This window comes from Streptomyces sp. NPDC043896 (assembly GCF_056435605.1).
Genome location: NZ_JBWKEE010000005.1, coordinates 72,277 through 127,450, shown reverse-complemented (window position 1 = coordinate 127,450; position 55,174 = coordinate 72,277). Strand labels below are relative to the sequence as shown.

At 73.2% G+C, this 55,174-nt stretch carries 55 protein-coding genes, 4 tRNA genes and 1 other RNA gene (1 of these 60 cut by a window edge); 27 read left to right on the top strand and 33 right to left on the bottom strand.

The annotated features are described in order from the left end of the window. Positions 1–552: the end of a long-chain fatty acid--CoA ligase gene (locus AC069X_RS08915; protein WP_478726574.1), read on the top strand. Its footprint begins 1,098 nt before the window's first position; 552 of the gene's 1,650 nt are visible here — the last part of the coding sequence; its start codon lies beyond the left edge, outside the window; the stop codon is at positions 550–552. A 12-nt stretch (positions 553–564) separates the two neighbouring features. Here AC069X_RS08915 and AC069X_RS08910 read toward each other — a convergent pair whose 3' ends face one another. The 3 genes from AC069X_RS08910 to AC069X_RS08900 form a co-directional block, all read right to left on the bottom strand. Beyond that, on the bottom strand, positions 565–1,140 hold the full coding sequence (locus tag AC069X_RS08910) for an antibiotic biosynthesis monooxygenase (protein ID WP_478726572.1): 576 nt from the start codon (positions 1,138–1,140) through the stop codon (positions 565–567). Between the two features lie 13 nt (positions 1,141–1,153). Then, on the bottom strand, positions 1,154–4,384 hold the full coding sequence (locus AC069X_RS08905) for a PAS domain-containing protein (RefSeq protein WP_478726570.1): 3,231 nt from the start codon (positions 4,382–4,384) through the stop codon (positions 1,154–1,156). A gap of 119 nt (positions 4,385–4,503) precedes the next feature. Further along, the gene (locus tag AC069X_RS08900) at positions 4,504–4,926 is read right to left on the bottom strand and encodes an SSI family serine proteinase inhibitor (protein ID WP_478726568.1); all 423 of its coding nucleotides are present in this window, start codon (positions 4,924–4,926) and stop codon (positions 4,504–4,506) included. Positions 4,927–5,103: 177 nt separating this feature from the next. On the opposite strand from AC069X_RS08900, the gene AC069X_RS08895 reads away from it, so the two are divergent. The 3 genes from AC069X_RS08895 (at position 5,104) to AC069X_RS08885 (ending at position 6,115) form a co-directional block, all read left to right on the top strand. Then, a tRNA-Ser gene (locus AC069X_RS08895) sits at positions 5,104–5,194 on the top strand. 305 nt (positions 5,195–5,499) lie between these two features. After that, positions 5,500–5,572 (top strand) — tRNA-Arg (locus tag AC069X_RS08890). 177 nt (positions 5,573–5,749) lie between these two features. Further along, positions 5,750–6,115, top strand: coding sequence for a PH domain-containing protein (locus AC069X_RS08885; protein ID WP_478726566.1), 366 nt, complete (start codon positions 5,750–5,752; stop codon positions 6,113–6,115). Positions 6,116–6,221: 106 nt separating this feature from the next. Here the strand turns inward: AC069X_RS08885 and AC069X_RS08880 are convergent, their stop codons facing one another. Further along, positions 6,222–7,145: an SMP-30/gluconolactonase/LRE family protein gene (locus AC069X_RS08880; RefSeq protein ID WP_478726565.1), complete on the bottom strand. Its 924-nt coding sequence runs from the start codon at positions 7,143–7,145 to the stop codon at positions 6,222–6,224. A 131-nt stretch (positions 7,146–7,276) separates the two neighbouring features. Here AC069X_RS08880 and AC069X_RS08875 point away from each other — a divergent pair, with 131 nt between their 5' ends. From AC069X_RS08875 to AC069X_RS08835, 9 genes are all read left to right on the top strand, one after another. Beyond that, complete coding sequence (locus AC069X_RS08875; protein ID WP_478726563.1) at positions 7,277–7,711, top strand: Lrp/AsnC family transcriptional regulator; 435 nt, start codon at positions 7,277–7,279, stop codon at positions 7,709–7,711. After that, entirely contained in the window at positions 7,708–8,598 is an 891-nt protein-coding gene (locus AC069X_RS08870; protein ID WP_478726561.1) for a DUF2797 domain-containing protein, read from the top strand. The genes AC069X_RS08875 and AC069X_RS08870 overlap by 4 nt, the downstream gene beginning before the upstream one ends. 233 nt (positions 8,599–8,831) lie before the next feature. Continuing rightward, on the top strand, positions 8,832–9,170 hold the full coding sequence (locus AC069X_RS08865) for an antibiotic biosynthesis monooxygenase family protein (RefSeq protein WP_478726559.1): 339 nt from the start codon (positions 8,832–8,834) through the stop codon (positions 9,168–9,170). Continuing rightward, complete coding sequence (locus AC069X_RS08860) at positions 9,154–10,035, top strand: amidohydrolase family protein (protein WP_478726557.1); 882 nt, start codon at positions 9,154–9,156, stop codon at positions 10,033–10,035. The genes AC069X_RS08865 and AC069X_RS08860 overlap by 17 nt, the downstream gene beginning before the upstream one ends. 87 nt (positions 10,036–10,122) lie before the next feature. Then, positions 10,123–10,890, top strand: a complete 768-nt coding sequence (locus AC069X_RS08855; RefSeq protein ID WP_478726556.1) for a response regulator transcription factor — start codon at positions 10,123–10,125, stop codon at positions 10,888–10,890. Continuing rightward, on the top strand, positions 10,890–12,401 hold the full coding sequence (locus AC069X_RS08850) for a sensor histidine kinase (protein ID WP_478726554.1): 1,512 nt from the start codon (positions 10,890–10,892) through the stop codon (positions 12,399–12,401). Before AC069X_RS08855 ends, AC069X_RS08850 begins: the two co-directional genes overlap by 1 nt. A 25-nt stretch (positions 12,402–12,426) precedes the next feature. Next, positions 12,427–13,695, top strand: a complete 1,269-nt coding sequence (locus AC069X_RS08845; protein WP_478726552.1) for a bifunctional glycosyltransferase family 2/GtrA family protein — start codon at positions 12,427–12,429, stop codon at positions 13,693–13,695. Further along, positions 13,692–15,962, top strand: a complete 2,271-nt coding sequence (locus tag AC069X_RS08840; protein WP_478726550.1) for a glycosyltransferase family 39 protein — start codon at positions 13,692–13,694, stop codon at positions 15,960–15,962. The genes AC069X_RS08845 and AC069X_RS08840 overlap by 4 nt, the downstream gene beginning before the upstream one ends. A 60-nt stretch (positions 15,963–16,022) precedes the next feature. Next, complete coding sequence (locus tag AC069X_RS08835) at positions 16,023–16,670, top strand: TetR/AcrR family transcriptional regulator (RefSeq protein ID WP_478726548.1); 648 nt, start codon at positions 16,023–16,025, stop codon at positions 16,668–16,670. 48 nt (positions 16,671–16,718) lie between these two features. On the opposite strand, the gene AC069X_RS08830 is transcribed toward AC069X_RS08835, so the two are convergent. From AC069X_RS08830 to AC069X_RS08775, 12 genes are all read right to left on the bottom strand, one after another. Then, on the bottom strand, positions 16,719–18,374 hold the full coding sequence (locus AC069X_RS08830; protein WP_478726546.1) for an MDR family MFS transporter: 1,656 nt from the start codon (positions 18,372–18,374) through the stop codon (positions 16,719–16,721). A gap of 13 nt (positions 18,375–18,387) precedes the next feature. Continuing rightward, positions 18,388–18,819 carry a MarR family winged helix-turn-helix transcriptional regulator gene (locus AC069X_RS08825; RefSeq protein ID WP_478726544.1) on the bottom strand — a complete coding sequence of 144 codons (432 nt, stop codon included), beginning with the start codon at positions 18,817–18,819 and terminating at the stop codon, positions 18,388–18,390. 137 nt (positions 18,820–18,956) lie between these two features. Next, positions 18,957–19,802: a hypothetical protein gene (locus AC069X_RS08820; RefSeq protein WP_478726542.1), complete on the bottom strand. Its 846-nt coding sequence runs from the start codon at positions 19,800–19,802 to the stop codon at positions 18,957–18,959. 50 nt (positions 19,803–19,852) lie between these two features. Then, a complete protein-coding gene (locus AC069X_RS08815) occupies positions 19,853–20,692 on the bottom strand; it encodes an RNA polymerase sigma factor SigF (protein WP_478726540.1) in 840 nt (279 codons plus the stop codon). A 229-nt stretch (positions 20,693–20,921) separates the two neighbouring features. Then, positions 20,922–21,935, bottom strand: a complete 1,014-nt coding sequence (locus AC069X_RS08810; protein ID WP_478726538.1) for an RNA polymerase sigma factor SigF — start codon at positions 21,933–21,935, stop codon at positions 20,922–20,924. Positions 21,936–22,176: 241 nt separating this feature from the next. Next, on the bottom strand, positions 22,177–22,338 hold the full coding sequence (locus tag AC069X_RS08805; protein WP_249766958.1) for a hypothetical protein: 162 nt from the start codon (positions 22,336–22,338) through the stop codon (positions 22,177–22,179). 421 nt (positions 22,339–22,759) lie between these two features. Continuing rightward, positions 22,760–23,053 (bottom strand): hypothetical protein, encoded by a 294-nt coding sequence (locus AC069X_RS08800; protein WP_478726536.1) that lies wholly within the window; start codon positions 23,051–23,053, stop codon positions 22,760–22,762. Positions 23,054–23,137: 84 nt separating this feature from the next. Continuing rightward, a tRNA-Ser gene (locus tag AC069X_RS08795) sits at positions 23,138–23,222 on the bottom strand. A gap of 105 nt (positions 23,223–23,327) precedes the next feature. Further along, complete coding sequence (gene tadA, locus AC069X_RS08790; protein ID WP_478727004.1) at positions 23,328–23,756, bottom strand: tRNA adenosine(34) deaminase TadA; 429 nt, start codon at positions 23,754–23,756, stop codon at positions 23,328–23,330. A gap of 62 nt (positions 23,757–23,818) precedes the next feature. Beyond that, positions 23,819–24,367, bottom strand: a complete 549-nt coding sequence (locus AC069X_RS08785; protein WP_478726535.1) for a tRNA adenosine deaminase-associated protein — start codon at positions 24,365–24,367, stop codon at positions 23,819–23,821. Between the two features lie 253 nt (positions 24,368–24,620). Further along, entirely contained in the window at positions 24,621–24,821 is a 201-nt protein-coding gene (locus AC069X_RS08780; RefSeq protein ID WP_478726533.1) for a hypothetical protein, read from the bottom strand. Positions 24,822–24,939: 118 nt separating this feature from the next. Beyond that, on the bottom strand, positions 24,940–25,899 hold the full coding sequence (locus AC069X_RS08775) for a universal stress protein (protein ID WP_478726531.1): 960 nt from the start codon (positions 25,897–25,899) through the stop codon (positions 24,940–24,942). A gap of 184 nt (positions 25,900–26,083) precedes the next feature. On the opposite strand from AC069X_RS08775, the gene upp reads away from it, so the two are divergent. Beyond that, positions 26,084–26,719 carry a uracil phosphoribosyltransferase gene (upp, locus tag AC069X_RS08770; protein WP_007265356.1) on the top strand — a complete coding sequence of 212 codons (636 nt, stop codon included), beginning with the start codon at positions 26,084–26,086 and terminating at the stop codon, positions 26,717–26,719. Between the two features lie 17 nt (positions 26,720–26,736). On the opposite strand, the gene AC069X_RS08765 is transcribed toward upp, so the two are convergent. Together AC069X_RS08765 and AC069X_RS08760 are read right to left on the bottom strand one after the other, a co-directional pair. After that, positions 26,737–27,405: a LytR C-terminal domain-containing protein gene (locus AC069X_RS08765; RefSeq protein WP_478727002.1), complete on the bottom strand. Its 669-nt coding sequence runs from the start codon at positions 27,403–27,405 to the stop codon at positions 26,737–26,739. Between the two features lie 103 nt (positions 27,406–27,508). Continuing rightward, a complete protein-coding gene (locus tag AC069X_RS08760; protein ID WP_007265358.1) occupies positions 27,509–27,805 on the bottom strand; it encodes a type II toxin-antitoxin system VapB family antitoxin in 297 nt (98 codons plus the stop codon). A gap of 88 nt (positions 27,806–27,893) precedes the next feature. Between AC069X_RS08760 and AC069X_RS08755 the strand changes: the two genes are divergently transcribed. Together AC069X_RS08755 and opcA are read left to right on the top strand one after the other, a co-directional pair. Beyond that, a complete protein-coding gene (locus AC069X_RS08755) occupies positions 27,894–29,477 on the top strand; it encodes a helicase HerA-like domain-containing protein (protein ID WP_478726529.1) in 1,584 nt (527 codons plus the stop codon). A gap of 144 nt (positions 29,478–29,621) precedes the next feature. Continuing rightward, positions 29,622–30,557, top strand: a complete 936-nt coding sequence (gene opcA / locus AC069X_RS08750) for a glucose-6-phosphate dehydrogenase assembly protein OpcA (RefSeq protein ID WP_478726527.1) — start codon at positions 29,622–29,624, stop codon at positions 30,555–30,557. Here the strand turns inward: opcA and AC069X_RS08745 are convergent. Both AC069X_RS08745 and AC069X_RS08740 read right to left on the bottom strand, forming a co-directional pair. Next, the gene (locus AC069X_RS08745) at positions 30,503–30,979 is read right to left on the bottom strand and encodes a cupin domain-containing protein (protein ID WP_478726525.1); all 477 of its coding nucleotides are present in this window, start codon (positions 30,977–30,979) and stop codon (positions 30,503–30,505) included. The genes opcA and AC069X_RS08745 overlap by 55 nt on opposite strands. Before the next feature lie 159 nt (positions 30,980–31,138). Continuing rightward, on the bottom strand, positions 31,139–31,732 hold the full coding sequence (locus tag AC069X_RS08740; RefSeq protein ID WP_478726523.1) for an HhH-GPD-type base excision DNA repair protein: 594 nt from the start codon (positions 31,730–31,732) through the stop codon (positions 31,139–31,141). A gap of 133 nt (positions 31,733–31,865) precedes the next feature. Here AC069X_RS08740 and AC069X_RS08735 point away from each other — a divergent pair, with 133 nt between their 5' ends. Next, positions 31,866–32,678 carry a VOC family protein gene (locus AC069X_RS08735; RefSeq protein ID WP_478726521.1) on the top strand — a complete coding sequence of 271 codons (813 nt, stop codon included), beginning with the start codon at positions 31,866–31,868 and terminating at the stop codon, positions 32,676–32,678. 65 nt (positions 32,679–32,743) lie between these two features. Here the strand turns inward: AC069X_RS08735 and AC069X_RS08730 are convergent, their stop codons facing one another. Next, positions 32,744–32,968, bottom strand: a complete 225-nt coding sequence (locus tag AC069X_RS08730; RefSeq protein ID WP_478726519.1) for a hypothetical protein — start codon at positions 32,966–32,968, stop codon at positions 32,744–32,746. Positions 32,969–33,095: 127 nt separating this feature from the next. Continuing rightward, complete coding sequence (locus tag AC069X_RS08725) at positions 33,096–34,136, bottom strand: helix-turn-helix domain-containing protein (RefSeq protein WP_478726517.1); 1,041 nt, start codon at positions 34,134–34,136, stop codon at positions 33,096–33,098. A gap of 571 nt (positions 34,137–34,707) precedes the next feature. On the opposite strand from AC069X_RS08725, the gene AC069X_RS08720 reads away from it, so the two are divergent. After that, on the top strand, positions 34,708–35,127 hold the full coding sequence (locus tag AC069X_RS08720) for a TOBE domain-containing protein (RefSeq protein WP_478726515.1): 420 nt from the start codon (positions 34,708–34,710) through the stop codon (positions 35,125–35,127). A 24-nt stretch (positions 35,128–35,151) separates the two neighbouring features. On the opposite strand, the gene AC069X_RS08715 is transcribed toward AC069X_RS08720, so the two are convergent. From AC069X_RS08715 to AC069X_RS08700, 4 genes are all read right to left on the bottom strand, one after another. Next, a complete protein-coding gene (locus AC069X_RS08715) occupies positions 35,152–35,457 on the bottom strand; it encodes a hypothetical protein (protein WP_478726513.1) in 306 nt (101 codons plus the stop codon). 121 nt (positions 35,458–35,578) lie between these two features. Continuing rightward, a complete protein-coding gene (locus AC069X_RS08710; RefSeq protein WP_478726511.1) occupies positions 35,579–36,028 on the bottom strand; it encodes a molybdopterin-dependent oxidoreductase in 450 nt (149 codons plus the stop codon). Between the two features lie 77 nt (positions 36,029–36,105). Next, positions 36,106–38,892, bottom strand: coding sequence for a molybdopterin-dependent oxidoreductase (locus tag AC069X_RS08705; RefSeq protein ID WP_478726509.1), 2,787 nt, complete (start codon positions 38,890–38,892; stop codon positions 36,106–36,108). Beyond that, complete coding sequence (locus AC069X_RS08700; protein WP_478726507.1) at positions 38,889–39,716, bottom strand: FAD binding domain-containing protein; 828 nt, start codon at positions 39,714–39,716, stop codon at positions 38,889–38,891. The genes AC069X_RS08705 and AC069X_RS08700 overlap by 4 nt, the downstream gene beginning before the upstream one ends. A gap of 218 nt (positions 39,717–39,934) precedes the next feature. On the opposite strand from AC069X_RS08700, the gene AC069X_RS08695 reads away from it, so the two are divergent. Further along, the gene (locus AC069X_RS08695) at positions 39,935–41,395 is read left to right on the top strand and encodes a PucR family transcriptional regulator (RefSeq protein ID WP_478726506.1); all 1,461 of its coding nucleotides are present in this window, start codon (positions 39,935–39,937) and stop codon (positions 41,393–41,395) included. Between the two features lie 100 nt (positions 41,396–41,495). On the opposite strand, the gene AC069X_RS08690 is transcribed toward AC069X_RS08695, so the two are convergent. Beyond that, on the bottom strand, positions 41,496–41,900 hold the full coding sequence (locus AC069X_RS08690; protein ID WP_478726504.1) for a TOBE domain-containing protein: 405 nt from the start codon (positions 41,898–41,900) through the stop codon (positions 41,496–41,498). A gap of 188 nt (positions 41,901–42,088) precedes the next feature. On the opposite strand from AC069X_RS08690, the gene AC069X_RS08685 reads away from it, so the two are divergent. Next, entirely contained in the window at positions 42,089–42,247 is a 159-nt protein-coding gene (locus AC069X_RS08685) for a hypothetical protein (protein ID WP_478726502.1), read from the top strand. Between the two features lie 13 nt (positions 42,248–42,260). Next, positions 42,261–42,920, top strand: coding sequence for a disulfide bond formation protein B (locus AC069X_RS08680; RefSeq protein ID WP_478726500.1), 660 nt, complete (start codon positions 42,261–42,263; stop codon positions 42,918–42,920). A 38-nt stretch (positions 42,921–42,958) separates the two neighbouring features. On the opposite strand, the gene AC069X_RS08675 is transcribed toward AC069X_RS08680, so the two are convergent. Then, entirely contained in the window at positions 42,959–44,404 is a 1,446-nt protein-coding gene (locus AC069X_RS08675) for a serine hydrolase domain-containing protein (RefSeq protein WP_478726499.1), read from the bottom strand. Positions 44,405–44,511: 107 nt separating this feature from the next. Next, positions 44,512–45,186 carry a TetR/AcrR family transcriptional regulator gene (locus AC069X_RS08670; RefSeq protein WP_478726497.1) on the bottom strand — a complete coding sequence of 225 codons (675 nt, stop codon included), beginning with the start codon at positions 45,184–45,186 and terminating at the stop codon, positions 44,512–44,514. Between the two features lie 184 nt (positions 45,187–45,370). Between AC069X_RS08670 and AC069X_RS08665 the strand changes: the two genes are divergently transcribed. After that, positions 45,371–45,886 (top strand): hypothetical protein, encoded by a 516-nt coding sequence (locus tag AC069X_RS08665; RefSeq protein WP_478726495.1) that lies wholly within the window; start codon positions 45,371–45,373, stop codon positions 45,884–45,886. Between the two features lie 90 nt (positions 45,887–45,976). On the opposite strand, the gene AC069X_RS08660 is transcribed toward AC069X_RS08665, so the two are convergent. From AC069X_RS08660 to AC069X_RS08650, 3 genes are all read right to left on the bottom strand, one after another. Beyond that, positions 45,977–46,420, bottom strand: coding sequence for a luciferase domain-containing protein (locus AC069X_RS08660; RefSeq protein ID WP_478726493.1), 444 nt, complete (start codon positions 46,418–46,420; stop codon positions 45,977–45,979). Positions 46,421–46,487: 67 nt separating this feature from the next. Continuing rightward, on the bottom strand, positions 46,488–47,039 hold the full coding sequence (locus AC069X_RS08655) for an NADPH-dependent FMN reductase (protein ID WP_478726491.1): 552 nt from the start codon (positions 47,037–47,039) through the stop codon (positions 46,488–46,490). A 188-nt stretch (positions 47,040–47,227) separates the two neighbouring features. Then, positions 47,228–49,711 (bottom strand): helicase-associated domain-containing protein, encoded by a 2,484-nt coding sequence (locus AC069X_RS08650; RefSeq protein WP_478726489.1) that lies wholly within the window; start codon positions 49,709–49,711, stop codon positions 47,228–47,230. A gap of 596 nt (positions 49,712–50,307) precedes the next feature. On the opposite strand from AC069X_RS08650, the gene AC069X_RS08645 reads away from it, so the two are divergent. Then, complete coding sequence (locus AC069X_RS08645) at positions 50,308–50,583, top strand: hypothetical protein (RefSeq protein ID WP_478726487.1); 276 nt, start codon at positions 50,308–50,310, stop codon at positions 50,581–50,583. Next, complete coding sequence (locus AC069X_RS08640) at positions 50,580–51,008, top strand: PIN domain-containing protein (protein ID WP_478726485.1); 429 nt, start codon at positions 50,580–50,582, stop codon at positions 51,006–51,008. Before AC069X_RS08645 ends, AC069X_RS08640 begins: the two co-directional genes overlap by 4 nt. Positions 51,009–51,136: 128 nt before the next feature. Here the strand turns inward: AC069X_RS08640 and AC069X_RS08635 are convergent. After that, positions 51,137–51,221 (bottom strand) — tRNA-Ser (locus AC069X_RS08635). Between the two features lie 142 nt (positions 51,222–51,363). On the opposite strand from AC069X_RS08635, the gene ffs reads away from it, so the two are divergent. From ffs to purD, 3 genes are all read left to right on the top strand, one after another. Next, an RNA gene (ffs, locus tag AC069X_RS08630) (signal recognition particle sRNA small type) lies at positions 51,364–51,462 on the top strand. 65 nt (positions 51,463–51,527) lie between these two features. Beyond that, positions 51,528–53,726: a DNA polymerase III subunit gamma and tau gene (locus AC069X_RS08625; protein ID WP_478726483.1), complete on the top strand. Its 2,199-nt coding sequence runs from the start codon at positions 51,528–51,530 to the stop codon at positions 53,724–53,726. A 60-nt stretch (positions 53,727–53,786) separates the two neighbouring features. Continuing rightward, positions 53,787–55,040, top strand: coding sequence for a phosphoribosylamine--glycine ligase (gene purD / locus AC069X_RS08620; protein WP_478726482.1), 1,254 nt, complete (start codon positions 53,787–53,789; stop codon positions 55,038–55,040). The last annotated feature ends 134 nt before the right edge of the window (positions 55,041–55,174 follow it).

The window sequence follows — 55,174 nt, the reverse complement described above, 5'->3', positions numbered from 1 at the left end:
CGCCTCATCGGCCCCTCCGGTGACCTCCTGCCGTGGGACGGGCAGTCCGCCGGCGAGCTGGAGGTCCGGGGGAACTGGATCGCGGCCTCCTACTACAACGGTGCCTCCGGTGAAGCCCTGCGCCCCGAGGACAAGTTCAGCGCGGACGGCTGGCTCAAGACCGGGGACGTCGGCGTCATCACCGCCGAAGGCTTCCTGACCCTGACCGACCGGGCCAAGGACGTCATCAAGTCCGGCGGCGAATGGATCTCCAGCGTCGAGCTGGAGAACGCGCTGATGGCCCACCCCGAGGTCGCGGAGGCGGCGGTCGTCGCCGTCCCGGACGAGAAGTGGGGCGAGCGCCCCCTGGCCACGGTCGTCCTCAAGGAGGGCGCGTCGGTGGACTACGCGGGCCTGCGGACCTTCCTCGGCCAGTCCATCGCCAAGTGGCAGCTGCCCGAGCGCTGGACGATCGTCGAGGCCGTGCCGAAGACGAGCGTCGGCAAGTTCGACAAGAAGGTGATCCGCAAGCAGTACGCCGACGGCGACCTGGACGTCACCACCCTGGCGTAGCGCCCGAGGGCATCAGCCGCGCGTGAGCCACGGCCGCAGCAGCCTGCTGACGGCGGGCATGGCCACGTAGGTCATCAGGGTGCTGAAGACGACCGCGAAGGCGGCCGTCCGCAGCACGAAGTGCAGGTCCACCAGGTACGGCCCGAGCAGCGCGTTGCCCGCCAGCGAGATCGGGAAGATGGCCAGCCCCGAGCTGATCGCCATCTTCCAGCGCGGTGGCGCGGGCCGGGTCGTACCCGGCTTGGCGAACCAGGTCTCCATGCCGTGCAGTTCACGCCGGGCTATCTCGGTGTGGTGGTGGCCCAGGCAGTTCGAGAACCACTGGGCCCGCTCCGGCGAGTCCTGCCAGCGCTGGAACGCGGCCTGGTCCCGGAAGCGGTGGACCAGGAACCACGGTCCGCCCTCCGTGGCGGGCCGGAACAGCCCGTACCCGAGGTGCCCCGGGAACGCGGCGGCCGTCTCCAGGATCCCGTGGGCCCAGGCCTCGAAGGTCTCCTCGTGCCCGGCGTCCACCTGCCGGGCGATGAGGAGGTTGACCTCCCCGTTGTCGGCGGGAACGGTGTGCTCGGACGTGTCGGTGATGGCCATGGGGCCAGGATCGCTAGTTGGTCCCGATCTTGGCGAGCAGGTCCACGATGCGGCCCTGCACATCGGCCGTGTTGGCCCGCTCGGCGAGGAACAGCACGCTCTCGCCCGAACCCAGCCGGGGCAGGTCGTCCGGGCCGATCCCGGCGGTCGTGTAGACGACCAGCGGCGTGTGGTTCAGCAGACCGTTCGCGCGCAGCCAGTCCACGATCCCGGCCCGCCGGCGACGGACCTGCATCAGGTCCATGACCACCAGGTTGGGCCGCATCCGGGACGCCAGCTCCACCGCGTCGGTGTCCGCGCCGGCCCGGCCGACCTGGAGGCCGCGGCGCTCCAGCGCGGCGGTCAGCGCGGTGGCGATCTCGTCGTGCTCCTCGATCAGCAGGACCCGGGACGGGTGCTGCTCGCTGTCGCGCGCCGCGAGCGCCTTCAGCAGCACGGCCGGATCGGCACCGTACGCCGCCTCGCGCGTGGCGTGCCCCAGCCCGGCCGTCACCAGTACGGGAACCTCCGCGGCCACCGCTGCCTGCCGCAGGGACTGCAGGGCGGTCCGGGTGATCGGCCCGGTCAGCGGGTCGACGAACAGCGCGGCGGGGAACGCCGCGATCTGCGCGTCCACCTCCTCGCGCGAGTGCACGATCACCGGGCGGTAGCCGCGCTCGGTCAGCGCCTGCTGCGTCTGCGCGTCCGGCGCCGGCCACACCAGCAGCCGGCGCGGGTTGTCCAGCGGCTCCGGAGGCAGCTCGTCGTCCACGGGCTGCGGCACGGGCCGGTTGACCACCTCGACCGCTCCCCCGGGGCCGTCCAGCGGCTCGGGGCCCTCGACACCCGCCTCGGGAGCCCCTATGGCGAAGGCCCGCCCCTGGGGCGCGGGTTCGGCGAGCCGGCGGCGCCGGCCGGAACCGGAACCTTCCGCGCCCGCGGTGGCCGAGTCCACGGCGATGCCCTGGCCCAGGGTGCCGAGCGCGCGCACGCTGATCGGCTGCCCCGCGCCCGCCGGGGCCTCGCCGGGCCGGCGGGCACCGGGGACGGAGGGCTGCCCGGCGCTCTCGCCGTCCTCGGGCGCGGTCCGTGCCGCCGGAACCGGCCAGGCGGGGGTCGCGGGCAGCGCACGCCGCCGCCCGGTCGGGAGCGCCGGCTCCGCACCGTTCGCCGGCTGCGGGGCCTCGGCGGCCGCCGGAGCGCCCAGCACCCGGCGGCCACGGCGGCCACCCGGGCCGTCGGCGTCGGACTCGGCGGAAGCGGAACCTGCGGCCGGCCCGGCTGGCAGGGCGAAACCACCCTCGGGGGCGATGGGCCGCGGCGCGGCGGGTGCCGGGAGCCCGGCCGCCGGCACCGGGCCGGCGGGCTGGGCGGCGGCACCGGCAGGCCCCAGTGCCCGGCGGCGGCCCGCCGGGTGCTCGGTCACCGGAACCGGGGGCACCGCCGGAACGGGCGGCAGCGCGGGCATGGCGGTGCCCTGCGGGGGCACGGGCCGGTCGTGCGGGGCGTCGTCACCGTCACGGCCGCGCCGGCGCCCGGTACCGAGCCCCGCCGGGTTCACCGGGGACTGCGCCAGCTCCGCCGGACCGGACACGACGGCCTGCGCGGGGGCTTCGCCCTCCGCCCGGCGGCGTCCGGACGGCAGCGCCAGCGCGCCCCCGCCCTCGCGCGCCTCGGGGGCCTTCGCCCCGGTGGCCTCGTCCTCCAGGAAGGCGTCCACTCCGCGCCGGCCCCGGCGGCCGCCGGAGACCGTCGCCGGGGGCGCCTCCGGCTCCGGCGCGGGCGGCTGCTCCGGCTCCGGCAGGGTCACCGTCCCGGCGCCCGACCCCAGCGGCAGCTCCAGCACGTACGCCCCGCCGGGTGCGCCGGGCACCTCCACCGTCTGCAGGACCCCGCCGTGCGCGGCGACGATGCCCCGCACGATCGGCTCGTGCACCGGGTTGCCGCCCTCGTAGGGGCCGCGCACCTCGATCCGTACGACATCGCCCCGCTGCGCCGCCGCCACCACGATCGTGGAGTCGCCGTACCCGCTGCCCTGGGCGGTCTTGCCGGTGGCGTCGACCCCGGCGACGTCCGCGATCAGGTGCGCGAGGGCCGCCGCGATCCGGTCCGCGTCCACCTCGGCCTCGATCGTCGGGGCGTGCACGGCGAACTGGACCCGACCGGGGCCGATCAGCTCGACCGCGCCGTCGACACCCGCCGCGACGACCGTGTTGATCAGGACGTTCTTCTTCTTGAGCTTCTCGCTGCCGGCGTCCAGGCGCTGGTACTCCAGCACGTTGTCCACGAGCGTGGTCATCCGCGAGTAACCGGCGGCCAGATGGTGCAGCAGCTGGTTGGCCTCCGGCCACAGCTGCCCCCCGTCGTCGGCGGCCAGCGTGGCCAGCTCCCCGCGCAGCTCCTCCAGCGGGCCGCGCAGGGAATCCCCGAGGACGGCCAGCAGCTGGGCGTGGCGCGCCGCGAGCGCGTCGTACGGACGGCGGTCCGTGAAGGTCATCACGGCGCCGACGAGCAGCTCCCCGTCCCGTACGGGCGAGGTGGTCAGGTCGACGGCGACGGCCTGCCCGGCCTTGTTCCACAGCACCTGGCCGCGTACCCGGTGCTTGCGTCCGCTGCGCAGGGTGTCGGCGAGCGGGGACTCGTCGAAGGGGAAGGGTGAGCCGTCGGCGCGCGAGTGCTGGATAAGCCCGTGCAGCTCGCGGTTGCCGAGGTCGGTGGCGCGGTACCCGAGGATCTGCGCGGCGGCCGGGTTGACGAGGACGACGCGGCCCTCGGTGTCGGTGCCCACGACGCCCTCGGCGGCGGCGCGCAGGATCATCTCGGTCTGCCGCTGGGAGCGGGCCAGCTCGGCCTCGGTGTCCACGGTCTCGGAGAGGTCCCGCACGACGAGCATCAGCAGTTCGTCGCCGGTGTAGGGCTGGGGCTCGCGGTAGGCGTCGCGGCCGTCGAGGTGGGCGCTGGTGACCTCGACGGGGAACTCGCTGCCGTCGGTGCGGCGCGCGGTCATCCGCTTCGGCCGGGAGCGCCCCTCTTCGCGGTCGCCGGGACGGCGCATGGAACCGGGGATCTGCTTGGAGTCGAACTCCGGCAGGAGGTCGAGCACCCCGCGGCCGACGAGCCCGGTACCGGGGCTCTCCATCACCTCGAGGGCGATCGAATTGGCGTTGACGACCGTGCCGTTGGCGTTGACGAGCAACAGCGCGTCCGGGAGCGCGTCGAGTATTGCTGCGAGGCGAGCAGCGCCTCGGGATGGCCTGCTGCTCACGACGAGCTTCCTCCCTGACCACGACTACCGGCATGTCACGGGAGGAGTCTAAGGGCACCGTCCTGCCGGGAGGTGGCGGATGGAGGGGGGAAAACGTGCATCCGCCGCATCGTCCCAGGTCAGGAATGTTCGCCCGGAAGCACAGGTTCCAGGTTCTTCCACCGGGCGATGGCGCAGCCGTTCTTCCGCTGGAAGGTGGTGTCCACCTTCTGGCCGCGCCACGTTCCCGTGACGCGGGCGACGGCCGATCCGCCGTACTGGAGCGAGCAGTTCTTGTCGTCGGACTCGGCGAAGGGGTCCTTGCCCTGTTTGGCGAGGGTGTCGAGGCGGGCGCAGGCCTCCTCGGCGAAGGGGTGGTCGCCGCCGGCGGGCCGGCACTCCAGCCGGTGGGTGCCGTCGACGAGGCGGTTGCCGCTGTTGGAGATTTCGATGGTGAGCCGGTCGGGCGTGGTCAGCAGCCGGCCCAGGGGCAGGGGTGGCAACGGTCCGGCAGCCGCGGCGGCCAGGGCGGAGGTGACGGCGAAGGCGGCGAGACGCAGCATGGGGCACTCCAGGTCGTCCGTACGTCGTACGCCTCACCAACGACCTTCCCGCTCCGACGTTGCGTGCTTAAGCCTTTGCCCTGTGGCCCCGGCTCCTTGTACCGTTGGGAGCGGATTGGTGACCGGCCCCGCGCCTGTGTCATCATCTGCACGCACCCTCGTATTCGCGGGTGTGCTGGAGGCGTCGCCTAGTCCGGTCTATGGCGCCGCACTGCTAATGCGGTTTGGGGCTTACACCCCATCGAGGGTTCAAATCCCTCCGCCTCCGCACCTCACCGAAGCCCCGGTCCTGATGGACCGGGGCTTCGGTGCGTTTCGGGTGCCGCTTCGGTGTGCGTCCGGGCGGCGCTGTGGCGGCGGGGCGCCGCGTTCAGGGCTTGGAGGGGTTTCGGATGGCCCCGCGTGGGTAGCCGGCGTGGCCCGGCGCTGCCGCACGGATCCCGTCGGACGATCTTCTTCCGAGGCGTTTCCGCAGGTCAGAGGCGCTAGGGCTAATGGATTTCGCGTCCCGGCGAGGTCCATGTATTGTTGTTCTCGCAAGGCCAACGGGGCGAAAAACCCCGGGAAGCCCAAGCACTCGTAGCTTAACGGATAGAGCATCTGACTACGGATCAGAAGGTTGCAGGTTCGAATCCTGCCGAGTGCACAGCCGAGAGGCCCTCAGGAGAAGTCCTGAGGGCCTCTTTCGTGTGTGTTCCCTCCTCAAGGAGGAGGGGATCCCCCGGAAGAGCTCAGGGGTGGGATGGCTCCTGAGGGGGACGTGGACCACGAACCCGCCCGGCTAGGGTTTTCGAAGATCGTTCGAACCTTGATGGGGGCTCTCATGGGACTCTTCGGAAACGCGCACACCGTCGACCCGTCCTCGGCGCAGCGGGACTACGCCCGGCTGCTGGGGCACGGGGAGCAGGTCCACGCGGCGTACCTGCTGGTGCGCGACACGATCCTGTTCACGGACCGGCGGCTGGTGTTCGTCGACAAGCAGGGGCTGACGGGCAAGAAGGTGGAGTACCACTCCATCCCGTACCGGAGCATCACCCACTTCTCCGTGGAGACGGCCGGGCACTTCGATCTCGACGCCGAGCTCAAGATATGGATATCCGGCAGCGCCGCGCCGATCGAGAAGACCTTCACCAAGGGGGTCGACATCTACGAGATGCAGGCGATCCTGACGCAGTTCGTCGCGCGCTAGCCGGACACCGGCTGGGCCGTCCGGCTGAACCTCCGCCCGGACGGCGCCGGGGCGGCGGCCCTCCGCCGGCCGGCGTGGCGGTGGGGCTGGGGCTGGGGCTGGGGTCTCAGGGGTGGCCGGGCAGGACGCGCGGGAGGCCGGTCACCGAGAGCACCAGCGAGTAGAGAGAGGTGGTGGCGGTGATGAAGAGGCGGTTGTTCCTCGGGCCGCCGAAGGCGATGTTCGACACGGGTTCCGGGACGCGCAGGCGGCCGATGAGGTCTCCGTCCGCCGCGTAGCAGTGCACGCCCGACGTCATCGCCGCCGCCCACAGCCGGCCCTCGTCGTCGAAGCGGATGTTGTCCACCGAGGGGCAGTCCGTGAAGACGCGGTCCCCGCTGAGGGTGCCGTCGTCGCCGACCTTGAAGGCGCGGATGTGGCCGGCGCGGGTGTCGGCCGCGTACAGCTCGCTCTCGTCGGGGGAGAAGACCAGGCCGTTCGGGCCGAGGAAGCCGTCGGCGACGAGGCGGACCTCGCCGGTGACCGGGTCGGCCCGGTAGACGTTGCAGGCGCCGATCTCGCTCGGGGCCCGTCGCCCCTCGTAGTCGCTGGTGATCCCGAAATCCGGGTCGGAGAACCAGACGGAGCCGTCCGAGCGCACCACCGCGTCGTTGGGGCTGTTGAGCCGCTTGCCGTCGTAGCGGTCGGCGATGACGGTGAGACTGCCGTCGGGCTCGGTCCGGGTGACGCGCCGGTTGCCCTGCTCACAGGTGATCAGGCGGCCCTCGCGGTCGAGGGTGTTGCCGTTGGAGTGGCCGGCCGGGGATCGGAAGAGGGAGACGGCTCCGGTCGTCTCGTCCCAGCGCAGCATCCGGTCGTTGGGGATGTCGCTCCACACGAGCTGGCGCCAGGCCGGCAGGTACAGCGGGCCCTCGGCCCAGCGGCAGTCGTCGTAAAGCCGCTCCAGGCGCAGGTCGCCGTTGGCGCAGCGGCCGGTCTGGAAGCGGTCGTCCAGGATCTCGTACAGAGTGAGGTCAGCAATGCCAGACAAAGTTCCCCCTAGTTGCTCAAGCTCCGAATGCTGTTCGGTCTGGAGGTGAGATTGCAGGATCAGGTACCGTTTTCGCAAGGGCCGACCGGCTCCGGGACCAAGGGGCCGGCGGGCCCTGGAAGGAAGACGGCGTGGACGACATCGACCGGGCGCTCGTCCTGAGCCTCCAGCAGGACGCGGGCCAGTCCTACGCCGCACTCGGCGCGGCCGTGGGGCTCTCGGCCGGGGCCACCCACGAGCGCGTACGGAAACTGCGCGAGCGCGGGGTCATCCGGCGGACCACCGTCGACGTGGACCCGGCCGCCGTCGGCAGCGGCGTGCTGGCCTACGTGATGGTCGACTCCAACGCGTGGATGGGCGAGTCGGCGGAGGACTTCGCGGCCATCCCCGAGATCCAGGAGGCGCACATCATCGCGGGCAGCGCCTCGGTCCTGGTCAAGGTACGCACCGCCACCACCGGGCAGCTCCAGGACGTCCTGCGGAGGCTCTACGCGATCAACGGTGTCAGCGGGACGCAGGCCACCGTGGTCCTGGAGACCTTCTTCGAGCGGCCGCTCCCCCTGTGAGCGTGCCCGCCGCGAGCTGGTGGTGCACCGGGATCCGGTGGAGCGCGCAGGGTCCCGCCATCGGGTGGTGCGGGCGCGGGGAGCGCGGCAGCCCGCTCACCCCCGGGCAGCGGCTGGCGTTCGCCGCCCGGGGCGAGCGGCACTGCCTGGGCGTGTGGCGGGCCGGACGGCGCACCCCGTGCCCCGTGGCCCGGCCGGTCCCGGGCCGCGCGGGGAGCTCCCAGTGCCCCGAGTGCGCCCGGCTGGACCGGTCCTTCTCGGTGGCCGCCGACACCAACGCGGCGGACCCGCGCACCTACCGGGTGTACCTGGCGTGGTTCGGGCCCGGGATGGTCAAGGTCGGCATCACCGCAGAGGAGCGCGGAGCGGTCCGGCTGCTGGAGCAGGGGGCGGTGACCTGGGCCTGGCTGGGGCGCGGCCCGCTGATGGCGGCCCGCCGGACCGAGGAGCTGCTGAGGGCCGCCCTCGGGGTGCCCGACCGGATCGCGTACGCCCGCAAGCGAGCCGTACGGGCCCTGCTGCCGCCCGAGCCCGAGCGCGCCCGGGAGGTCGCCGAGCTGCACGCGCGGGCCGCCGCGCTGCCCGGGTGGCCGGAGTCGCTGGAGCGGCTGGGGTGCGAGGTCACCGACCACGCCGGGGCGTTCGGGCTGGCCGGGCTGCCGGTACCGGCCCGCGTGCTCACGGAGCTGGTGCCCGGCGGAACCGTCGTGGGGCGCCTGGCGGGGGCGGCGGGGCCGGACCTGCACTTCGCGGACGGGCTCGTGGTGGACACCCGGCTGCTGGCGGGCTGGGAGCTGTCCGCAGCCCCCGAGGGTGCGCTCACCGACGTACCGCTTACCGCGATCGCGCCGGCGTCTCACGAGCCCGAGCAGGGCGGACTGTTCTGATCGGGCCCCCGGGCCCCCGGCCCCCCGGACCCCGGACACCCTGGATCCCCGGGCCCGGGTCCCTGGCCGCCTGGCCTCCAGACCGGGCCCCCCGGGCCCCTGGCCCCCTGGCCTCCGGACCGGGCCCCGGCCGACGTACCGGTCCGGGGGTCAAGGTCAAAACTTGGATCCCTTTGGGCTCCGGAGGCTGATTCCGATGGACATGCCAAGGGCTTGCCCCGAGGGTGGTGGGCATGAGCATTCAGCCCGTTCCGGCGTTCGAACCGCCTTACGTGATGGCCGTATTCAGCAATGTCCGCACCTCCGACGAGAGCGGCTATCCGGAGACCAACGCCCGGATGAACGAGATCGTCAGCGAGAACCCAGGGTTCCTCGGGTACGAATCCGCGCGGACCCCCGGCGGTCTCGGCATCACCGTGGCCTACTTCCGCGACCACGAGTCCCTGCGCGTCTGGCGGGAGGACCTGGAGCACCAGGCCGCCATGAAGACGGGCCGCGCCCACTGGTACGAGAGCTACACCCTCCACGTCGCGACCGTCGAGCGGAGCCACGGCTTTGCCCGCAACGGCTGAGGCGGTCCGCGCCTTCCGGGAGCGGCTCGGACGGCCCGGCCTGGTCGACGTCCACACGCACTTCATGCCGGAGCGGGTCCTGCACAAGGTCTGGGACTACTTCGACGCGGCCGGCCCGCTGACCGGCGTCGAGTGGCCCATCACCTACCGGCACGAGGAGGAGCAGCGGGTGGCGCTGCTGCGGGAGTTCGGGGTACGCGCCTTCACCGCGATGCTCTACCCGCACAAGCCCGCGATGGCCGCCTGGCTCAACGCCTGGGCCGCGGACTTCGCCGCCCGCACCCCCGACTGCCTGCACACCGCGACCTTCTTCCCGGAGGAGGACGTGGCGGCGTACACCGCCCGGGCCGTGGCCGGCGGGGCCCGGGTCTTCAAGGCCCACCTCCAGGTCGGCGGCTACGACCCGAACGACGAGCGGCTCGAACCGGTCTGGGGGCTGCTGGCCGAGGCGCGGGTCCCGGTCGTCGTCCACTGCGGCTCGGGGCCCTCCCCGGGCAAGCACACCGGTCCCGCCCCGATCGCCCGGCTGCTGGCCCGCCACCCCCGGCTGCCGTTGATCGTCGCCCACATGGGGATGCCCGAGTACACGGACTTCCTCGACCTGGCCGAGCGGTACTCCGAGGTGCGCCTCGACACCACCATGGCCTTCACCGACTTCGCCGAACGGCTCGGCCCCTTCCCTCCCGGGGAACGGGGGCGGCTGGCGGACCTCGGGGACCGGATCCTGCTGGGCACCGACTTCCCGAACATCCCCTACCCCTACGAACACCAGCTGGAGGCCCTGGAACGGCTGGGTCTCGGTGACGACTGGCTGCGCGCGGTCTGCCACGACAACGGCGCCCGGCTGTTCGGCCTCGGCGCCTGAGCACCGGCTGCCGGGCCTGGCTCCTTTCTCAGGAGATTCACAGGAAGCGGCAAGATCGCTCTCAGAGGCGGCGGCCACCTTGAGTGCATGACCGCGACGACCACCGCCCACGCGTCCACGTCCACCGGCAGCGCCACGGCCCTGCTGCGGCCCGACGGCGGAGCCTGCCGCGTCCTCGTCGTCGACGACGAGGCCTCGCTCTCCGAGCTGCTCTCCATGGCCCTGCGCTACGAGGGCTGCGAGGTCCGCAGCGCCGGCGACGGGGCGGGCGCCGTGCGGGCCGCCCGGGAGTTCCGGCCGGACGTGGTGGTCCTCGACGTCATGCTCCCGGACATGGACGGGCTGGCCGTCCTGGGACGGCTGCGCCGGGAGATCCCGCAGGTCCCGGTGCTGTTCCTGACCGCCAAGGACTCCGTGGAGGACCGCATCGCGGGCCTGACGGCGGGCGGCGACGACTACGTCACCAAGCCGTTCAGCCTGGAGGAGGTCGTGGCCCGGCTGCGCGGGCTGGTGCGGCGCTCCGGCGCGGCGCAGGCCGTGCGCGGCGGGTCGGTCCTGACCGTCGGCGACCTGGTCCTCGACGAGGACAGCCACGAGGTGTCCCGGGGCGGCCAGGAGGTGCACCTCACCGCCACCGAGTTCGAGCTGCTGCGCTACCTGATGCGCAACCCGCGCCGGGTGCTGAGCAAGGCGCAGATCCTGGACCGGGTGTGGTCCTACGACTTCGGCGGCCAGGCCAACGTGGTCGAGCTCTACATTTCCTACCTGCGCCGGAAGCTGGAGGCCGGCACCGGGCTGCCCCCGTTGATCCACACCCGGCGCGGCGCCGGCTACCTGATCAAGCCGGCCGAGTAGTGGCCCGGCGTCCCTGGTCGCTGCGGACGCGGCTGGTCGTGTCGGCGGTGGCACTGATCGCGATCGTGGGCACGGCCATCGGCACGGTGACCACCCTCGCCATGCGCTCCCGCCTCGTCGGCGAGCTCGACAAGCAGCTGACCACCTCGGTGGAGATGGCCACCCGGGGGCCCGGTGCCGTGAAGTCCGCCCGGGACGCCGGCCTCGGCTTCGTCTTCGCCCCCGGCTCCCCGATGGGCGCCGCCGGAGTCCGCCTCGACCCCTCCTTCGGTCTGCTCGGCGGCGCCCGGATCGTCCCCGTGTCCGGCCAGAGCCCCGACCACCGGGAGTCCCTCACCGAAGCCCAGGCCGCCGCCCTCGCCGAGGTGGCCCGCAAGGCCGCCCACCGCCGCTCCGGGCCCGTGGACGCGGACCTGCCGGGCCTCGGGGCCTACCGGGCGCTGGCCGCCCCCGACGGCTCCCTGGTGCTCGGCTTCCCGCTCCAGGGCGTCGACTCCACCGTCAGCACGCTGATCGCCGTCGAGGTCTGCGTCACCCTGGCCGGACTGATTGCGGCCTCCCTCGCCGGACAGGCCCTGGTCGCGGTCGCCCTGCGCCCGCTGCGCAGGGTTGCCGCCACCGCCACCCGGGTCTCCGAACTCCCCCTGCACAGCGGTGAACCCGCCCTGCACGAACGGGTGCCGGACGCCGAGGCCGACCCCCGCACCGAGGTGGGCCAGGTCGGCGCCGCCCTCAACCGGATGCTGGGGCACGTCTCCTCCGCCCTGACGGCCCGCCAGCAGAGCGAGACGCAGGTCCGGCAGTTCGTCGCCGACGCCTCCCACGAGCTGCGCACCCCGCTCGCCTCCATCCGGGGCTACGCCGAACTCACCCGCCGGGGACGGGAGGAACCCGGCCCCGACACCCGGCACGCCCTGGGCCGCATCGAGTCCGAGGCCACCCGGATGACCGGACTCGTCGAGGACCTGCTGCTGCTCGCCCGCCTCGACGCGGGCCGCCCGCTCTCCTCCGAGGACACCGACCTCGCCCCGCTCGTCATCGACGCCGTCAGCGACGCCCGCGCCGCCGGTCCCGGCCACCACTGGCGCCTGGAGCTCCCCGACGACCCCGCGCCCGTCCGCGCCGACGCGGCCCGGATCCAGCAGGTCCTGGTGAACCTCCTCGCCAACGCCCGCACCCACACCCCGCCCGGCACCACCGTCACGGCCTCTGTTTCACGTGAAACATCCGCCGTCCGGCTGCGGATCGAGGACGACGGCCCCGGGATCCCGCCCGCCCTGCTGCCCCACGTCTTCGAGCGCTTCGCCCGGGGCGACGCCTCCCGCTCCCGCGCGGCGGGCTCGACAGGGCTGGGCCTCGCCATCGTCCACGCCGTCGTCGGCGCCCACGGCGGCCGGGTCGACGTACGCAGCGAACCCGGCCGGACCTCCTTCGAGGTACTCCTGCCCCTGCCGGCCGGCGGCCCCGTCCCGCACTCACAGACGGCCCACAGGCTCACCACACCGACGTGACAGGGCGCAGGGCGAGTGTCGGAGCATGCCAACCGACACCTCTCCCGACGCCCTCCCGGCCCGGGCGCCCCTGGCGTCCGTGCCCGGCGAGCCCGTACTCGACGTGGTGATCCCGGTCTTCAACGAGGAGAAGGACCTCGGCCCCTGCGTCCGCCGGCTCCACGCACACCTCACGCGTACGTTCCCGTACGCCTTCCGCATCACCATCGCCGACAACGCCAGCACCGACCGCACCCCCCAGATCGCGGCCGGCCTCGCCGCCGAGATCGAGGCGGTACGCAGCTTCCGGCTGGAGGAGAAGGGCCGCGGGCGCGCCCTGCGCACCGTCTGGTCGTGCTCGGAGGCGCCCGTTCTCGCGTACATGGACGTGGACCTCTCCACCGACCTGAACGCGGTGCTGCCGCTGGTCGCCCCGCTGATCTCCGGCCACTCCGACCTGGCCATCGGCACCCGGCTCGCCCGTTCCTCGCGGGTCGTGCGGGGAGCCAAGCGGGAGTTCGTCTCCCGCGCCTACAACCTCCTGCTGCGCTCCTCCCTCGCCGCGCGGTTCAGCGACGCCCAGTGCGGGTTCAAGGCCATCCGGCGCGAGGTCGCGGAGCGGCTCCTGCCGCTGGTGGAGGACACCGGCTGGTTCTTCGACACCGAGATGCTGGTGCTGGCCGAGCGGGCCGGGCTGCGGATCCACGAGGTGCCGGTGGACTGGGTCGACGATCCCGACTCCACGGTCCACATCGTGAAGACCGCGACCGAGGACCTGAAGGGCGTCTGGCGGGTGGGCCGGGCCCTGGCGGTCGGAGCGCTCCCGCTCGACCGGCTCGCCCGCCCCTTCGGCGACGACCCGCGCGACCGCACCGCCCTGCCCGGGGTGCCGCGCGGGCTGGCCCGCCAGCTCCTCGGCTTCTGCGTGGTCGGGGTGCTGTCCACCCTCTGCTACCTCGCCCTGTACTCCCTCTTCCGGCTCGGCGCCGGACCGCAGCTCGCCAACGCGGCCGCCCTGCTGGTCTCCGCCGTCGCCAACACCGCCGCCAACCGCCGGCTCACCTTCGGCGTCCGGGGCCGCGACCGCGCCGTCCGCCACCAGGCCCAGGGGCTCGTGGTGTTCGGCATCGGCCTGGCCCTGACCAGCGGTTCGCTCGCCGCCCTCGACGCGGCCGCCGCCGACCCCGCCCACGGCACCGAGCTGGCCGTCCTGATCACGGCCAACCTCGCCGCCACCGTGCTGCGGTTCCTGCTCTTCCGCGCCTGGGTCTTCCCCGAGCGGCGCACCACTCCCGTGAAGGACGACCACCGATGACCACCGCAGTACCGCCCTTCGACTCACCCTTCCCCGAACCGGCGCCCGCCGCGCCCGGGGCCGTGGCCGCGGACCGCGCCACGGCTTCCCGTCCCCGCTGGGAACGGCCCGCGTACGCGGCGCTGCTGGTCGCCACCGCCGTGCTGCTGCTGTGGAACCTGGGGTCCTCCGGCTACGCCAACTCCTTCTACTCCGCCGCCGTCCAGGCCGGCTCCGAGAGCTGGAAGGCCTTCTTCTTCGGCTCCTCCGACGCCGGGAACTCCATCACCGTCGACAAGCCCCCGGCCGCCCTGTGGCCGATGGCGCTGTCCGTCCGGCTGTTCGGGCTCGGCTCCTGGCAGATCCTCGTACCGCAGGCCCTGATGGGTGTCGGCACCACCGCCGTGCTGTACGCCTCCGTGCGGCGCCAGTTCGGGCCCGGCGCCGCGCTGCTGAGCGGGACCGCCTTCGCGCTCACGCCCGTGGCCGCGCTGATGTTCCGCTTCAACAACCCCGACGCGCTGCTGACCCTGCTGCTGACCGTCACCGTGTACTGCGTGCTCCGCGCCCTGGACGGCGCGCGGACCGGGTGGCTGGTGGCGGCCGGGGTGGCGATCGGCCTGGGCTTCCTGACGAAGACCCTGCAGGCCTTCGTCATCCTGCCGCCCCTGGCGCTGCTGTACGCGGTCTGCGCGCCGACCCGGCTGCGCCGCAGGCTCGGGCAGCTGCTGCTCGCCGGGCTGGCCGCGCTGGTGTCCGGCGGCTGGTGGGTGGCCGTGGTGGAGCTGTGGCCCGCCGCGTCCCGCCCGTACATCGGCGGTTCGCAGAAGAACTCCTTCCTGGAGCTCACCTTCGGCTACAACGGCCTCGGCCGGCTGAACGGCAACGAGACGGGCAGCGTCGGCGGCGGCCGGGCCACGGCCGACGGGGCGGGGGCGTACGGGATGCCGGAGGCCGGTCCGGGCCTCCGGGGCGGCGGCTGGGGGGAGACCGGCTTCGACCGGCTGTTCTCGTCCAACGTCGGCGGCCAGATCTCCTGGCTGCTGCCGGCGGCGCTGGTCCTGCTGGTGGCCGGGCTCGTGGTGACCTGGCGGGCCCGCAGGGCCACCGACTCCCTGGAGGGCATGGCCCGCGCGGCCTTCCTCGCCTGGGGCGGCTCGCTGCTGATCACCGCACTCGTCTTCAGCTACATGCAGGGCATCTTCCACGAGTACTACACGGTCGCGCTGGCCCCCTTCGTGGCCGCCCTGGTCGGCATGGGCGCGGCCGTGCTCTGGGAGGAGCGCGGCAGCCGGGCCGCCTCGGTCACCCTGTCCGGGACGCTCGTCCTGACCGCGCTCTGGTCGTACGTGCTCCTCGGCCGCGCCTCCGGCTACCTGCCGTGGCTGCGCTGGGCGGTGCTGGTCGCGGGCCTGCTCGCCGCCGTCCTGCTGCCGTTCGCGGCCCGCTTCGGGCGCCGGGTGCTGCCGGCGATTGCGGCACTGGGGCTGGGAGCGGCCCTGGCGGGACCGTTCGCGTACTGCCTGACCACCATCGGCACCGGCCACACCGGGTCCATCCCGACGGCCGGCCCGGCGGTGGCGGGCGGCCGGGGCGGACCGGGGGGCCCGGGCGGGATGCGCTTCGGCCCCGGCGGCGAGCAGTTCGGCGGCGGCCCCGCCGGCCAGGGTGCGCCGGGTGGCCAGGGTGCGCCGGGCGGTCAGGGTGCGCCGGGCGGGTTCCCGGGGGGAGCGCAGCAGGGCGGTGGCCCGATGGGCGGACCCGGCACCACGGGGCCGAACGGCGGTCCGGGCGGCGCCGGCGGCCAGGGCGCCCCGGGCGGCGCCCCCGGCGGCGGCCAGGACGGCCGCGACCGCCCGGGCGGTGACGGCGGCGGCCCCGGCGGACTGCTGGGCGGTACCCGGGTCGGCGCGGAGGCCAAGACCGCGCTGAGTACCGACGCCGACCGCTACACCTGGGCGGCGGCCACCATCGGCTCCCAGAACGCGGCGAGTTACCAGCTGGCCTCCGGAGCGCCCGTGATGCCGATCGGCGGCTTCAACGGCAGCGACCCCTCGCCCACGCTGGAGCAGTTCAAGGCGTACGTGAAGGCGGGGAAGATCCACTGGTTCATCTCCCAGGGCGGCACCGACGGTGCCTCCCGCGAGGGGGGCACGGCCACGAACCGGCCGGGCGGCACGGGAGGTCCCGGCGGAGCGGCGGGTACGGCCATCGACACGTGGGTGAAGGCGAACTTCAAGGCCACCACCATCGGCGGTACCGCCTTCTACGACCTGACGACCCCCTAGCATCAAGAGGGCGGACCGGGCATTCCGGGCTGATCCCCTTGTGGTGAGGAGGGCGCCTCCATGGTGACCGAGGCTGATCCGGGCGACGCCAGGACCAGTGTGTGGCTGACCGCAAGGCCCGCCGCCCCCACCAGACGCCGGAGCGAGGCGCCCTCGGGCCTGGACCGGGACCGGATCACCGCCGCCACCGTGCGGCTGCTGGACGCGGAGGGGCTCGGCCGGTTCTCGATGCGCCGGCTGGCCGCCGAGCTCGGGGTCACCGCGATGTCCCTGTACTGGTACGTGGACACCAAGCACGATCTGCTCGAACTGGCCCTGGACAGCGTCCTGGGCCAGCAGCGGCTGCCGGCCGGCCAGTCCCCCCGGGAGGGCTGGCCGGCCCGGCTGCGCGCGCTCGCCTGCGGCTACCGCCGGCTGCTGGCGGACCATCCGTGGGTGGCGCCGCTCAGCGTCGCCTACCCGAACATCGGCCCGCACGCCCGTGCCTTCGACGCCGCGCTGCACCGGCTGCTGGAGGCCACGGGCCTGGCGGACGCCGCCCGCAGGGGCGCGCACCTGGCCGTCGCCCAGTTCCTGAACGGCTGCGCCCTGGGCGGCTCGGGCGGCGCCGTGCGGCGGGCACCCGAGGCGGAGTTCGCCCTCGCCCTGGACGTGCTGATCGCCGGTATCGAGGCCAAGGCCGCGCATACGGGGGCGGCCCGGGCCTGAACCCCGCCGGGGTCCGGGCCCGGGCCGCTCACGCCGGCCGGGGCGGGATCAGGCCTCGGCCCGTGCGGCGCCGGCGCCGGCGGTCTCCGTGGCCGTCCCGGAGGTGCTGCCCTCGGCGCCGGCGCTGTGCAGGGCCGGCTTCGACTTCAGCGCGACCTCCTTGATGAACAGCACCAGCACCAGCGCGAGCAGCGCGGTCGGGGCGGAGTACAGGAAGACGTCGCCGACGCCGTGCCCGTACGCGGACTCGATGACGGTCCGGAACGGCGCGGGCAGCTTGTCGAGGTCGGGGATCCCTCCGCCGCCGGTGCCGCCGTGCCCCAGGGCCGCCGCCTTCGGGCCGAGCGCGGCCAGCCCGTCCTGGACGTAGTGGGTGACGCGGTGGGCCATGACCGCGCCCAGCGCCGAGACGCCCATGGCGCCGCCGAGGGAGCGGAAGAAGGTGACGACGGAGCTGGCGGCGCCGAGGTCTTCGGGGGCCACCTGGTTCTGCGTCGCGAGGACCAGGTTCTGCATCATCATGCCGAGGCCGAGCCCGGTCAGCGCCATGTAGAGCGCGATGTGCCAGTACGGGGTGTCGTGGCGCAGGGTGCCCAGCAGTCCGAGGCCGGCGGTCAGCAGCACGCCGCCGGAGACCAGCCAGGCCTTCCACTTGCCGGTCTTGGTGATGATCTGGCCGGAGACCGTGGAGGAGACGAAGAGGCCGCCGATCATCGGGATGGTCAGGATGCCCGACATGGTGGGGGACTCGCCCCGGGCCAGCTGGAAGTACTGGCTGAAGAAGACCGTTCCGGAGAACATCGCGATGCCGACGAAGAGCGAGGCGGCCGACGCCAGGCTGATGGTCTTGTTGCGGAACAGCCGCAGCGGGATGATCGGCTCGCTGGCGCGGGACTCCACGAGGACGAAGAGCAGCCCGAGCACCACCGCGCCGCCGGTCATCGCCAGGGTGGTCCAGGAGACCCAGTCGTACGAGTCCCCGGCCTGGGTCACCCAGATCAGCAGCAGCGAGACGGCCCCGCTGATCAGGAAGGCGCCCAGCCAGTCGACCTTGACGTCGCGGCGGACCACCGGGAGCCGCAGGGTCTTCTGGAGCACGATCAGCGCGATCACCGCGAACGGCACGCCGACGTAGAAGCACCAGCGCCAGCCCAGCCACTCGGTGTCGGTGATGACGCCGCCGAGCAGCGGCCCGCCGACGGTCGCGACGGCGAAGACCGCCCCGAGGTAGCCGCTGTAGCGGCCGCGCTCGCGCGGGGAGATCATCGCGGCCATCACGATCTGGGCGAGGGCGGAGAGGCCGCCGACACCGATGCCCTGCACCACGCGGCAGGCGATCAGCATCCCGGTGTTCTGGGACATGCCCGCGACCACGGAGCCGAGGACGTAGATCACCAGGGATATCTGGACGAGCAGCTTCTTGCTGAAGAGGTCGGACAGCTTGCCCCAGAGCGGGGTCGCGGCCGTCATCGACAGCAGGGCGGCGGTGACGACCCAGGTGTAGGAGGACTGGGTGCCGCCGAGGTCGCTGATGATCTGGGGCAGGGCGTTGGAGACGATCGTGGAGGAGAGGATCGCCACGAACATGCCGAGCATGAGCCCGGACAGCGCCTTCATGATCTGCGGGTGGGTCATGGGTGCGCCGTCGGACGTGGTCTCCGACCGGCCGCCTCCCCGCACACCGTCGGGTGTGGTCGTAGCCATGTGTTTCCTTTGCCTAGAAGCTCGATCGGAGTCGGGCCAGCAGGGTGTTCAGTACGTCGATGTCCTCGGCCGACCAGTCGGCCAGTGCCTTCGCCAGCGCATCCGTGTAGCGGGCGCCGAGCTCGGCGAGCGTGGCGCGCCCGGCCGCGGTGAGGCGCAGGATCCGGCAGCGGCCGTCGCCCGGGTCGGTCTCCCGCTCGATCCAGCCGTGCTGCGCCACGTGGGCGACGTGCCGGCTGCTGACAGAGATGTCGACGGCCATGAATTCGGTGAGCCGGCTGAGCCGCATCTCGCCGTGGCGGTCGAGGATGGTGAGGACGGCGGCGGAGCCGGGCGGGCAGTGCGGGGGCAGCATCCGGGCCAGGTCGCGCTTGACCGCGCCGATCCCGGTGAGCTGGCGGGCCAGCTCCTCGTAGCGGGTGTGCTGGGCCGTCTGCGTGGTCACCGGGATCCGCCCCCATCTTGTTGCTTAGGGCAACCATAGAAGCGCATGGTTGCTACAGGCAAATGATTTCGGGGGGTGGGGCGGTAAAGGAATCGGAAAACCGGCCGGGGGCGGGCGGGGGCGCCCGGGGCGCGTACTCAGCTCCAGGTGGCGGTGACCTCGCGGGTCTCGACGTGCATGCCCAGCGGAACCCGCCAGGCCTCCACGCAGACGGTGTAGGTCTGCGTCTTCGAGGTGCCGCCCGCGATGGGGGCGGGGAGGGGCTGGGTCGTGGTGACGGTGGCCCAGTCGATGCCGAGGGCGCCGATGACGTGCGTCGCGAAGGTGACCGTGCCCGAACGGGCCGCGGTGCCGCCGGTGTTGGTGAACGTCACCGTGACGCGCTCGCACCGGCGCTCGGACGCCGCCGCGCGGGACGGGGAGCCGAGCGTGAGCCGCGCCGGGGTGGGCTGCTCCGGCGCGGGAGGGGCCGGTGGGGCCGGAGGGGCCGGTGTGCCGGGAGCAGGTGGCGGGGTCGGCATGCCGGGGGTGGCCGGAGGGGCCGGGGTGGTGCCGGTGCCTCCGCCGCCGGTGTCGCCGGTGCCTCCGCCCCCGCTGCCGCCCGTGCCCGCGCCCCCGGTGCCGCCGGGCGCGGCCGGGGCGCCCGGGTCCGGCGGGGTGCCGGGGGAGGGTGCGGAGCCGCCGGGGGCGGTGGCCGTCCCTCCGCCCTGGCCGGAGCCGTCGCCGGGCCGGGACCCGGGCGCGCTGGGCTGCGTAGAGACGGCGGCGTCGGCGGAGGGGGCCGTGCCGGCCGGCGCCATTGGCTGGAACTCGACCTCGCCGCGGGGTGCCACGTTCTCTCCGGCCCCCCGCTCGGGGCCCGCGGCGGCGGCGCCGACGACGACGTGGCCGTCCCGGTCCGGCTCGCAGCCGGTGAGGGCGGCGACGGCCGTGCCGCAGAGGGCGAGGGTGAGGGCGAGCGCAGCGCGGGGTCCCGTTCGCATCGCGCCAGTGTTCCTGACGCCATGTCAAATGTGAACCCCGCGCCCCTGCGTCAGTCTCCGATCAGGCCCGTGCGCAGCTGGGCGAGCGTGCGGGTCAGCAGCCGGGAGACGTGCATCTGGGAGATGCCGACCTCCTCGCCGATCTGCGACTGGGTCATGTTGGCGAAGAAGCGCAGCATGATGATCTGCCGCTCGCGGGGCGGGAGTTTGGCGAGCAGCGGCTTGAGCGACTCGCGATACTCGACGCCTTCGAGCGCGCTGTCCTCGTACCCGAGCCGGTCCGCGAGCGAGCCCTCACCGCCCTCGTCCTCCGGGGAGGGCGAGTCGAGCGAGGAGGCGGTGTAGGCATTGCCGACGGCGAGGCCGTCGACGACCTCCTCCTCGGTGACGCCGAGCACGGCCGCCAGCTCCGGAACGGTCGGGGACCGGTCCAGCTTCTGCGCCAGCTCGTCGCTGGCCTTGGTCAGCGCGAGGCGCAGCTCCTGGAGCCGGCGCGGGACGCGGACGGACCAGGAAGTGTCCCGAAAGAATCGTTTGATCTCGCCCACGACGGTCGGCATCGCGAACGTCGGGAACTCCACGCCGCGTTCGCAGTCGAACCGGTCGATCGCCTTGATCAGGCCGATGGTGCCGACCTGGACGATGTCTTCCATCGGCTCGTTGCGGCTGCGGAAACGGGCCGCCGCGTAGCGCACCAGCGGCAGGTTCAGCTCGATCAGGGTGTCGCGTACGTACGCCCGTTCGGGGCTGTCCGCGTCCAGGGCGGCGAGTCGCTGGAAGAGGGAGCGGGAGAGGGTGCGGGTGTCGATGGCTTCCGAGCGGTCGGACACTGCCGGCAGCTCACGCGTGTCGAGCGTGAGCACCTTGGAGCTGCCCTGTTCTGCGGACATGCCACCCCCTTGAGGTCGCGGACGGTCGCGTCTCTGCGCCCGTCGGAGGAACGCAGCCTCCACCTGAATACCGGAGGCGGGGCTGCGGCAAACGCGGTTCCAGCAGAATGTCACATGTCGGCAACACGCTGTAGCGTCATGTCGACAAGTATCTCCAGCGACAGAGACGCGACCGAGCGGAATGAGCCGATTCTGTAGGGAAACGCGGGAACGCCTCCACCCGATCCGGTTAAGCCTCGATCCTGTTTGCGGATCTCAGACGGGCGAAGCTCCGGGCGAGCAGCCGTGACACGTGCATCTGGGAGACCCCCAGCTCCGCGCTGATCTGCGACTGCGTCAGATTGTTGTAGTAGCGCAGCAGGAGGATCCGCTGCTCCCTCTCGGGGAGCTGGACCAGCAGGTGGCGGACGAGGTCGCGGTGCTCGACGCCGGCCAGTTCGGGGTCCTCGTAGCCGAGCCGGTCGAGCAGGCCGGGCATGCCGTCGCCCTCCTGGGCGGCCTCCAGGGAGGTCGCGTGGTAGCTGCGGCCGGCCTCGATGCAGGACAGCACCTCGTCCTCGCTGATCCGCAGGCGCTCGGCGATCTCGGGGGTGGTCGGGGTGCGGCCGTGGAGGGTGGTGAGGTCCTCGGTGGCGGCGTTGACCTGCACCCACAGCTCGTGGAGGCGGCGCGGCACGTGGACGGTGCGGACGTTGTCGCGAAAGTACCGTTTGATCTCGCCCACGACGGTCGGCATGGCGAAGGTGGGGAACTGGACCCCGCGCTCCGGGTCGAACCGGTCGATCGCGTTGATCAGGCCGATGGTGCCGACCTGGACCACGTCCTCCATCGGCTCGTTGCGGCTGCGGAAGCGGGCGGCCGCGTACCGGACGAGCGGGAGGTTGGCCTCGATGAGGGCCCCGCGCACCCGGTGGTGCTCGCTGGTGCCCGGCTCCAGGTCCTTCAGCTGGCCGAAGAGCACCTGGGTCAGTGCCCGGGTGTCGGCGCCCCGCCCCTGGGGCCTCGGGGGGACCGCGGGCTCCTCCTGCGGGACTGCGGACTCCTCCTGCGCGACCGCGGGCTCCTCCTGCGGGGCCTCGTACGCGTCCTGCCGGGGCTCCTGAGTCTCCTGCCGGGGATCCGGAGCCTCCCGCCGGGGCTCCTGAGCCTCCTGCCGGGGCCCGTAGGCGCCCTGGCGCGGCTCCTGCGGGCGGACCTCGGCGCGCGGTTCGTGCGGGGGGCGGAGCTCTTGCTGGGGAGGCACCTGAGGCGCAGTACTGGCCGGCACGGTCACGCCACCCCTTCGATCAACTCAACGGTCAAAAGCGGTCATAGCATCACAAGAGATGTGCACTATGTGCAAGCACCGTATATGGCCGTGTTGAGGGCAAGTTGGGCATTTAGGGGTATTCCATTTACCGGCTCCCCCGGCCGTGAACGCGAAAGGCCCCCCACCCGTCGGAGTAGGGGACCTGGAAGTCCGGAAATCGCTTCGGCGTGCGGTTTCAGCTCACCAGTTCGGTGATGAACTCGCCGATGCCGGATGCGGCATCCGATATGCCCTGGAAGCCTATTCCCACCATCTCCGCCGCCCGCTTGGGCTGGGTGATGATCACGAAGAGGACGAACACGGTGAGGACGCCCGTGATGAGCTTCTTGGTGTCCATGGACGGTGTCGGCCTCCCCAACCGGCGCTGCAAAGTCGGGTGAGTCTAACCGGTCAGGTTTGGTCACTCACCTTTCCTTTAAGGACCAATGACCCGTCGGTTGGGGCCCTTTGCCGCTGCGCGGGCGGTCGCGGGAGGAGCAGGATGGAGCACGAGCCCACCGGTTCTGGCAGGAAACCGGAGGGCGAGGGACAGGGCCTCACTGCGGGGCCCGAGCCGCAAGCTTCCCCCCTGACTGCGGCTCGGGCCGGCGGTCCCGTCCTCACCGGGGGAAGTGGCTTGTCCCCCCGATTGCCACTTCCCCCGTCCCACCGTCGAAGGTCCCGACTCCGGTCGGGGCCTTCTTCGCGTTCGGGGGCGGGGGAAGGAGGGGCGGGAGGGCCGGCAGGGGGTGACGGCGGCCGACGCCGTGGCGGCGGGGTTACTGGATGGCGCCCAGGAGCCCCAGGACCGGCTCGACGGGAGCGATCACCGGGGCGAGGTGGTCGGGCAGGGCGGTCAGCTGGTCGAGCTGGTTGGCCCCCTGGCTGAGCCGCGCGCCGATCTCGGGTACGGAGGGCTGGGCGCCGGCGGGCATGCCCGGAGCGGCGGCCGGCAGGTCCGGCAGGGAGAGCGGGGCCGCGTCCAGGGGAGCGGCGGAGGCGGCGGGTGAGGCGAGGCCCGCGGCGGCCCCCGCGAGGGCGATGGCGGCGAGCATGCGCTGGGTCTTGGTCATGCCGTGACAACGGCCGAGCGGGCGGGCCGGTCACGGCGGGGACGCACGAGAGCCCCGGTTCGTACGAACCGGGGCTCTCAAGGGCGGTGGTGGAGGGATTTGAACCCCCGATGGGTTGCCCCATACTCGCTTTCGAGGCGAGCTCCTTCGGCCACTCGGACACACCACCGAGAGAGATCCTAGCCCAAGGTGGGGAGTGCTTTGCAAATCCGCACCGCGTGGCCCTGCTCACGGCTCCCGGAGGGCCCCGCTCACCGCTCCCGGAGGGCCCCGCTCAGAGCTCCCGGAAGAAGTCGGTGAGCTGCCGTGCGCACTCCCGCTCCAGCACCCCGCGGATCACCTCGGGGCGGTGGTTGAGCCTGCGGTCGCGTACGAGGTCCCACAGCGACCCGGCCGCGCCCGCCTTCTCGTCCCCCGCCCCGTAGACGACCCGGGCGACGCGGGACTGGACGAGCGCGCCCGCGCACATCACGCACGGCTCCAGTGTCACCACCAGGGTGCACCCGGTCAGCCGCCACTCCCCGAGCCGGGCGGCCGCCCGGCGCAGCGCCAGCACCTCGGCGTGCGCCGTGGGATCTCCGGCGGCCTCCCGTTCGTTGTGCCCGGTGGCGAGGAGCTCCCCGCCGGGGCCGAGCACGACGGCACCGACCGGCACGTCGCCGGCCGGCACCGCCAGGGCGGCCTGCTCCAGCGCCAGGCGCATGGAGTCCCGCCAGGGATCCCGTACGGGATCGGGGGGGTACGTGACGTCGTGCTCGGCGATCACTAGCGGACGGCCTCCAGCACGTCGGTGGCGCCGAGGGCGTCGGCGATCTCCGTGAGGGCGTCTCCGTCGAGGGTCAGCAGTTCCTTGTGGCCGATGCCGAGGTCGTCCAGCAGGCGGGGGTCACCGAGGGGGCCGGCCGGCAGGGGTTCGGAGCCGCCGCGCGGCCCGTCGTCCTCGTCGTGGTCCTCGTCCGCGTAGGCGGCGACCGGCTCGTCGTCGCCGTCCTCGGTGCCGTCCAGGTCCAGTTCGTCGAGGTCGTCGTCCTCCTCGTCGGTGCCCAGCAGCTCCTTCGTCAGCATCGATCCGTAGGAGCTGCGGCCGGCCACGGAGGCGTTCGACACGAAGTACCGCGGGTCCTCCTCTCCGTCCACGCGGATGACGCCGAACCAGGCGTCCTCCTGCTCGATGAGGGCGACCACCGTGTCGTCGTCGACAGCGGCGGAACGGGCGAGATCGATCAGATCACTGAGGGACTCGACGTCGTCGAGTTCCATGTCGCTCGCTTCCCACCCGTCTTCGGTGCGCGCGAGCAGTGCGGCGAAATACACCGTGACTCTCCCACTGGTCATAGGCGTGCCGGTTGGAGGTCCCCCCGGCCGGAGGTTGGGGTGTGCACGGCCCTGACGCTTGCCGTCCGCACCCCGCCCAATCGGCATCGTGGCAGAAACAGCGGCTTTGCGAGAGGTCTTCCGCACGGCGGCCGTGTCGCGGCGCCGGTCGCGCGCCCGGACAAGGGGCCGGTCAAGGGGCCGGTCTCGGGGCCGGTGGCGCGCGCGGCGACGCGCCCGGCCGTCCACCCCCTCACCAGCGGAAGGTGCGCATCCGCATCTGCTGCCGCATCCGGGCCGCGCGGGCGCGCCGGGGCTGGACCCGGTCGCGCAGCTCACGGGCCTCGTTCAGGTCGCGCAGGAACTGCGCGCGGCGCGCCCTGCGCTGCGCCGCCGTCTCCGGCGCCTCGTAGGCCTCTTTTCCGTCCGTGTCGTCGGGCTGAGTCTTGGGCATCGGCACCACCCCAGGCTGGTCCGGTCGTCCTCCTCCGCCGTCACGGAGCAGACCCCCCGGATTCCCACCTTCCCCCGGCCGGCGCGTTTGATGCCACCCCGGCGCAGATCACCCCAGGTCAGACCTCGTCGTCGTCCGTGAGGGCCGGTACGACGGCCACCGGGCCGTGCGCGTGCTGGAGCACCGCGTGCGCCACCGACCCGATCAGCAGCGACCGTACGCGCGGGTGGTGGCGGCCCACCACGACCAGCGCCGCCGACCGGGACGCCTCCACCAGCCGTCCGGCCGCGTTCCCGGGCTCGGCGGCCTGCTCGACGGGCACGTCCGGGTAGCGGGCTCGTACCGCCTCCAGCCGCCGGGCCTGGGACCGCAGCATCTCCCGTTCGGCGGGCACCCGGTCCGCGTCGTCGGCGAGCGCCTCGGGCGGGATCACCGCGAAGGGGCCGCCGAGCAGGGTGGTCGGCCCTGGCGGGACCGCGTAGGCCGAGACCACCTGGACGGAGGTCGCCCGTGCGGCGGCTTCCGCGAAGGCGAAGGCCAGGACGTCCTCGGGCGTCTCGACGACGTGCAGGCCGAGCACCACCTTGCCGGCGGAGGCTCCCGCGGCCTCGCCGCCGGGGTCGGCCGCCGCGTCGCGGCCGGAGTGCGGGATCACCACGACCGGGCAGCTCGCGGTGGTGGCGACGGCCCGGCTGTTGGAGCCGAGCAGCAGCGCGGCGAAGCCGCCGCGCCCCCGGGAGCCCATCACCAGCATCCGGGGCGAGCCCTCGCCGCTGATCACCCGCAGGGCCGCCGGAACCGAGCCCTCCAGGGACTCGTAGCGGACCTCCCGGGGCAGCTCGGGGGAGGCCTCCAGGATGCTCCGCACGTGGTCGCCGACCGGGTCGGGGTACTCCTCGGGTTCGTTCGGGTCGTGCAGGGCCGAGCGGCGGCCGGCGTACAGCTGGGAGACCTCGGGCAGCACGTGGGCGACGAGCAGCCCGGCGCCGTGCCGCAGGGCCGCCGTACGGGCCCACTCCAGGGCGCGCAGGCTGTGCTCGGATCCGTCGACGGCCGCGATCACCAGTCCGTTGCTCACCCGTCCAGCGTGCTGGGCGGCGCGGCGGCCCGCATCTCAGGGCCCGCGGCGGCAGCGCGGGGGTGCGCGCAGCGCGTAGCCTTTTGCCAGCAGGTCGCGCACAGGCGACCGTTTTTTCGCAGGTAGCAGGGTCTCGCAGTTCGCGGATCGCAGGTCGAAGCCCGGCTGAGTCTTGGAGGATGTTGTGCGTTTGCAGGTCGTCGATCACCCCTTGGTGGCGCACAAACTCACCACGCTGCGCGACAAGCGCACCGACTCCCCCACGTTCCGGCGGCTCGCCGACGAGCTGGTGACGCTCCTCGCGTACGAGGCCACCCGCGACGTGCGCACGGAGCAGTCCGACATCGAGACGCCGGTCGGCCCGACCACCGGCGTCAAGCTGTCGTACCCGCGTCCGCTGGTCGTGCCGATCCTGCGCGCCGGCCTCGGCATGCTGGACGGCATGGTGCGGCTGCTGCCGACCGCCGAGGTGGGCTTCTTGGGCATGGTCCGCAACGAGGAGACCCTGGAGGCCTCCACGTACGCGACCCGCATGCCCGAGGACCTCTCCGGCCGCCAGGTGTACGTCGTCGACCCGATGCTGGCCACCGGCGGCACGCTGGTCGCCGCGATCCAGGAGCTCATCAAGCGCGGCGCGGACGACGTGACCGCCGTGGTGCTGCTGGCCGCGCCCGAGGGCGTCGAGGTCATGGAGCGCGAGCTCGCGGGCACGCCGGTGACGGTGGTGACGGCCGCCGTCGACGAGCGGCTGAACGAGCACGGTTACATCGTGCCGGGCCTGGGCGACGCGGGCGACCGCATGTACGGCTCGGCCGAGTAGGCGAGCGGGTCAGGAGTTCAGCACTTCGCGGAGGGCGCGGGTACGGGGTGGGCCAGGACGGCCAGCGCCTTGTCCGCGTCCTCCTTCGTGCTGAGCTCCTTGAAGGAGTCGCCGAGGATCAGGTCGATGTCCGCGCCCTCGCGGGCGTCGGCCTGGGTGGTGACCCCGGTGAGCTGGGTGGCGAGGACGGAGTACGCGCCCTTGTCGGTGCGCGGGGAGCCGAGCAGTATCCCGGCGCCGGGGACCTTCTTGTCGAAGTCGGCGGGGGCGTTGCCGACCTGGCCGATGGCGAAGCCGCGCTTCTTCAGCTCGTCGGCGACCGTCTTGGCCAGTCCCGAGCGGGGGGTCGCGTTGTAGACGTTGACGGTGATCTGGCCGGGCTGCGGAAGGCTGCCCGCGGGAGGCGGGGAGGCGGCGGGGCCCGCGTCCGGAGCGGTGGCGGGTTTCGCGGCGTTGGCGGGCTTGGCGGAGGCGGAGGCCGTCGGGCAGTTCTTCTTCCCGGCCGCCGCCGTCGTGTGCTTGCCGCTGTCGCCGCCGCCGAACACGTCGATGAGCTGCATCGCCCCGTAGCCGAGCAGGGCCAGGGCCACGACGGATCCGAGCAGGGCGAGGACGATCTTCCGACGCCGCCGGGGACGGCTCATACGGGGGTAGGCAGCTCCCGTTACGCGGTACTTTCCGCCCATGCCGGGGGGAGTGAGCATGCTCATGGGCGCAGCGTAGTGCCGTACCGGAACGATGCCTACTAAATGATCTGTTGATCGGGTAAGGCAGACCCGAAAGGCGCAATCAGTCCATCTCGAGGACGCGCGCGTGCAGGACCTGGCGCTGCTGGAGGGCCGCGCGCACGGCGCGGTGCAGCCCGTCCTCCAGGTAGAGGTCGCCCTGCCACTTCACGACGTGGGCGAAGAGGTCGCCGTAGAAGGTGGAGTCCTCGGCGAGCAGCGTTTCGAGGTCCAGCTGTCCCTTGGTCGTCACGAGCTGGTCGAGCCGTACCGGGCGCGGCGCGACGTCCGCCCACTGCCGGACGCTCTCCCGGCCGTGGTCGGGGTACGGCCGCCCGTTTCCGATGCGCTTGAAGATCACACGGAAAGCCTACCGGGCCGGTGCCTCCGGGCGCAGCCTCGCGCCGTCGGTGCAAAAGTGGCACACGGGGCTATTCCGGGAGGGAAGCATGAGTCAGAGCACCGACCCGGCGGTCCCGGCCGCCGCCGCGATCGCCGCCGGGTACGACTTCACCGGGCCCGCGCTCGACCTGGGGGCCCTGCTCTGGGACGGGACGTGCCTGCCCGAGCGGCAGATCAGGATCCCGCTGGCGATGCTCAACCGGCACGGGCTGGTCGCGGGGGCCACCGGCACCGGCAAGACCAAGACGCTCCAGCTGATCGCCGAGCAGCTGTCGGCGAACGGCGTGCCCGTCTTCCTCGCCGACGTCAAGGGCGACGTCTCCGGCATCTCGGCGCCGGGCGCGCCGAACGCGAAGACCGCGCAGCGGGCCGCGGAGGTCGCCCAGGAGTGGGAGGCCACGGCCTGCCCTGCCGAGTTCTACTCCCTCGGCGGGATCGGCCCCGGCATCCCGGTCCGGGCCACCGTGACGGCCTTCGGGCCGGTGCTCATGTCCAAGGTGCTCCAGCTCAACCAGACGCAGGAGCAGTCGCTCGGCCTGATCTTCCACTACGCCGACTCCAAGGGCCTGGAGCTGATCGACCTCAAGGACCTGCGGGCGGTGGTCGCCTTCCTCGTCTCCGAGAAGGGAAAGCCCGAGCTCAAGGGAATCGGCGGGCTCTCCACGGTGACCGCCGGCGTGATCCTGCGCGCCCTGACGGCATTCGAGCAGCAGGGCGCCACGGAATTCTTCGGCGAACCCGAATTCGACACCGGCGAATTGCTCCGGACGGCCGCCGACGGGCGCGGAGTGGTCTCCGTACTGGAACTTCCGGCGGTTCAGGACAAACCGCAGCTTTTCTCTACATTTCTGATGTGGCTGCTGGCCGACCTCTACGGAGGGCTGCCCGAAGTCGGCGATCTGGACCGCCCCAAACTGGTGTTCTTCTTCGACGAGGCGCACCTGCTCTTCAACGGCGCCTCGAAGGCGTTCCTGGAATCCATCACCCAGACCGTCCGGCTCATCCGTTCCAAGGGGATCGGCGTCTTCTTCGTCACCCAGACCCCCAAGGACGTACCGGCGGACGTGCTGGCCCAGCTCGGCAACCGCGTCCAGCACGCCCTGCGCGCCTTCACCCCCGACGACGCGAAGGCCCTCAAGGCCACGGTGAGGACCTTCCCCAACTCCGCCTACGACCTGGAGGAGACCCTCACCGGGCTCGGCACCGGCGAGGCCGTCATCACGGTGCTCAGCGAGAGGGGCGCCCCGACACCGGTCGCCGCCACCCGGCTGCGCGCACCGCAGTCGCTGATGGGGCCGGTCGACGCGGACGCCCTGGACCGGGCCGTGAAGTCCTCGCTGCTGTACTCCCGTTACGCCGAGGCCGTCGACCGCGAGTCCGCGTACGAGAGGATCACCGCCGAACAGGCCGCCGCCGAGGCCGAGGCGGAGGCCGCCGCGGCGGCTGCGGAGGCGGAGAAGCAGGCCAGGGAGGCGGCGAAGGCGGCGCGCCGCGCCCCCGCGCCGGAACCCTCGCTGGCCGAACAGGTCGTCGGGAGCGGGCTGTTCCGCTCGCTGGCGCGGTCGATCGGGACGCAGCTGGGACGGGAGATCTCCCGCTCGATCTTCGGAACGGCCCGGCGCCGGCGCTGAGGGCGGGCCCCTGTGGCGCCGAGGGCGGGCCCCTGCCGGGGTGAGGGCCCGTGGCGCCGAGGGTGGGCGTCCGCCGCGGCCCCTCAAGACGGAATCAAGCGAACCGGCTGTCGGCCTTGCGGCAGGCGCTGACAGACTCGGGGCATGCGGACCGAACTCACCGACACCACGTCCAGCAAGATCGGCCGGGCGCTCCTCGACGCCCGCCGGGCAGTGGGCAGCCCGACCATGGGACTCGTGCTGACCCTCGTCATAGTCACCGACGAGGAGAACGCCTACGACGCCGTACGCGCGGCCTCCGAGGCCTCTCGCGAGCACCCGTGCCGGATCATCACGGTGATCAAGCGGACCTCGCGCGGCCCGGAGCGGCGCCGCCGCACCAAGCTCGACGCCGAGCTGCGCGTGGGCTCGGACGCCGGGTCGGGGGAGATCGTGCTGCTGCGCCTGCACGGCGACCTCACCACCCAGGCCGGTTCGGTGGTGCTGCCGCTGCTGGTGCCGGACGCGCCCGTGGTGGCGTGGTGGCCGGCGGGCGCCCCCGCCGACCCCGCCCGCGACGAGCTGGGCGCGCTGGCGCAGCGCCGGATCACCGACGCCCAGGCGGCGCCCGAACCGCTGCGCGTGCTGGACGCGCGCGCCGCCTCGTACGCGCCCGGCGACACCGACCTGGCCTGGACCCGGCTCACGCCGTGGCGTTCCCTGCTGGCCTGCGCCTTCGACCAGAAGCCGCTCCCGGTGACCGCCGCGGCGGTGGAGAGCGAGCCCGACAACGCGAGCGCCGAGCTGCTGGCGCGCTGGCTGGAGGACCGGCTCGGCGTGCCGGTGGCCCGGGTGCCCTCGGAGGGGCCTCTCATCACCCGGGTCCGGCTGGAGACCTCCGCCGGCGAGGTGGTCGTGGACCGCCCCACCGGCTCGCTGGCCACCCTGATCCTGCCGGGCTGGCCCGACCGCAAGGTCGCGCTCAAGATCCGCAGCACCGCCGAACTGATCGCGGAGGAACTGCGGCGGCTCGACGCCGACGAGGTCTACGCCTCGGCGCTGCGCAGCAGCCGGCCGGCCCAGGCGTCGCTCTCGGCGTAGTGGTTGTCGTACGTCGGCTGGCTGTCGATGATGTCCTGCACGGTGGCCTCGCCCGCGCGGACCCGCCCGAGGAGGCGGTAGTAGTCGAAGCGGGCCATGCCGGGGGTGAACCCGACGAACACCTCGGCGGTGTGGCCCGGGGCGGGGGCGAAGGCGTGCTTCACGCCGGGGGCGACGGTGATGAAGTCGCCCTTGCCGAGGGTGTGGATCTCGTCGCCGACGAGGACGTCGAGCTTGCCGTCGGTGACGTGGAAGAACTCGGTGGCCTTGGTGTGGAAGTGCACCGGGGCGCCGGCTGCGCCGACCTCGAAGCACGCGGTGTTGCAGGTGAGTTCGGGGGTGTCGGTGAGGAGCGTGATGAAGCTGCCGGGGCCGTCGGAGATGACTTCGGCGTCGGCCGCGCGGGTGAGGTTCTCGATCATGGCGCCGACCCTACGAGCCGGGTGCCGGCTCCCTACTGCCGGGTACCCCTGGAGCAGCCCATTCCCCTTGTGGGGCCGCCGCAGGACCCTGTCGCGGGCCCCCGCCGCAGGAGCCTGCCGCAGGAGCCGCGTCAGAGGTCGTCGGTCGGGGGCGGACGGTCAGGACGCGCCGGCGGAGCGCTTGGCGGCGGCCTTCTGGGCCTGCTTGTACTCGCGGACCTTCGCCAGCGACTCCGGCCCCGTGATGTCGGCCGCAGAGCGGTGCACGTTCGGCAGCCCGTACCCGCCCGCGGCCTCCCGCCACCCCTTCGGCCGGACCCCGAAGCGCTTCCCCAGCAGCGCCAGGAAGATCTGCGCCTTCTGCTCCCCGAAGCCCGGCAGTGCCTTCAGCCGTGCCAGCAGCTCCGCCCCGCTCCCCGCGTCCGCCCAGACGGCCGCCGCGTCGCCGTCGTAGTGCTCCACCAGGTACGCGCACAGCTGCTGGATCCGCTTCGCCATCGACCCCGGGTAGCGGTGCACGGCCGGCTTCTGCGACAGCAGCGCGGCGAAGGCCTCCGGGTCGTGGGCGGCGATGGCGTGCGCGTCGAGGTCGTCGGTGCCGAGCCGCTGGGCGATGGTCCACGGCCCCGAGAACGCCCACTCCATCGGCACCTGCTGGTCGAGCAGCATGCCGGTGAGCGCGGCCAGCGGGCTGCGCGCGAGCAGGGCGTCGGCCTCGGGCTGCTGCGCGAGCCGGATGGTGATGTCGTCCATGCCCCCAGCCTCCCCCGGCGCGGGGCCCGCCGCGCGGGCGGCACGCGGTCGCCGCGCGATTGTCAGACCCCCCGCCTAGCGTGGGAGCGGCAGGGCAAGCATGTGTACTGGACGACACAGGAGTCGATCGACCATGGCTGAGTACCCGGATGGCGCCCCGTGCTGGGTGGACGCGATGTTCACGGACGTGGAGGCCGCCAAGGAGTTCTACGGTGACGTGCTGGGCTGGACCTTCGGAGAGGCCACCAGCGAGTACGGCAACTACACGCAGGCCTATTCCGGTGGAAAGGCGGTCGCGGCCGTGGTGCCGCCGATGCCCGGCGGGGACGCGCCCTCGCAGTGGTGTCTGTACCTCGCCTCGTCGGACGCCGCCGCCACCGCCGAGAAGATCAAGGCGGCGGGCGGCATGCTGATGATGGAGCCGATGCAGGTCGGCACGTTCGGCACGATGGCGATCGCGCGGGAGCCGAGCGGAGCCGTCTTCGGCGTCTGGCAGCCCGGCGAGCACAAGGGCTTCGAGAAGCTCGGCGAGTCCGGAGCGTACGCCTGGGCAGAGGTCTTCACCCGGGATCCGGAGAAGGCGGACGGGTTCCTGTCGCAGGTCTTCCCGTACGAGTCCCAGCAGATGGAGCCCGGTGACGATCCGGAGGCCGCCGGGATGGACTTCAAGGTCTTCAGCGTCGGCGGTCCGCAGAACCCGGTGCTGGGCCGCATGAAGATGGGCGAGGAGTTCCCGCCGGAGGTCCCGTCGTACGTGCAGGTGTACTTCGCGGTGCCGGACTGCGACGAGGCCGTCGCCAAGACCAAGAAGCACGGCGGGAAGCTGCACTTCGGACCGATGGACAGCCCCTTCGGCCGGTTCGCGGCGGTCGCCGACCCGCAGGGCGCGGCCTTCGCGGTGATCGACCTGTCGACGACGGTCGGGGAGATGCCGAGCTTCGGCTAGCCGTCCGGATCCGGTGCCCCGTGCCCCCGCCGGTCAACACGGCGGGGACACGGGTGTACGGGGACTCAGCGCACCGGGTGGATGACGAGCGCGGAGTGGAAGGCGGGGTGGTACGCCGGGTGGACCGCCAGCGGGCCGTGCCACACGACCGGGCCCGGAGTGAGGGTGTGGACGGTGTGATAGCCGAAGGGCGGGAGCGGGAAGGAGCTCGGCGCGGCCTGGGCCGGGGTGCTGGTGAACAGGGTGGTACTGAGAGCGAGCGCCGCGGCGGCGGCGATGTTCTTGATCATGCGTGAAGGGATAGCGCCCGCGCGCTCGCGCCCACCAGCCGAGGACACTCCCCGTCACCCGGTTGCCGGAGCCGATTCACCGCAGAATCGATCACTCGCCCGTTTTCGTGCCCCCGGCCGGGGGAGGTCAGTCCCACCGGGTGGACCGCCAGGCCGCCTCTCCGGTCGCGATCTCCTCGGTGCAGGGTCCGCAGGTGCCGGGTGTGGGGCTGCGGAAGGCCAGGTCGCACTTGTCGCAGGTCTGGAAGGGGTCGGGGGGCACGTACGCGGCCCTGCGGAACAGGGGTTGCAGTTCGGGGGGCTCCTGGGCGGCGAGGCGGTGGGCGATCAGTCCCCCCGGGTTGCGGAGCGGGTGGGGGATGTTCGCCGCCAGTACGGCGGTCACCGCCTCCTTGGTCGCTCCGCGCCCCATCCAGACCTCGACCCCGGCGGCGAGCCGCTCGATGTCCCGCTGCCCGAGGAGCAGCCGGTGGTCCACCCGGCGCAGCTCGGCGAGCAGGCCCATGGCGGCCGTGCGGGCGGCCGATGGCCCGGCGTTTGCCTCGGGTGCGGGTGCGGGTGCGGGTGCGGGTGCGGGTGCGGGCTCCGGCTGGGGCTCCGGTGCGGGTGCGGGCTCAGGGTCCGGTTCGGGCTCCGGAGATGGTTCGGGCCGCGGCTCGGGTGCTGCTGCGGGGGCGGGCTCCGGTTCGGGCTCGGGGACCGGCTGGGGCTCGGGCTCCGGCTCGGGCTCCGGTACGGGCCTCGGCTCCGGCTCCGGCTCCGGCTCGGGCTCCGGCTCCGGCTCCGGTACGGGGATGGGCTCCGGATCCGGCCGGCGGGGCGCCGGTTGCGCGTGGCGGGCCAGGGCGGCGGCCTTGGGGTTGTTGTACGACACCGTACGGGTGACGATCCGTCCGTCCGGCAGCTGCTCCCGGTAGCGCTTCAGGTATCCGTGCGCCTCCAGCTCGCGCAGGGCCGCCGCGATCCGCGCCTCCCCCTCCGGCACCCGTTTGACCAGCTCCTTGATGCTGATGGGCGTGCCGGGAGGCAGCGACTGGATGTACGCGCCCAGCCCCCGGGCGGTCAGCGAGAGCTCCGGGTTCTGGAGCAGGTGGTTGCCGACGACGGTGTACCGGGACGTGTGACGGACGTTGGAGTGATGAACGCCGTACGCCGCGCGCAAGCGCACGCTAGGGTGCTTGAGAGCCATCGGGAAGCGACTACTTCCTACTTGGTCAGGCCCTCGTCCGGGATTGCCGTCCCGGCGGGGGCCGCTTCATGTCTGGGGTTGTCGGGGCGAGCATATGCCCGGCAACCGGTCCCGAATCCAGCCCAGTTGGACTTGTTCACCCGTGCGAGTGAGGCGGCCTCGGCGGGGAGGGCTGGGTGGGTTGGGCAAGGTGCTTTCTCTCAGTACTGCGTAGCAACAGAAACGTACGGCCCTACCGGCCCGCGCTCGGCCGCGAGCCGGTGGGACCTGCGGAAAGCCGTCAACGCGCGGGCAGTTGGTCGTACGTCTTGAAGGTGTACAGCGCGGACAGGGCGAGCGCGTTGCGGTCTTCGCGGGGAGGCGGAGCTGCCCGGCGTGACCGCATGGCGGAACCGAGGGGCACCCGAAAGCGCATCGGCGAGCCGCGCGGGTGGTTGCGGTTGGCGTCTGCGAGGGGCTGGAAGCGCGGTGGGGCGGCGTCCCCTACGGTCGATCTTGTGCGGTTCTGTCCGAGCCGTTCGACGTGTCTACGTAAGAGGTCGAAGCGCTCATGAGCCTGTCCATCCGCAACCAGATCGCCGGAACCGTCACCGCCGTCACCGCCGGTGAGGCCATGACGACGGTCAAGGTCCGTCTCGAAGGCGGCCAGGACATCACCGCCGCCATCACCTCCGACGCCGCCAAGGAGCTGGGCCTGTCCGCCGGTTCCTCGGTGAAGGCCCTGGTCAAGGCCACGGAGGTGGCGCTGGCCACCGGTCCCGTCGAGGGGCTGTCGATCCGCAACCAGATCGCCGGGACCGTCGTCGACGTGGCCGCCGGCCCGGCCATGGCCTCGGTGAAGGTCGACGTGAACGGCGGCGGCCTGACCGCCGCGATCACCGCCGACGCCGTCGAGGCGCTCGGCCTGGCCGCCGGCACCTCCGTCGTCGCGCTGATCAAGGCGACCGAGGTCTCCCTCCAGGCCGCGTGACACCGCCGGTACGGCCGGCGCCGCTCACTCGATGAACAGGCTCCGGCCGTGGCCGATCGCGAGCTGTCCCGGAAGGATCGCGTGGACCACCCGGCCGTCGCAGTGCGCGCCGTCCCACACCCAGGCCGCCTCGTTCGTGAAGTTGGCGACCTCCGGCGGGGCGAAGTCGCCCAGCGGGTAGCAGCCGGAGGGGTCCTCGTTCGGCGCGCCGTCGATGAACAGGACACCCTGGGCCGCCTGGGCCGCGCCCGCCGGGGTGGCCAGTGCCAGCACCACCGCTGCCGCGCACGCCCCCAGTGCCTTCGCCGCACGCCGTTTCGTCATTCGCATCGCCCGTCCACCCTTCTTCCCCGCTGACCAGCTGTCATTACCGACAGTAGGCACAGGTTACGTACCGCAACATGGCGCGTGGTGGTGAAGGAGGGGCGCGAGGAGCGTGCGGGGCGCGCGGTCAGACCCCGGCGAGCGCCGGGACGGTCAGGGTGCCGAACCAGACGTGGGTGACCGCGCTGACGTAGCGGGCGCCGCAGCGGTCGGACGGGACCACCAGCTGGCTGCCGGGCCCGTCGAGCTCCTCCCCGTCCAGGCGGGTCGCCAGCAGGACGGGGCTCCCGCAGAAGTCGGCGTCCAGCTCCGCCCACGACAGGACCGTGTGGTGGCCGTCGCCGCCGCTGACCGCGAGGAGGTAGCGACTGCGGTCCTTGCGGCGGCGGGCGTCGAAGACCGGGCCGGCGCCGGAGACCACGTCCCGCAGCAGTGCGCCCTCGAAGACGTGGTGCTGCGGGCCGTTCGTCGCGCAGTCGAAGGTGACCTCCGCCCGGTGCTGCGGCCATTCCCGCAGGTCGGCCACGGTGAGGAGGGTCGGGTGGTCGAGGTCGCCGTGCAGCAGGAGTGTGGGCATGCGGTGGTCATGCCCGACCGGAATGCCGCTGGAACCTCATCTGCAAGGTTGATAGGGAGATATGAGCCGCAGGTAGGTCATGCTTTGTGTGTTCCACCTTGCAGTTTCCGGTTCATTTCCCGCCAGACCACGTCACGCGTCACCGGCAGCTCCGTGAAGCGGATGCCCGTCGCGTTCCGCAGGGCGTTCGCGAAGGCGGGGGCCACCGGGTTGAAGGGGCTCTCGCTCATGGACTTCGCGCCGAGCGGCCCGATGGCGTCGGAGGTCTCCATGAAGTGCACCTCCGTGCGCGGCACGTCCGCGTACTGCGGGAGCCGGTAGCGGCGGAACGCGGCCGTGGTGACCTCCCCGCGCTCGTCCACCCGTACCGTCTCGAAGAGGGTCGCGCCCAGGGCCTGCGCCACGCCGCCCTCCACCTGGCCGCGGCACTGCATCGGGTTCATGACCTTGCCCGCGTCCGCCGCGTGCACGCTGCGCAGGATCTTCATCTCGCCCGTGCCCGGGTCCACGGCCACGCGGAACCACTGGGCGTTGAAGGCCACCGAGCGGGGGGAACCGCCCCAGTGCCCGTCCGCCGCGATCTCGTCCAGCCGGCCCCCGTCGTACGCGGCCTCGTACAGCTCCTTCAGCGTGACGGTCCGGCCCGCACAGTCGAACGCCTCCCCCGACAGCCCGCACAGGTGCCGGGCCACGCCCGTGTGCCGGGCGGCGAAGGTCCGCAGGCGCTCCGCCAGCGAGGTGGCGGCCAGCATCACGGCCTTGCCCGCCACCACCGTGCCGGCCGAGCCGAAGGCGCCGGTGTCGTGGCGGACGACGTCCGTGTCCGACTGGCGGACCGAGATCCGGTCCACCGTCGTGTTCAGCGCACCGGCCGTGATCTGCTTGTGGACGGTCGTGGTGCCGTTGCCGAACTCCGCCGTACCGACCGCGATGTCGTACGTACCGTCCCGGAGCAGGCTGACCCGCGCGTCGGCGAAGTGGCCGCCCGGCGGACCGGTCGCGATCATCGCGACCGCCGCGCCCGTCCCGGTGAGCCAGCCCGCCGGGACGTCCTCGTGGCTGCGGTCCTCTGCCTCCGCCCTACGGACGATGTCCATGCACTGCTTCATCCCGTAGGAGGCGATGAAGAGGTCCTCTTCGTGGCCGATGGGGGTCACCATGTGGTCCCCGGCGCCGATGACGTTCTTCTCGCGCAGCTCCAGCGGGTCCATGCCGAGCCGGATCGCGAGCTCGTCCATCACCGACTCGAGGGCGAAGAGGACCTGGCCCAGGCCGTAGCCGCGGAAGGCGCCCGCCGGCACGGTGTTGGTGTAGACGGAGTACGCCTCCACCTCCTTGTTCGGCGCCTTGTACACGGCGAAGGACTCGCCCGCGCTGTGGAACATGACCGCCGGGCCGTGGTTCCCGTAGGCGCCCGTGTTGGAGACGATGCGGATGCGCAGGGCGGTGAGGGTGCCGTCCTTCTTCGCCCCGATCTTGATGGTGATCTTGAAGGGGTGGCGGGTGGTGGCACCGTAGAACTGCTCGGCCCGGGTGAACTCCAGCTTCACCGGCCGCCGCAGCTTCAGGGCGGCGAGCACCACGATGTCCTCGGTCAGCATCTCCTGCTTGCCGCCGAACCCGCCGCCCACGCGGCCCGCGACGACGCGCACCTCGTCCTCGCCGAGGTCGTACAGGGCGCACAGGGCCCGCCTGGTCAGGAAGGGGGCCTGGGTGGAGGAGCGGACGGTGATGCGCTCGCCGTCTCCGTCCTCCTTCGGTTCGAAGTACGCCACGCTGCCGTGGGTCTCCAGGCTGGCGTGCTGCACGCGCTGCGTGCGGAAGGTCTCCTCGTGGACGACGTCCGCCTCCGCGTACCCCTTCTCCATGTCGCCGATCGTGCCGTGCACCTCGCCGCACACGTTGTCCTCCGCGCGGGAGATCCCCGACTCGGGGCCCTTGGGGTGCAGGACCGGGGCGCCCGGGAGCATGGCCTCCTCCGGGTCGACCACGTGGGGCAGTTCCTCGTACGTGACGACCACGCGCCGGCAGCCCTCCTCGGCGGCCTGCTCGCTGTCGGCGACCACGGCGGCCACGCGCTGCCCGACGAAGCGGACCACGTCGTCCAGGACGCGGGTGTCCATCGGGTCTTCGGTGGGGTGCTCGTGGCGCGCCGAGGAGTACAGCCGGTCCGGGGCGTCGTGGTGGGTGAGGACCGCGTGGACGCCCGGGACCCGGAGGGCGTCGCGGGTGTCGATGGCGACGATGCGGGCGTGCGGGTGCGGGGAGCGCAGCAGCTTCATGTGGAGCAGCCCGGGCACGTCCACGTCGAAGGTGTAGCGGGCGGTGCCGGTGACGACCTGCGGTCCGGCCGGGGCGCCGAGGGAGCGGCCGACGGCCTGCCCGGCCTCCGGGTCCTCGGTGTGCTTCACCCCGCGCACGGCGTCCTCGATGGCGCGGTAGCCCGTGCAGCGGCAGATGTTGCCCTTGAAGGCGCGCGGGAGGTCGTCGAGCTTGCCGTCGTCGTGCTCGGTGCCCCGCTCGGCCTGGAGGGCGGAGGTGGTCATCAGGAAGCCGGCCGTGCAGAAGCCGCACTGGAAGCCCTGCGCGTCGAGGAACTGCCGCTGCACCGGGTGGAGTTCGCCGCCCGGGCGGGCGAGGCCCTCGACGGTGGTGACCGAGCGGCCCTCGGCGCGGACGGCCGGGTAGAGGCAGCTGTGCACCGGCCGCCCGTCGACGTGGACCGTGCAGGCCCCGCAGTCGCCCTGGTCGCAGCCCTTCTTCACGCCGAACCAGCCGCGTTCGCGCAGGTAGGTGCGCAGGCACTGGCCGGCCCGCGGCTCGTCCTCGAAGCGCTGCTCGTTGATCTCGATCGCGTAGCTCATCGGGAAGCCTCCTCCAGGGTGAGTTCGCGGCGGATCTCCTCCGCCTGCCGCAGTGCCATGTGCCGTCGCCACTCGGGCAGCCCGTGGATGTCGTCGAACCACTCCTCGGGACGGACGGCCTCGTCGACGGCCGCCCGCAGCCCCTCCGCCGTGGGCGGCAGCGCGAACCAGAAGCGGAACGGGCGGGTGGTGGCGGCGGAGACGGTCACCGCGAGGGAGCCGTCCTGCGGGTCGAGGGCGCCGATCACGAGCGAGCCGGAGCGGCCGAGTCCGTAGAGCGAGGCCTGCCGGAAGGCCGTACGGGCCGCCAGCGCGCGGGCGGGGATCCGTACGGAGCGCAGCAGCTCCCCGTCGCGGAGGTCCTTGACGCCGGCGCCGCGGATGAAGTCGGTGACGGGCATGCGGCGGGTGGCGCCGTCCTGGCCCTGGAGGAGGACGGTGGCGTCGAGGGCGGCGGTCAGGGAGATCATCGGTCCGGCGGGCAGGCCGTTGCAGAGGTTCCCGCCGACGGTGGCCATGTTCCAGATCTTGAAGCTCGCCAGGAAGGCGCGGCAGCACTGCTCGATCAGCGGCGCGGCGGTGGCGGACAGGATCCGGCCGAAGCGCGAGAGCTCGGTGATGGTGCAGGTGGCGGCGATGTCCAGGGCGCCGTCGGGCTGCCGGGTCAGGGACTCCCAGCCCATGCGGGAGAGGTCGATCAGACGGCGGACGTGCGGCTGGGGCTCGGAGAAGAGGTAGGTGCCGCCGCCGAGCCAGGCGTCGCCGGGGCGCCAGGGCTCGCGGCGGCGCGCATCGCGCACGTCGAGCACCGTGTTGAGGTCCATTTCGCGCCACCAGCCTCTCCGCCGTCCCGGGTTTTCCTCAGTGAAGCAACGGGAGCGGGGGCGAAACGACTGGTCCCGGCCACGGAAAGAATCCAGCCGGAACGGGTCGCTCTTGGTGTATCAACCAAGAGGTATAGGCGGCCAGCAGCCTTGCATTTACGATGGCATTTCTCGTATTCACCTCGCGAATGTGGGACACCCCCACCGCAAGGAGTCCCATGCACGTCCTCGACCTGCTCCAGTCGGACAGTCTCGGCCTCACCCTGCTCTGGGGAGAGGCCTCCCTTCTCGGCCAGGAGATCAGCGGTGTCACCTCCACCGACCTCGAAGACCCCGGCCGGTTCCTGGGCCCCGGCGAGCTGGTGCTGAGCGGGCTCGTGTGGTGGACGGAGGACGACCCCGCGAAGGCCGACCGCTTCGTCTCCGCCCTCGCCGAGGCCGGGGCCACCGCCCTCCTCGCCGGCGAGGAGACACACGGCCGGGTCCCCGACGAACTGGTCGCCTCCTGCCGGGCCCACCGGATGCCGATCGTCGCCGTCCCCGGGCGGACCAGCTTCCGGGCCGTCACCGAAGCGGTGTACCTGCGCCAGTGGGGCGACCTCAGCCGCCGCCCGACCAGGCCCTTCGCACTCCCCGAGAACGTGCGCGGCGAGCTGAGCCGGCTGCTGGAGGGCGGCGCCGGACCCGCCGAACTGCTGGACCGGGCCTGCGCGCACCTGGGCCGGGTGGCGTGCTACCTGCTGACCGCGAGCGGGCGCACGGTGGCCCGTACCCCCTCCGCCCCCGCGATACCCGCCCACCGGGCGGCCGCCCCCGCGCGGGGCGGGCTCACCCTGCGCGTGGAGGCCGACAGCTCCCCGTACGACGCCTGGCAGCTCCACGTCCCGGACGCCGACGCGGCCCCGCCCCGGGTGCTGCACGAGATCGCCGAGGTCCTCGCCCAGTACCGCGAGGGACGCGAGCGCCGCGACACCGCCGCCGCACGGACGGCCGGGCAGGCCCTCACCGCGCTGCTGTCGGGCCCGGCGGAACCCGACCCGGCCGCGCTGGAGGAGGCCCTCGCGGCGGCCGGGCTCCCGCCGGGCGGCCCCTACCGGGTGCTGGCGTCCACCTCCGGGGCGGCGCTGGCCGAGGCGCTGGCCCACCTGGAGGGGGTCCCGTGGGCCGCCGGGGACACGGCGGCCGTGCTGTACGAGGACCCGCGCGGCGGCGTGGACACCGCGGCCGCGCTGAGCGCCCTGTGGCCGCTGCTCCAGGCCTGCGGGGCCCCGGGAGCCGACCTGCGTCTGGGCGCGGGTGCCCCGGCGGCGGGCCCGGAGGGGCTGCGGGCCTCCCTGAGCCAGGCCCGCTTCGCCCTGACGGCGGCCGCCGAGGGGGAGGTCCGGGTGCGGGCGGTCGAGCAGCTGGACACCCTGGCGGAGCTGCTGTCGGGGGTGCCGGGGGAGGTCCGCTCGGTGTTCGGGACGGCAACGCTGGGGGCGCTGGGGGACGGGATGCTGCGGGAGACCCTGGAGGTCTTCCTGGCCCACAACTGCTCGTGGGCCCGTACGGCGGAGGCGCTCCACCTGCACGTGAACACCGTGCACTACCGGATGGAGCGGGTGCAGGTCCTGACGGGCCGTGACCTCTCGCGCCTGGACCACAAGCTGGACCTGTACGCGGCGCTGCTCTGCCGCTGACCGGAGGGGGCGGGCGCGGTCGTTCGGGCGGTCCTATGGGGGCGGTCCTACGGAGCGGTCCTACGGAGCGGTCCTACGGGGGCGGTCCCACGGAGCGGTCCTACGGGGGCGGGACGTCGACGTGGACCTCCGTCGACTTCACGCGGGCGATGACGCTGACGCCGACCGCGATGCCGAGTTCCTCCACCGACTCCCGGGTCACCACGGAGACGATGCGGTGCGGGCCCGACTGGATCTCCACCTGGGCGGCGACCGCGTCCAGCCGTACGGCGGTGACGATGCCCGCGAAGGCGTTGCGCACGGAGGTGCCGACGGCGCGGCCGGGTACGGGGTGCAGCCCGGCGGCCCGGTCCTTGGCGAAGGCGGCGAGCGCCGCACCGTCGACGGACCGGGTGCCGTCGGGGGCGCGCAGGGAGGGCAGCCGCCCCGCGTCGGCCCAGCGGCGGACGGTCTCGGGGCTGACGCACAGCAGGCCGGCTGCCTGACCGATCGAGTAGGACGGCACGCCCCGCAGCTTAGGGGGTGCCGGGCCGGCCGCCGCCGGGGGCGGGGCGGGCCGCCCCGGGGGCCCGGGGCGGATCGTCGCCGGGGGCATAGGGCGGGCCTATGGGCCCATCGGCCGGCGGGTCCTACCGGCGGCCGGCGGGCCGGACGAGGGTGGTGGCAAGAGCCTTCCGATGAAGCAAGGACACCATGTACACCCTCCTCTTCCTCCTGATCTCCCTCTGCGTGTGGGCGGTGTGGCGCGACTGGCCGGCCCGGTCCCGGCTGCTGCTGTGGGCGGGAACCCTGGCGCTCACCACGCTCGCGTTCCTCCCCCACCTCGACCGCGCCTTCGGCCTGAGCTTCTGAGGAGGAGCCCGTCATGACCGCCACCCCTTCCACCACCGCGGCCGTCGCTCGGGGAGCCGGCGTCCCGGGTCCTCCCGCGGCCCGGCTGTCCCACCGGCTCGGCCTCTGGTTCGCCCACGCGTACGTGCTGGGCATGTGCGCCACCATCGGCGGCGCGTACGTCTTCCAGTTCGGGCTGTGGGAGTACCCCTGCCCGATGTGCCTGCTCCAGCGGATGTTCATGCTGCTCAGCGCGGTCGGCCCGGCCATGATCGTGGCCCGGTCGCGCAAGGGCGCCGTCGGCACCGCGGAGTTCGCCTCCGGATGGGGTGTCGCGATCGTCTCGGCGCTGATCGGCAGCACCGTGTCCGCCTCGCAGGTGCTGATGCACATCGTGCCCCCGGACCCCGGTTACGCGGGTGCCCTCTTCGGGCTGCACCTCTACACCTGGGCCGCGATCACCTTCCTGGCCGCCGTGCTGGCCGCCGCGGTCAACCTGGTCCTGGCCCGCGAGGCGCAGCCCCTGGGCGCCGCCCAGGCCTCGCCGGCCCTGCGCCGGGCGGCCGGTTTCACCCTGGCGGTGCTGGCCTTCTTCGCGGTGAGCAACCTGGTGGCCTGCTTCCTCCTCCAGGGCTTCCACTGGCAGATGCCGGGTGACCCCACCTCCTACCGGCTGATCACCGATCTGCTGTGAGGGCGCGGGTCGTCCGCTCCAGGCTGGACGGGGGCCCGCTAGGGGGTGTCCGCAGCGGCGGGGACGCGGGTGAAGAGGCGGCCTGCGAGGTCCGCGCCGATGACGGCGCCCCGGCCGTCGCGGGTGAAGTAGCCGCGCTGGCCCGCCAGGCCCCCCTCGGTGACGACGTAGCCGTCCGTGCCGCCCGGGAGGAGACCGAGGCCCGCCGGGGGGAGGTCCGGGGGCAGCTCGGTGCCGGCCGCCGCGCGGATCTCGGGCTTGATCGCACAGGAGATGTCCAGCGCGGTCCCGTCGGTGGCGATGGTGAGCGTCATCAGCTCGTTCTCGTACGCGCCGACGACCTCCCGGGCGGCGGCCTCGTCGTACGGGAGCGGCTCGGGGGTCCGCTCGACCAGGCCGAGGTGGTTTTCGAGTGCCCACCGGACGGCGGCCTGGTTGAAGGCGAGCCCGCTGTCGGGGCCCGCGTTGGACAGGGCGACGACCGCGAAGTCGTGCTCGGGGACGATGAGCAGCTCGGCGAACTGGCCGTTGGCGGAGCCGCCGTGACCGGCCGTCGGCACGCCGTCGACCTCGCGCAGGAACCAGCAGACGCCGAAGGCGTCGCCGAGCGAGCTGCCGCGCAGCGTCACGGTGCGCACGCGCATGGCCTCCAGGTCCTGGGCGGGGAGGATCCGGGTGCCGTCGGGCGCGCGGCCGTCGCCCAGGTGGAAGCGGGCCCAGCGGAGCAGGTCCGCCACGGACGCGGCGGCACCGCCGCCCGGGTTGTCGGCCCGGCTGTCCTTCCACTGGCGGGCGAGGGCCTGCGTACCGTCCTCGGCGGTGTTGTGGCCGACGGCGAACCGCCGGGTCATCACGTCGCCGACGGCGAAGTGGGTGTCCGTCAGGCCCAGCGGCTCGAAGAGGAGGGAGGCGAGCGCCCGCTCGTACGTCGTCCCCGTGACCTTCTCGATGATCCGCCCGGCCAGGTTGTAGCCGATCTGGCTGTAGGAGGCGCGGGCGCCGGGGGCGGCGATCGGGGCGGAGGCGGACATGCGCGCCACGTACGCCGCGAGGGCGTCGTCACCCTCGCCGGTGTCGGCGTTCATGCGCCAGTCCAGGCCGGCGGTGTGGTTGAGGAGGTTGAGCACCGTGATCGAGGCCGCGGCCTCCTCGTCGGGGAGGACCAGCTCCGGGACGTAGCGGCGTACCGGGGCGTCCAGTTCGACACGGCCCTCGGCGACGAGGCGCATCAGGGCGGTGGCCGTGTAGGTCTTGGTCACCGAGCCCAGGGTGAACAGCGTCCGCTCGTCCACGGGCAGCGGGTTCTCGGTGCTGGTCACGCCGTGGCAGATGTAGTGCTCCTGCCCGCCGGCCCAGACACCGACGGCCACGCCGGGAACTCCGTACTCGGTGGCCGTCGCCTCGACGAAGGCGGCCAGCGCCTTCTGCCGGTCCTGGTGCCGGTCCTGCTGCTCCTGCTGCTCCTGCTGCTGCTCCTGCGACATGACGTTTCCCCCTGCGCTGCGACGGCGGTTGCGGCTTGCACTTTGTTCAAGTGGAGCTTAGGAGGCGGCTTGAACAAAGTGCAAGCGGTTTCTTGAACTTAGTGCAACTACTTCTTCAGGCGTGCCGTCAGTCCGTCGAGGAGGGAGTCGAGGCCGAAGGCGAACGTGTCCTCCGGCGCCTCGGCGTACTCGGCGGATCCGATGGAGTCGACCCGCTCGCGCAGGCGCGGGAACTGGCGGGCCGCGTCGACGGCCTCGCGCGTCACGGCGGCGAAGGCCTCCTCGGGGTCGCCGCCGTCGCTCGCGATCCGGCGCGTGAGGGAGGCGGTGGCGGCGGCGGGCGCGGCGTTGCCGAGCACGTACGTGAAGACGGCGGCGGAGGCGAGGTCCGCCTGCGGGCCGGTGAAGCCCGCCTTCTCGTAGACGGCGAGATTGTGGTCGTCGTGGCGGGCCTTGCCGAGGCCGTGGAAGAGGTGGGTCGCGAAGGCCTGCACGAGCCAGGGGTGGCGGGTGAACATCGCGTACAGGTCCGTGGCCATCGTGGTGGCCGCCTCGCGCCAGTCGACCCGGTCGAGGTCGGGGAGGCGGACCTCGTCCCAGACCTGGTCGCCGGCCAGGGTCAGCAGGTTGTCCTTGTTCTTGACGTGCCAGTAGACGGCGGTGGCGGCCGAGTTCAGCCGCTTGCCGAGGGCGCGCATGTTGAGGCCTTCCAGGCCTTCGGTGTCGAGCAGCTCGACGGCGGTGCGGATGATCTGTTCGCGGGTCAGCGTGTCGCGTGGCATGCGCTCACGATAGGCACCGCCACCCGTCTTGCACAAAGTTCAAGCGAGTACTTGCACGGTGTTCAAGTCGGTCGTACTGTTCTCGGTGTCAGGACTTGAACAAAGTAAAAGTCCCGGCGGGGGAAGCCCCCGTCATGCACCCGCCGCCGCACCCCGCCGCCGCAGCCGAGAAGGAGAAAGACCCGTGAACCCGCTCGCCCCCGCCCTTCAGCTCCTCCTCGCCGCCACCTTCTTCGTCGTCCCCGTCGTCGCCTGGTTCCGGGGCGCCGCGGCCCAGACCGCCGCCGAGGCCGAGATCCGGCGCCAGGGCCACGCCCCCGAGGTCCTCGCCCGGCACGGCATCGCCTTCCGCGAAAAGCCCTGGGAGTTCGCCCTCGCCCTCGGGATCGGCGTGACCCTCGCCCTGCTCGGCGCCCTGAACCTGGCCGGCGCACCGGCGGGCCGGACCCTGTCCTGGATCGTGGAGCCGCTGGTCCTCCTCGGCGTCGGGTTCATCACCGCCGGGCAGGTCTTCGCCACCGCCTACACCCGGGCCGCGTTCGCCCGCTCCGCCGACCCGGCCGTCCGGGGCGTCGACGCCGCGGCGCTGATCGCCGCCGCCGGCTCCGCCCTCCCGGCCTGGCTCCGCCCGGTGGTCCTGGCCCGCTTCGCCCTCGCCACCCTCGGCTCGGCCCTGGTCCTGCTGCTCCTGTGGCTGTGACCCGAGGCCCCAGCCCCCTCCACCCGCCGGACGAACCGAAGGGCCGGACCGCCGATGCGGTCCGGCCCTTCGTTCACACGACGTGCGGCGTCACTTCGTGCCGAACGCGTACCTGTAGGACAACTGGACGATCTCCCAGACCGTCTCCAGCTCCTCCGCGTTCCTCGGCCCGTACACGAGGACGACGTCCTGCACCGGGTGGTGCACCCCCCAGCCCGCCGCGATGACGTCCTCCTCGGCCTCCGGCGGGAGGGTCAGGTGGAGCGAACCGTCGTGGTGGGGGTGGATGTGGGCCCACTCCCGCCCGCGCTGGAAGGCCGCGGCCGGGCCCGTTCCGATGCCCTCGGGCAGGAAGAGCGCGCGGGCGTGCGGCACCGAGACCAGCGTGGGCGCCATGTAGACGTAGGGCAGCGAGCGCATGCGCCCCCACAGCTCCTCCTGCAGCATGATCGGGGAGATCTGGGAGCCCTGGCCGTGCGGGGCCGGTCCGAAGACCCTCGGCGCTGCGCCTGCGCGGGGAGTCAGCGTGAGCATGCGGTGTTCCTTTCCGGCCGGTGACCGGCTCGGGCGTAACGGGTCGGCGGAGCGGCGCCGTCGCGGCTCAGGCGGTCGCCTTCGTGGAGAGCTGGTCGAGGACCTGGAGGAGACCGGTGACGACCTCGGCGTCGTCGGCCGGGTGCGTCTCGGCGAAGCGGGTCCCCGACCCGGGCACGGAGAGCAGGGCCTGGTCGAGGACGGTGCCACCGGCGATGCCGGCCGACTTGCGGGCCTCGTCCTGCGCCCAGACGCCGCCGTAGCTGCCGAAGGCCGTGCCGATGACGGCGACCGGCTTGCCGGTGATCGCGCCGGTCCCGTACGGGCGGGACAGCCAGTCGATCGCGTTCTTCAGCACGGCCGGGATGGTGCCGTTGTACTCGGGGGAGACCAGCAGCAGCGCGTCGGCCCGGGACACCGCGTCACGCAGCGCCGCCGCCGCCTCGGGGACGGAGCCCTCGACGTCGATGTCCTCGTTGTAGAAGGGGATCGTGGCGAGGCCCTCGTGGATCTCGACGGAGACGTGCTCGGGAGCGTGCTTGACCGCCGCCTCGGCAAGCTGACGGTTGTGCGAGCCGGCCCGGAGGCTGCCGACGAGGGTGAGGACGCGGACGGTCATGGTCGGACTCCTTGGTGAGAGACGCATGTGGGGCGGAACTCGCGACGGACGGCGCGATCCCGGACCCGACGGTAGGGGCGGGCGCCGGACTCCCGCCGGAGCGACGCTTGAGGGCCAGGTCAGGGCGGGTGCCGCGGCCCCGTCCCGACCGTGGACGCGGGCGGCTGCCCCGGCCTGGCCGCTGCTTCCTACGGCCCGCCGACGTCCTGGAGCACCGGCATGACGCCGTGGACACGGGAGAGGGTGAAGAGGCGTTCGTCCCCCCGCAGCCGGCACCAGGCCTCCAGGTGGGGCGGGTCGAGCACGAGGCGGCCGAGCGTACGCACGGTCCGGTCGCCGGAGGTGGCCACGTACTCGACGGTGATGTCCTGACCGGTGTCGATGGCGTGCGCGAGCTGGCGGACGTCGCTGTACGACAAGTGCTTCGCCCACCCGGCGACGATCTCCTCGGTGTCGGTGCCGAAGGGGACCCCGCTGCCGAACGGGTCGGGATCCGGCAAGGTCGGCGGGGCGGCGAGCAGCCGGGCCGCCAAGGCGCTCGGGTCGACGACGGGGGAGGGGGAGGGGGCAGGGGCGGAGGCGGGGACGGGTGCCGCCGTGGTGCCGCGGACCGCGCCGCCGGGAGCGGTGTCCGCGCCGGTCCGTCGCGGTGCCGGTACGTGCGGGGCCGCCCTGCGCGCCCGGTCCCTCTCGATGCGCACGGTGCCGTCGGCATTCTCGCCGACCGGTGCGTAGCCCTCGGCCCGGAGCGCGGCGAGCGTCGCCTCCAGCGGGCTGCGGCTCACCAGCACCGTGGGCGCGAGCTGCCGAAGGCCGAGCGCGGCGAGCTTCCGGTGCGCGGCGAGCTCGGCCAGGAGCGCGGGCTCGCCGCCGTGGATGACGCAGGCGGCGGGGGCGATGCGCACGCGGCCGTGACCGCGGGCGGTGTCGGCGACGAGGTAGGCCAGGGCCTGGGGCAGCGGCCCGGCGGCGACGGCGGCCAGCTCGGCCGTGAGGCCGTCGGGCGAGTGCCCGGCGTCCAGGGCCCGGCGGACGCTGCCCGGACCGAACCGCCACACCGAGGCCGTCCCGCTGGTCTCGCGGTCGGCGACGGAATCCAGCAGCGCGGCGAGCTGCGCGGACGGCGTGCCCGTGACGATCGCTGTGAGGTCGGCGCCGATCCGGACCGTCCGGGTGGCCGTGGGCAGGAGCCGCCGGCACGCGGCGGCCAGCCCTGCCGCGCCGTCGTCCAGCAGGGCCGCACCGAGGGGGGACAGCGCGCCGCGCGCGAGCACGCCGAGCGTCTCGGCCTCGCGGACCAGGGTGGCGAACGGTGTCCCGTCCAGAGGTGACGGGTCGGCGAAGGGCCGGTACCAGGCCACGAGCGGTCCCAGGGCGGAGCCGGCGGCCGCGCCGTGTCCCGCCGGGAGCCGTGCCGCCGCGTGCAGCAGCCCGTGCCGGGCCTGCAGGCAGCCGCCGCAGGGAGGCGCTCCGGCGAGGGCGGGGAGTGCCTTGTCGTCCTCGTCGCGCGCCTGGGCCGGGGTGAGCCCCAGGCCGTGCCACGGCCGGAGCAGTGCGGCGAGCCGTTCGGCGGGCTCCTGTTCCGCCCAGGCGTCGTACGCCCCGGTGGGTGCCACGTGGTCGCCGTCCCGGGCCAGGAGCCCGGCCGCGTACGCGGTCTCCAGGGTGAGCCGTACGGCGGCGTCGTCGGCCTGGGCGGCCTTGCCGATCCGGGCCAGTTCGCGGGCGCCGATCCCGCCGGCCTTGAGCCGGGCCGGCGGGGACGCGGAACAGACGGCCAGGACCGACGCGGCCCGGGCGGCGAACGCGGTGGCGGCGGCCGCGGCCTCCCGTTCCACCTCGGCGGAGCCGATGGCGACGGACTCGACCTGCGGCGGAAGGGGATCGAACGGGGCGTGCCAGTCCGGCCCGCGCAGTGCCAGCGCGACTTCGACGGGCATGCGCGCGGGGCCGTACCGGCGGTGGTCCACGATCAGGAGCCCCCGGTCCAGGGCCCATTGCCCGCCGGGTTCGAAGTCGGGGCCGGGTGACCCGAGCATGATGAACCCCGACTGCCACGGGGCGGGACCTGCTCGACGGGCGAGCAGCTTCCGGGTGACCGCCGGTGCCCGTGCCACGAGGTCGGCGACGGTCCGCGGGTCGCCGTGGTGGTCCACCAAGGCCGCCACGCGCTGCCGCTTGGTGCCGGGGGGCTTGATGCCGAGGGCCACGAGCATGGCGCGCAGCTCCTCCGAGGCCGTGCCGGCCAGCAGCTCCTCCAGCGGGGCGTCCAGCCCCAGGGGCGCCTCCCACGCCCGCCGCAGGGCAGCGGCCATGTGGACGGCTCCGGCGTCGCCGTCCGCCCACACCAGTGCGTGATCGGCCAGGGCCTCCAGTACGGAGTCCAGCGCGCGGGACCCTTCGCCGTCCACCGCCCCCAGCAGCTGCGCCAGGGCACTCCGCGACGCCGTTCCGCCCAGGGCAGCCAGGGCCTCGGCCGCCTGCAGGTGCGGCAGCGTGAGGTGCGCCAGGGTGAGTGCCACCGACCCCGGGCGCTGGAGGCGGTCCGCGAGCTCCGCCACCGTGCGCGGCTCGGGAGCCGCCGCCGCGTCCGTGCGGGTGGCGAGTACGCGGGCCAGCCGCGGGGCATCGAGACGGCCCAGCCACTCCGCCAGCGTCGATGAGGACTTCACGGGGCCACCCCTCCATTCCGGGCCGCGGGAGCGGCAGGCACAGGGGGCCAGCATGGCGCATCCGCCGACGGCGCGGGTGCCGTACGCGTACCCGCCGACGCACTTCCGGGGCCGGTCCGCCCGTCACGGGCGCACCCGCGGAGACGCCCGCCATGGCGCCGGCCCCCCGGACGGCCGCGACGGAAACCGAGCGGGGAAATACCACCGGAGGGGGAAACGCCAGAGGGCCGGACCGCTTGCGCGGTCCGGCCCTCTGAGCTGGCGGAGGATACGAGATTCGAACTCGTGAGGGGTTGCCCCCAACACGCTTTCCAAATGTCCACAGGGCTGTCCGCTGAGGTCCGTACCCGGTCTGACCTGGTCCGAGACGACTCGGTGGGTAGCGGCCGGACCTGGGCGGGCGGGGCTGAATGAGACCAGAACTGAGACCATTCCGGGCTGCGGGCCGCGTAGCGGGGCCCGCGAGTGGGGGACCGGGCTATCAGCAGTGCTCGTTCAAGCTCGGATTCGGGCCGTTCTCGGGCCTCTCCAGGGTTGTCCGGCCTAGGGTGGTCTTCAGGCATGGGCCCGTGGACCACAGCGTGGAGGAGCCGATCATGAGCACTGCCCCGAATCTGCCGCTCCCGCCGCGCAGACCTGAGGAGCCTCATCCGCTTCGGACGATCCGGGAAATCCGGGAGTCTCTGCCCGAGCAACAGCTCGGACACTTCGATGCCGAGCTGGCCGACACCGACATCGATGCCTTGCCCGACATGCTTCACCGCTGGGCGACCCTGGGCAGCGACGGGTTCCTTGAGCGGCTCACGGCGGCCCCGTTCGAGGGCCTGGAGTTCGGGCAGCGGTCCTACGACGATGCGGCGGATGGCGAGTGATCTACCTGCTCGACACCAATGTGGTCGCGGAGATCACCACCCGGCCGAAGCCCGCCCCGGCCGTCGTCGCCTGGGCTCGCTCGGTTCCGTCTCCTGCCCTCTACATGAGTGTCATCACGGTCGCAGAGATCGAAGCAGGCATTGAGGGAGCACCTGATCCGGTGCGGCGTACGGCTTTCGAGCGGGCGCTCACAGACATCAGAGATCAGTACCGCGACCGGATCGCTGCCGTCGGCGAGCGGGAGGCACTCGCCTACCTCGCTCTTCACCGGAGGCTCAAGAGTGCCGGAACCAGCATCGATCCCCCTGATGCGCTGATCGCCGCCACCGCCCTGGCGAACGACTGGACGCTGGTGAGCCGCAATATCAAGCATCTGGCGCGATCAGGCGCACTCCTGCTGAACCCTTGGGAGTACGAAGGGTAGATCGTCCTTGAACATGGCGAACAATCCGTTTTACGCCAAATGAATGAGACCAGAACTGAGACCACGGAAATGACGAAGGACCCGGCCGCTGAGCGGTCGGGTCCTTCGTTTGCCCTGGTGGGCGAGTGCGGAGGATACGAGATTCGAACTCGTGAGGGGTTGCCCCCAACACGCTTTCCAAGCGTGCGCCCTAGGCCTCTAGGCGAATCCTCCGCCGCAAACAATACAAGACGTTGAGGGGTGCTCGCGAACACGATCCGGACGGGCGGTCCGGATCGGGTGCGGACCGGGTCCGGGGAGGGAGGGGTGTGGGGGACCGGCTCGATTCCGGGGGCCGGTATCCGCTAGGGTGGGGCCCAGCCCCTCACGTGGCGCTATCTCACCCAACTCCCCCAGGGCCGGAAGGCAGCAAGGGTAAGTGGGCTCTGGCGGGTGCGTGAGGGGCGCTTTGCGTTCCGGGGCGGGTCCGGGGGCGTCGGCGGGCCGCTGTTGTCGGTGGGCCCGGATAACCTCGTAGACGTGTCGTCCCTTGCGCTGTACCGCCGCTATCGCCCCGAGTCGTTCGCCGAGGTCATCGGGCAGGAGCATGTCACTGCCCCGCTGATGCAGGCCCTGCGGAACAACCGGGTCAACCACGCGTACCTGTTCAGTGGCCCGCGCGGCTGCGGAAAGACGACCAGCGCCCGCATCCTGGCGCGCTGCCTGAACTGTGAGCAGGGTCCCACCCCCGATCCGTGCGGGGAGTGCCAGTCCTGCCGGGACCTGGCCCGCAACGGCCCCGGGTCCATCGACGTCATCGAGATCGACGCCGCCTCGCACGGTGGTGTCGACGACGCCCGTGACCTGCGCGAGAAGGCCTTCTTCGGGCCCGCGTCGAGCCGGTACAAGATCTACATCATCGACGAGGCGCACATGGTCACCTCGGCGGGCTTCAACGCCCTGCTGAAGGTGGTCGAGGAGCCGCCGGAGCACCTCAAGTTCATCTTCGCGACCACCGAGCCCGAGAAGGTCATCGGGACGATCCGCTCCCGTACGCACCACTACCCCTTCCGGCTCGTGCCGCCCGGGACGCTGCGCGACTACCTCGGCGAGGTCTGCGGCCGCGAGGGCGCCAAGGTCGAGGACGGCGTGCTGCCGCTCGTCGTGCGCGCCGGCGCCGGTTCCGTGCGTGACTCCATGTCCGTCATGGACCAGCTCCTCGCCGGTGCGGCCGAGGAGGGTGTGACGTATGCCATGGCCACCTCCCTGCTCGGGTACACGGAGGGGTCGCTGCTCGATTCCGTCGTCGATGCCTTCGCCGCGGGGGACGGTGCCGCCGCGTTCGAGGTCGTCGACCGGGTGGTCGAGGGCGGGAACGACCCGCGCCGGTTCGTCGCCGACCTGCTGGAGCGGCTGCGCGACCTGGTGATCCTGGCCGCCGTGCCCGACGCCGCGGAGAAGGGCCTGATCGACGCCCCCGCCGATGTCGTGGAGCGGATGCAGGCCCAGGCGTCCGTGTTCGGCGCCGCCGAGCTCAGCCGCGCCGCCGACCTGGTCAACGCCGGGCTCACCGAGATGCGCGGCGCCACCTCGCCCCGGCTCCAGCTGGAGCTGATCTGCGCCCGGGTGCTGCTGCCGGCCGCCTTCGACGACGAGCGCTCCTTCCAGGCCCGGCTCGACCGGCTGGAGCGCAGCGGGCCCCCCGCCGCCGCCTTCGCCGCGGCGCCCGCCATGGGCTACGTGCCCGGGCCCGACGCACACGGCATGGCCCCGGCGGGCCCCGGCGGCGGTGTCGCCGCCGCGCGTGCCGCCGTACGGGGTCCCGTGCCGGAGCCGGCCGCGGCCCCGACCCCGGCCCCCGTGCAGGCCCCGGCCCCCGTACCGGCCCCGGCGGCCGCTCCGGCCGCGGCGCCCGTCCAGGCGCAGGCGGCCCCCGCGCCCGCCGCCGCCCCCGCGCCCGGCGCCTGGCCTGGAGCCGCCGCCCCCGGCAGCGGTGGCGCCGGCAGCGGAGCCCCCGCCGCCGGGGCCTGGCCCACCGCCGCCGCGCCCGGCAGCGGAGGGCCCGCGCGCACCCCCGCCCCGGCTCCGGCTCCGGCGCAGGCCGCGCCGGTCGCCGCGCCGACGGCCGCGGCCCCCTCGGCCGAGATGGCCGCCGGGGCCGGACAGGTCCAGGCGATGTGGCCCGGCGTCCTGGAGGCCGTCAAGAACCGCCGCCGCTTCACCTGGATCCTGCTCAGCCAGAACGCCCAGGTCACCGGCTTCGACGGGAGCACCCTCCAGCTCGGCTTCCCCAATGCCGGAGCCCGCGACAACTTCGCGAGCAGCGGCAGCGAGGACGTCCTGAAGGCCGTCCTGGCCGAGCAGTTCCAGGTCAACTGGAAGATCGACGCCGTGGTCGGCGGCGGCGGTGGCGGACCGGCCCCGGCCGCGCCCTCCTCGTACTCCTCCTACTCCGCGCCCGCCGCGCCCGCCTACAGCCCGCCCCCGGCGGCCCCGCAGGCGCCGCCCGCCCAGCCGTCCGTCCAGCAGGCCCCGCAGCCGCCCGCGTACCAGCCGCCGTCCCCGCAGCAGGCTCCCGCGCCGCAGCCGTCCGTCCAGCAGGCGCCCCCGCCGGTGGCCCCCGAGGACGACGTGCCGGAGGAGGACGACCCGGACCTCGTCGACAGCGCGCTGACCGGACACGACCTGATCGTGCGCGAGCTCGGAGCGACCGTTGTGGAGGAATACACGAACGAGTAGCCCCCGCTGATTGGGTGGCCGCACGAAACCGGCCGCACCGTCCGGGCTACCCTGGGCGGCGTGAAGGTCCTCGTCATCGGCGGCGGCGCCCGCGAACACGCCCTGTGCCGCTCTCTGTCCCTCGACCCCGACGTCTCCGCGCTGTACTGCGCCCCCGGCAACGCCGGCATCGCCGAGGTGGCGGAGCTGCGCCCGGTCGACGCCCTCGACGGCGCGGCGGTGGCCGCCCTCGCCGGCGAACTCGGCGCAGACCTGGTCGTCGTCGGCCCGGAGGCGCCCCTGGTGGCCGGGGTCGGCGACGCCGTCCGCGCGGCCGGCATCCCGGTCTTCGGCCCGTCGGCCGAGGCCGCGCAGCTGGAGGGCTCCAAGGCCTTCGCCAAGGACGTCATGGCCGCCGCCGGGGTCCCGACGGCGCGCAGCTACGTGTGCACCACCGCCGAGGAGGTCGACGCGGCCCTCGACGCCTTCGGCGCCCCCTACGTGGTCAAGGACGACGGCCTCGCCGCGGGCAAGGGCGTCGTGGTCACCGAGGACCGGGCCGCCGCCCGCGAGCACGCGCTGGCCTGCGACCGGGTCGTGATCGAGGAGTACCTCGACGGCCCCGAGGTCTCCCTCTTCGCCATCACCGACGGCGTCACCGTGCTCCCGCTCCAGCCCGCGCAGGACTTCAAGCGCGCACTCGACGGCGACCAGGGCCCCAACACCGGCGGCATGGGCGCGTACTCGCCGCTGCCGTGGGCGGACCCGAAGCTGGTCGACGAGGTCATGGAGCTGGTCCTCCAGCCGACCGTCGACGAGCTGCGCCACCGCGGCACCCCCTTCTCCGGGCTGCTCTACGCGGGCCTGGCGATCACCAGCCGCGGCACCCGCGTCATCGAGTTCAACGCCCGTTTCGGCGACCCCGAGACCCAGGTGGTCCTGGCCCGGCTGCGCACCCCCCTCGCGGGCGTGCTGCTGAACGCCGCCCAGGGCACCCTGAACGCCCTGCCGCCGCTGAACTGGAGCGACGACGCAGCCGTCACCGTGGTCGTGGCCTCCCACAACTACCCGGACACCCCGCGCACCGGCGACCCGATCGAGGGCCTCGACGAGGTGGCCGCCCAGGACGCCCCCGACGCGTACGTGCTGCACGCCGGGACCCGGCGCGAGGGCGACGCGGTCGTCAGCGCGGGCGGCCGCGTGCTCTCGGTGACGGCGACCGGTTCCGATCTGGCGCAGGCCCGCGAGAAGGCGTATAAGGCGGTCGGACGGATCAGGCTCGACGGCTCGCAGCACCGTACGGACATTGCCGCCAAGGCGGCCGAAGGCCGCTGACCAGCACGGCCGTCATGACGCGGGCCCGGGGGGGGGGGGGGGGGGGGGGGGGGGGGGGGGGGGGGGGGGGGGGGGGGGGGGGGAGGGTGGTGTGAAAGCGAAAACTCTCCCCCAAAGCACACCCGCCTGGGGGC

What these genes read in the sequence shown, in the direction of transcription:
- AC069X_RS08910 (WP_478726572.1), bottom strand. Translation starts at nt 1,140, where the DNA reads ATGGCCATCACCGACACGTCCGAGCACACCGTTCCCGCCGACAACGGG.
- AC069X_RS08900 (WP_478726568.1), bottom strand. Translation starts at nt 4,926, where the DNA reads ATGCTGCGTCTCGCCGCCTTCGCCGTCACCTCCGCCCTGGCCGCCGCG.
- AC069X_RS08885 (WP_478726566.1), top strand. Translation starts at nt 5,750, where the DNA reads ATGGGACTCTTCGGAAACGCGCACACCGTCGACCCGTCCTCGGCGCAG.
- AC069X_RS08865 (WP_478726559.1), top strand. Translation starts at nt 8,832, where the DNA reads ATGAGCATTCAGCCCGTTCCGGCGTTCGAACCGCCTTACGTGATGGCC.
- AC069X_RS08855 (WP_478726556.1), top strand. Translation starts at nt 10,123, where the DNA reads ATGACCGCGACGACCACCGCCCACGCGTCCACGTCCACCGGCAGCGCC.
- AC069X_RS08845 (WP_478726552.1), top strand. Translation starts at nt 12,427, where the DNA reads ATGCCAACCGACACCTCTCCCGACGCCCTCCCGGCCCGGGCGCCCCTG.
- AC069X_RS08840 (WP_478726550.1), top strand. Translation starts at nt 13,692, where the DNA reads ATGACCACCGCAGTACCGCCCTTCGACTCACCCTTCCCCGAACCGGCG.
- AC069X_RS08835 (WP_478726548.1), top strand. Translation starts at nt 16,023, where the DNA reads ATGGTGACCGAGGCTGATCCGGGCGACGCCAGGACCAGTGTGTGGCTG.
- AC069X_RS08830 (WP_478726546.1), bottom strand. Translation starts at nt 18,374, where the DNA reads ATGGCTACGACCACACCCGACGGTGTGCGGGGAGGCGGCCGGTCGGAG.
- AC069X_RS08820 (WP_478726542.1), bottom strand. Translation starts at nt 19,802, where the DNA reads ATGCGAACGGGACCCCGCGCTGCGCTCGCCCTCACCCTCGCCCTCTGC.
- AC069X_RS08815 (WP_478726540.1), bottom strand. Translation starts at nt 20,692, where the DNA reads ATGTCCGCAGAACAGGGCAGCTCCAAGGTGCTCACGCTCGACACGCGT.
- AC069X_RS08805 (WP_249766958.1), bottom strand. Translation starts at nt 22,338, where the DNA reads ATGGACACCAAGAAGCTCATCACGGGCGTCCTCACCGTGTTCGTCCTC.
- AC069X_RS08800 (WP_478726536.1), bottom strand. Translation starts at nt 23,053, where the DNA reads ATGACCAAGACCCAGCGCATGCTCGCCGCCATCGCCCTCGCGGGGGCC.
- tadA (WP_478727004.1), bottom strand. Translation starts at nt 23,756, where the DNA reads ATGCGCCTGGCGCTGGAGCAGGCCGCCCTGGCGGTGCCGGCCGGCGAC.
- AC069X_RS08780 (WP_478726533.1), bottom strand. Translation starts at nt 24,821, where the DNA reads ATGCCCAAGACTCAGCCCGACGACACGGACGGAAAAGAGGCCTACGAG.
- AC069X_RS08765 (WP_478727002.1), bottom strand. Translation starts at nt 27,405, where the DNA reads ATGGGCGGAAAGTACCGCGTAACGGGAGCTGCCTACCCCCGTATGAGC.
- AC069X_RS08755 (WP_478726529.1), top strand. Translation starts at nt 27,894, where the DNA reads ATGAGTCAGAGCACCGACCCGGCGGTCCCGGCCGCCGCCGCGATCGCC.
- opcA (WP_478726527.1), top strand. Translation starts at nt 29,622, where the DNA reads ATGCGGACCGAACTCACCGACACCACGTCCAGCAAGATCGGCCGGGCG.
- AC069X_RS08745 (WP_478726525.1), bottom strand. Translation starts at nt 30,979, where the DNA reads ATGATCGAGAACCTCACCCGCGCGGCCGACGCCGAAGTCATCTCCGAC.
- AC069X_RS08740 (WP_478726523.1), bottom strand. Translation starts at nt 31,732, where the DNA reads ATGGACGACATCACCATCCGGCTCGCGCAGCAGCCCGAGGCCGACGCC.
- AC069X_RS08735 (WP_478726521.1), top strand. Translation starts at nt 31,866, where the DNA reads ATGGCTGAGTACCCGGATGGCGCCCCGTGCTGGGTGGACGCGATGTTC.
- AC069X_RS08730 (WP_478726519.1), bottom strand. Translation starts at nt 32,968, where the DNA reads ATGATCAAGAACATCGCCGCCGCCGCGGCGCTCGCTCTCAGTACCACC.
- AC069X_RS08720 (WP_478726515.1), top strand. Translation starts at nt 34,708, where the DNA reads ATGAGCCTGTCCATCCGCAACCAGATCGCCGGAACCGTCACCGCCGTC.
- AC069X_RS08715 (WP_478726513.1), bottom strand. Translation starts at nt 35,457, where the DNA reads ATGCGAATGACGAAACGGCGTGCGGCGAAGGCACTGGGGGCGTGCGCG.
- AC069X_RS08710 (WP_478726511.1), bottom strand. Translation starts at nt 36,028, where the DNA reads ATGCCCACACTCCTGCTGCACGGCGACCTCGACCACCCGACCCTCCTC.
- AC069X_RS08705 (WP_478726509.1), bottom strand. Translation starts at nt 38,892, where the DNA reads ATGAGCTACGCGATCGAGATCAACGAGCAGCGCTTCGAGGACGAGCCG.
- AC069X_RS08700 (WP_478726507.1), bottom strand. Translation starts at nt 39,716, where the DNA reads ATGGACCTCAACACGGTGCTCGACGTGCGCGATGCGCGCCGCCGCGAG.
- AC069X_RS08695 (WP_478726506.1), top strand. Translation starts at nt 39,935, where the DNA reads ATGCACGTCCTCGACCTGCTCCAGTCGGACAGTCTCGGCCTCACCCTG.
- AC069X_RS08685 (WP_478726502.1), top strand. Translation starts at nt 42,089, where the DNA reads ATGTACACCCTCCTCTTCCTCCTGATCTCCCTCTGCGTGTGGGCGGTG.
- AC069X_RS08680 (WP_478726500.1), top strand. Translation starts at nt 42,261, where the DNA reads ATGACCGCCACCCCTTCCACCACCGCGGCCGTCGCTCGGGGAGCCGGC.
- AC069X_RS08675 (WP_478726499.1), bottom strand. Translation starts at nt 44,404, where the DNA reads ATGTCGCAGGAGCAGCAGCAGGAGCAGCAGGAGCAGCAGGACCGGCAC.
- AC069X_RS08670 (WP_478726497.1), bottom strand. Translation starts at nt 45,186, where the DNA reads ATGCCACGCGACACGCTGACCCGCGAACAGATCATCCGCACCGCCGTC.
- AC069X_RS08660 (WP_478726493.1), bottom strand. Translation starts at nt 46,420, where the DNA reads ATGCTCACGCTGACTCCCCGCGCAGGCGCAGCGCCGAGGGTCTTCGGA.
- AC069X_RS08655 (WP_478726491.1), bottom strand. Translation starts at nt 47,039, where the DNA reads ATGACCGTCCGCGTCCTCACCCTCGTCGGCAGCCTCCGGGCCGGCTCG.
- AC069X_RS08645 (WP_478726487.1), top strand. Translation starts at nt 50,308, where the DNA reads ATGAGCACTGCCCCGAATCTGCCGCTCCCGCCGCGCAGACCTGAGGAG.